Source organism: Enterococcus sp. HMSC061C05 (genome assembly GCF_001814765.1).
GTDB classification, from domain to species: domain Bacteria; phylum Bacillota; class Bacilli; order Lactobacillales; family Enterococcaceae; genus Enterococcus_B; species Enterococcus_B lactis.
Genome location: NZ_KV817744.1, coordinates 126,531 through 184,201, shown reverse-complemented (window position 1 = coordinate 184,201; position 57,671 = coordinate 126,531). Strand labels below are relative to the sequence as shown.

At 37.4% G+C, this 57,671-nt stretch carries 57 protein-coding genes and 1 riboswitch (1 of these 58 only partly in view); of the genes, 49 read left to right on the top strand and 8 right to left on the bottom strand.

Translation table 11 applies throughout. The features are described from left to right. Nucleotides 1–1,237, top strand: the 3' portion of a protein-coding gene (locus HMPREF2988_RS08020) for a phospho-sugar mutase (protein ID WP_070770371.1). The gene continues 491 nt to the left of window position 1, outside the view; only the last 1,237 of its 1,728 coding nucleotides appear in the window; its start codon lies off the left edge, out of view; its stop codon occupies nucleotides 1,235–1,237. 15 nt (nucleotides 1,238–1,252) lie between these two features. After that, nucleotides 1,253–1,603 carry an ArsR/SmtB family transcription factor gene (locus tag HMPREF2988_RS08015; protein ID WP_002316410.1) on the top strand — a complete coding sequence of 117 codons (351 nt, stop codon included), beginning with the start codon at nucleotides 1,253–1,255 and terminating at the stop codon, nucleotides 1,601–1,603. A gap of 83 nt (nucleotides 1,604–1,686) precedes the next feature. Here the strand turns inward: HMPREF2988_RS08015 and HMPREF2988_RS08010 are convergent, their stop codons facing one another. After that, complete coding sequence (locus tag HMPREF2988_RS08010; protein WP_002344424.1) at nucleotides 1,687–2,547, bottom strand: pyruvate, water dikinase regulatory protein; 861 nt, start codon at nucleotides 2,545–2,547, stop codon at nucleotides 1,687–1,689. 91 nt (nucleotides 2,548–2,638) lie between these two features. Here HMPREF2988_RS08010 and HMPREF2988_RS08005 point away from each other — a divergent pair, with 91 nt between their 5' ends. From HMPREF2988_RS08005 to HMPREF2988_RS07995, 3 genes are all read left to right on the top strand, one after another. Next, nucleotides 2,639–3,067, top strand: a complete 429-nt coding sequence (locus tag HMPREF2988_RS08005) for a Fur family transcriptional regulator (RefSeq protein ID WP_002287322.1) — start codon at nucleotides 2,639–2,641, stop codon at nucleotides 3,065–3,067. A 161-nt stretch (nucleotides 3,068–3,228) separates the two neighbouring features. Next, on the top strand, nucleotides 3,229–3,405 hold the full coding sequence (rpsU, locus tag HMPREF2988_RS08000) for a 30S ribosomal protein S21 (RefSeq protein ID WP_002287321.1): 177 nt from the start codon (nucleotides 3,229–3,231) through the stop codon (nucleotides 3,403–3,405). A 26-nt stretch (nucleotides 3,406–3,431) separates the two neighbouring features. Beyond that, nucleotides 3,432–3,878, top strand: a complete 447-nt coding sequence (locus HMPREF2988_RS07995; RefSeq protein WP_002291695.1) for a GatB/YqeY domain-containing protein — start codon at nucleotides 3,432–3,434, stop codon at nucleotides 3,876–3,878. 155 nt (nucleotides 3,879–4,033) lie between these two features. Here HMPREF2988_RS07995 and brnQ read toward each other — a convergent pair whose 3' ends face one another. Next, nucleotides 4,034–5,413: a branched-chain amino acid transport system II carrier protein gene (gene brnQ / locus HMPREF2988_RS07990; protein ID WP_002291696.1), complete on the bottom strand. Its 1,380-nt coding sequence runs from the start codon at nucleotides 5,411–5,413 to the stop codon at nucleotides 4,034–4,036. 706 nt (nucleotides 5,414–6,119) lie between these two features. Between brnQ and HMPREF2988_RS07985 the strand changes: the two genes are divergently transcribed. From HMPREF2988_RS07985 to HMPREF2988_RS07890, 20 genes are all read left to right on the top strand, one after another. Beyond that, nucleotides 6,120–7,091 carry a PhoH family protein gene (locus tag HMPREF2988_RS07985; RefSeq protein WP_002291698.1) on the top strand — a complete coding sequence of 324 codons (972 nt, stop codon included), beginning with the start codon at nucleotides 6,120–6,122 and terminating at the stop codon, nucleotides 7,089–7,091. A gap of 23 nt (nucleotides 7,092–7,114) precedes the next feature. Further along, entirely contained in the window at nucleotides 7,115–9,307 is a 2,193-nt protein-coding gene (locus tag HMPREF2988_RS07980) for an HD family phosphohydrolase (protein ID WP_002291699.1), read from the top strand. 28 nt (nucleotides 9,308–9,335) lie between these two features. Further along, entirely contained in the window at nucleotides 9,336–9,812 is a 477-nt protein-coding gene (gene ybeY / locus HMPREF2988_RS07975) for an rRNA maturation RNase YbeY (RefSeq protein WP_002291700.1), read from the top strand. Further along, nucleotides 9,796–10,191, top strand: coding sequence for a diacylglycerol kinase family protein (locus tag HMPREF2988_RS07970; protein ID WP_002316408.1), 396 nt, complete (start codon nucleotides 9,796–9,798; stop codon nucleotides 10,189–10,191). Before ybeY ends, HMPREF2988_RS07970 begins: the two co-directional genes overlap by 17 nt. A gap of 14 nt (nucleotides 10,192–10,205) precedes the next feature. Beyond that, nucleotides 10,206–11,105 (top strand): GTPase Era, encoded by a 900-nt coding sequence (gene era / locus HMPREF2988_RS07965; protein ID WP_002288753.1) that lies wholly within the window; start codon nucleotides 10,206–10,208, stop codon nucleotides 11,103–11,105. Between the two features lie 142 nt (nucleotides 11,106–11,247). Further along, nucleotides 11,248–12,066 (top strand): DNA repair protein RecO, encoded by an 819-nt coding sequence (gene recO / locus HMPREF2988_RS07960; RefSeq protein WP_024635544.1) that lies wholly within the window; start codon nucleotides 11,248–11,250, stop codon nucleotides 12,064–12,066. Nucleotides 12,067–12,451: 385 nt separating this feature from the next. Beyond that, nucleotides 12,452–13,369: a glycine--tRNA ligase subunit alpha gene (gene glyQ / locus HMPREF2988_RS07955; RefSeq protein ID WP_002305598.1), complete on the top strand. Its 918-nt coding sequence runs from the start codon at nucleotides 12,452–12,454 to the stop codon at nucleotides 13,367–13,369. Nucleotide 13,370: 1 nt separating this feature from the next. Continuing rightward, nucleotides 13,371–15,446 (top strand): glycine--tRNA ligase subunit beta, encoded by a 2,076-nt coding sequence (gene glyS, locus HMPREF2988_RS07950; protein ID WP_060475367.1) that lies wholly within the window; start codon nucleotides 13,371–13,373, stop codon nucleotides 15,444–15,446. 384 nt (nucleotides 15,447–15,830) lie between these two features. Next, complete coding sequence (locus HMPREF2988_RS07945) at nucleotides 15,831–16,610, top strand: hypothetical protein (protein WP_070770370.1); 780 nt, start codon at nucleotides 15,831–15,833, stop codon at nucleotides 16,608–16,610. Nucleotides 16,611–16,655: 45 nt separating this feature from the next. Continuing rightward, complete coding sequence (locus tag HMPREF2988_RS07940) at nucleotides 16,656–17,600, top strand: LCP family glycopolymer transferase (RefSeq protein WP_002308652.1); 945 nt, start codon at nucleotides 16,656–16,658, stop codon at nucleotides 17,598–17,600. A 15-nt stretch (nucleotides 17,601–17,615) separates the two neighbouring features. After that, nucleotides 17,616–18,395 (top strand): YveK family protein, encoded by a 780-nt coding sequence (locus tag HMPREF2988_RS07935; protein ID WP_070770369.1) that lies wholly within the window; start codon nucleotides 17,616–17,618, stop codon nucleotides 18,393–18,395. A 12-nt stretch (nucleotides 18,396–18,407) separates the two neighbouring features. Further along, nucleotides 18,408–19,106 carry a CpsD/CapB family tyrosine-protein kinase gene (locus HMPREF2988_RS07930; protein ID WP_070770368.1) on the top strand — a complete coding sequence of 233 codons (699 nt, stop codon included), beginning with the start codon at nucleotides 18,408–18,410 and terminating at the stop codon, nucleotides 19,104–19,106. Nucleotides 19,107–19,133: 27 nt separating this feature from the next. Continuing rightward, a complete protein-coding gene (locus HMPREF2988_RS07925; RefSeq protein ID WP_002348500.1) occupies nucleotides 19,134–19,898 on the top strand; it encodes a tyrosine-protein phosphatase in 765 nt (254 codons plus the stop codon). A gap of 62 nt (nucleotides 19,899–19,960) precedes the next feature. After that, a complete protein-coding gene (locus tag HMPREF2988_RS07920; protein ID WP_070770382.1) occupies nucleotides 19,961–20,650 on the top strand; it encodes a sugar transferase in 690 nt (229 codons plus the stop codon). A 15-nt stretch (nucleotides 20,651–20,665) separates the two neighbouring features. Continuing rightward, nucleotides 20,666–21,862: a beta 1-4 rhamnosyltransferase Cps2T gene (gene cps2T, locus HMPREF2988_RS07915; protein WP_070770367.1), complete on the top strand. Its 1,197-nt coding sequence runs from the start codon at nucleotides 20,666–20,668 to the stop codon at nucleotides 21,860–21,862. A gap of 2 nt (nucleotides 21,863–21,864) precedes the next feature. Continuing rightward, nucleotides 21,865–23,217: a glycosyltransferase gene (locus tag HMPREF2988_RS07910; protein ID WP_070770366.1), complete on the top strand. Its 1,353-nt coding sequence runs from the start codon at nucleotides 21,865–21,867 to the stop codon at nucleotides 23,215–23,217. After that, complete coding sequence (locus tag HMPREF2988_RS07905) at nucleotides 23,214–24,443, top strand: O-antigen ligase family protein (RefSeq protein ID WP_070770365.1); 1,230 nt, start codon at nucleotides 23,214–23,216, stop codon at nucleotides 24,441–24,443. The genes HMPREF2988_RS07910 and HMPREF2988_RS07905 overlap by 4 nt, the downstream gene beginning before the upstream one ends. Nucleotide 24,444: 1 nt before the next feature. Then, nucleotides 24,445–25,575 (top strand): glycosyltransferase WbsX family protein, encoded by a 1,131-nt coding sequence (locus tag HMPREF2988_RS07900; RefSeq protein ID WP_010732182.1) that lies wholly within the window; start codon nucleotides 24,445–24,447, stop codon nucleotides 25,573–25,575. Nucleotides 25,576–25,579: 4 nt separating this feature from the next. After that, a complete protein-coding gene (locus HMPREF2988_RS07895) occupies nucleotides 25,580–26,983 on the top strand; it encodes an oligosaccharide flippase family protein (RefSeq protein ID WP_070770364.1) in 1,404 nt (467 codons plus the stop codon). A 14-nt stretch (nucleotides 26,984–26,997) separates the two neighbouring features. Next, complete coding sequence (locus tag HMPREF2988_RS07890; RefSeq protein ID WP_070770363.1) at nucleotides 26,998–28,140, top strand: CDP-glycerol glycerophosphotransferase family protein; 1,143 nt, start codon at nucleotides 26,998–27,000, stop codon at nucleotides 28,138–28,140. A gap of 426 nt (nucleotides 28,141–28,566) precedes the next feature. On the opposite strand, the gene HMPREF2988_RS07885 is transcribed toward HMPREF2988_RS07890, so the two are convergent. Continuing rightward, complete coding sequence (locus HMPREF2988_RS07885; RefSeq protein ID WP_070770362.1) at nucleotides 28,567–29,316, bottom strand: MurR/RpiR family transcriptional regulator; 750 nt, start codon at nucleotides 29,314–29,316, stop codon at nucleotides 28,567–28,569. Nucleotides 29,317–29,458: 142 nt separating this feature from the next. Here HMPREF2988_RS07885 and pfkB point away from each other — a divergent pair, with 142 nt between their 5' ends. From pfkB to HMPREF2988_RS07825, 12 genes are all read left to right on the top strand, one after another. Next, on the top strand, nucleotides 29,459–30,409 hold the full coding sequence (pfkB, locus tag HMPREF2988_RS07880) for a 1-phosphofructokinase (RefSeq protein WP_070770361.1): 951 nt from the start codon (nucleotides 29,459–29,461) through the stop codon (nucleotides 30,407–30,409). Beyond that, a complete protein-coding gene (locus HMPREF2988_RS07875) occupies nucleotides 30,391–31,854 on the top strand; it encodes a PTS fructose transporter subunit IIC (protein WP_070770360.1) in 1,464 nt (487 codons plus the stop codon). Before pfkB ends, HMPREF2988_RS07875 begins: the two co-directional genes overlap by 19 nt. Then, the gene (locus tag HMPREF2988_RS07870; RefSeq protein WP_002314721.1) at nucleotides 31,851–32,309 is read left to right on the top strand and encodes a PTS sugar transporter subunit IIA; all 459 of its coding nucleotides are present in this window, start codon (nucleotides 31,851–31,853) and stop codon (nucleotides 32,307–32,309) included. The genes HMPREF2988_RS07875 and HMPREF2988_RS07870 overlap by 4 nt, the downstream gene beginning before the upstream one ends. Next, nucleotides 32,306–33,280, top strand: coding sequence for a tagatose-bisphosphate aldolase (gene lacD, locus HMPREF2988_RS07865; protein WP_070770359.1), 975 nt, complete (start codon nucleotides 32,306–32,308; stop codon nucleotides 33,278–33,280). The genes HMPREF2988_RS07870 and lacD (HMPREF2988_RS07865) overlap by 4 nt, the downstream gene beginning before the upstream one ends. Before the next feature lie 441 nt (nucleotides 33,281–33,721). Continuing rightward, the gene (locus HMPREF2988_RS07860) at nucleotides 33,722–34,450 is read left to right on the top strand and encodes a GntR family transcriptional regulator (RefSeq protein ID WP_002311311.1); all 729 of its coding nucleotides are present in this window, start codon (nucleotides 33,722–33,724) and stop codon (nucleotides 34,448–34,450) included. Nucleotides 34,451–34,467: 17 nt separating this feature from the next. Then, nucleotides 34,468–35,664: an SIS domain-containing protein gene (locus tag HMPREF2988_RS07855; RefSeq protein WP_070770358.1), complete on the top strand. Its 1,197-nt coding sequence runs from the start codon at nucleotides 34,468–34,470 to the stop codon at nucleotides 35,662–35,664. Continuing rightward, nucleotides 35,657–36,652 (top strand): tagatose-bisphosphate aldolase, encoded by a 996-nt coding sequence (gene lacD / locus HMPREF2988_RS07850; RefSeq protein WP_070770357.1) that lies wholly within the window; start codon nucleotides 35,657–35,659, stop codon nucleotides 36,650–36,652. The genes HMPREF2988_RS07855 and lacD (HMPREF2988_RS07850) overlap by 8 nt, the downstream gene beginning before the upstream one ends. Further along, complete coding sequence (locus HMPREF2988_RS07845) at nucleotides 36,649–37,590, top strand: hexose kinase (protein ID WP_070770356.1); 942 nt, start codon at nucleotides 36,649–36,651, stop codon at nucleotides 37,588–37,590. Before lacD (HMPREF2988_RS07850) ends, HMPREF2988_RS07845 begins: the two co-directional genes overlap by 4 nt. A 175-nt stretch (nucleotides 37,591–37,765) precedes the next feature. Beyond that, complete coding sequence (locus tag HMPREF2988_RS07840) at nucleotides 37,766–38,245, top strand: PTS sugar transporter subunit IIB (RefSeq protein ID WP_024635520.1); 480 nt, start codon at nucleotides 37,766–37,768, stop codon at nucleotides 38,243–38,245. A gap of 12 nt (nucleotides 38,246–38,257) precedes the next feature. Beyond that, nucleotides 38,258–39,148, top strand: coding sequence for a PTS mannose/fructose/sorbose/N-acetylgalactosamine transporter subunit IIC (locus HMPREF2988_RS07835; RefSeq protein WP_002311317.1), 891 nt, complete (start codon nucleotides 38,258–38,260; stop codon nucleotides 39,146–39,148). Beyond that, complete coding sequence (locus HMPREF2988_RS07830) at nucleotides 39,135–39,944, top strand: PTS system mannose/fructose/sorbose family transporter subunit IID (protein WP_002311319.1); 810 nt, start codon at nucleotides 39,135–39,137, stop codon at nucleotides 39,942–39,944. Before HMPREF2988_RS07835 ends, HMPREF2988_RS07830 begins: the two co-directional genes overlap by 14 nt. Nucleotides 39,945–39,957: 13 nt before the next feature. Continuing rightward, nucleotides 39,958–40,359 carry a PTS sugar transporter subunit IIA gene (locus HMPREF2988_RS07825; protein ID WP_002311321.1) on the top strand — a complete coding sequence of 134 codons (402 nt, stop codon included), beginning with the start codon at nucleotides 39,958–39,960 and terminating at the stop codon, nucleotides 40,357–40,359. Nucleotides 40,360–40,404: 45 nt separating this feature from the next. Here the strand turns inward: HMPREF2988_RS07825 and yidC are convergent, their stop codons facing one another. Both yidC and HMPREF2988_RS07815 read right to left on the bottom strand, forming a co-directional pair. Beyond that, on the bottom strand, nucleotides 40,405–41,355 hold the full coding sequence (gene yidC / locus HMPREF2988_RS07820) for a membrane protein insertase YidC (protein ID WP_002291748.1): 951 nt from the start codon (nucleotides 41,353–41,355) through the stop codon (nucleotides 40,405–40,407). Nucleotides 41,356–41,794: 439 nt separating this feature from the next. Further along, nucleotides 41,795–42,070, bottom strand: coding sequence for an acylphosphatase (locus HMPREF2988_RS07815; RefSeq protein WP_002289551.1), 276 nt, complete (start codon nucleotides 42,068–42,070; stop codon nucleotides 41,795–41,797). Nucleotides 42,071–42,177: 107 nt separating this feature from the next. On the opposite strand from HMPREF2988_RS07815, the gene HMPREF2988_RS07810 reads away from it, so the two are divergent. The 4 genes from HMPREF2988_RS07810 (at nucleotide 42,178) to HMPREF2988_RS07795 (ending at nucleotide 46,056) form a co-directional block, all read left to right on the top strand. Continuing rightward, nucleotides 42,178–42,942 (top strand): TrmH family RNA methyltransferase, encoded by a 765-nt coding sequence (locus HMPREF2988_RS07810; RefSeq protein WP_002294889.1) that lies wholly within the window; start codon nucleotides 42,178–42,180, stop codon nucleotides 42,940–42,942. Between the two features lie 122 nt (nucleotides 42,943–43,064). Then, complete coding sequence (locus tag HMPREF2988_RS07805) at nucleotides 43,065–43,568, top strand: HD domain-containing protein (protein ID WP_002296302.1); 504 nt, start codon at nucleotides 43,065–43,067, stop codon at nucleotides 43,566–43,568. 408 nt (nucleotides 43,569–43,976) lie between these two features. Then, a complete protein-coding gene (locus HMPREF2988_RS07800; RefSeq protein WP_002336521.1) occupies nucleotides 43,977–44,624 on the top strand; it encodes a FusB/FusC family EF-G-binding protein in 648 nt (215 codons plus the stop codon). A gap of 41 nt (nucleotides 44,625–44,665) precedes the next feature. Beyond that, nucleotides 44,666–44,732: riboswitch (Fluoride riboswitch) on the top strand. A 55-nt stretch (nucleotides 44,733–44,787) separates the two neighbouring features. Beyond that, a complete protein-coding gene (locus HMPREF2988_RS07795) occupies nucleotides 44,788–46,056 on the top strand; it encodes a voltage-gated chloride channel family protein (RefSeq protein ID WP_070770355.1) in 1,269 nt (422 codons plus the stop codon). A 26-nt stretch (nucleotides 46,057–46,082) separates the two neighbouring features. Here HMPREF2988_RS07795 and HMPREF2988_RS07790 read toward each other — a convergent pair whose 3' ends face one another. The 3 genes from HMPREF2988_RS07790 to HMPREF2988_RS13890 all read right to left on the bottom strand — a co-directional run bounded on the left by HMPREF2988_RS07790 (nucleotide 46,083) and on the right by HMPREF2988_RS13890 (nucleotide 48,950). Further along, nucleotides 46,083–47,282 carry a YdcF family protein gene (locus HMPREF2988_RS07790; RefSeq protein ID WP_002336519.1) on the bottom strand — a complete coding sequence of 400 codons (1,200 nt, stop codon included), beginning with the start codon at nucleotides 47,280–47,282 and terminating at the stop codon, nucleotides 46,083–46,085. Between the two features lie 120 nt (nucleotides 47,283–47,402). Next, nucleotides 47,403–48,710 (bottom strand): serine hydrolase, encoded by a 1,308-nt coding sequence (locus HMPREF2988_RS07785; protein WP_002308679.1) that lies wholly within the window; start codon nucleotides 48,708–48,710, stop codon nucleotides 47,403–47,405. 117 nt (nucleotides 48,711–48,827) lie between these two features. Further along, nucleotides 48,828–48,950: a hypothetical protein gene (locus HMPREF2988_RS13890; RefSeq protein ID WP_002294875.1), complete on the bottom strand. Its 123-nt coding sequence runs from the start codon at nucleotides 48,948–48,950 to the stop codon at nucleotides 48,828–48,830. A gap of 232 nt (nucleotides 48,951–49,182) precedes the next feature. Here HMPREF2988_RS13890 and HMPREF2988_RS07775 point away from each other — a divergent pair, with 232 nt between their 5' ends. The 8 genes from HMPREF2988_RS07775 to asnS all read left to right on the top strand — a co-directional run bounded on the left by HMPREF2988_RS07775 (nucleotide 49,183) and on the right by asnS (nucleotide 57,622). After that, the gene (locus tag HMPREF2988_RS07775) at nucleotides 49,183–50,301 is read left to right on the top strand and encodes a baeRF6 domain-containing protein (RefSeq protein WP_002294874.1); all 1,119 of its coding nucleotides are present in this window, start codon (nucleotides 49,183–49,185) and stop codon (nucleotides 50,299–50,301) included. Between the two features lie 289 nt (nucleotides 50,302–50,590). After that, nucleotides 50,591–50,911: a hypothetical protein gene (locus HMPREF2988_RS07770; RefSeq protein ID WP_002291761.1), complete on the top strand. Its 321-nt coding sequence runs from the start codon at nucleotides 50,591–50,593 to the stop codon at nucleotides 50,909–50,911. A gap of 2 nt (nucleotides 50,912–50,913) precedes the next feature. Continuing rightward, nucleotides 50,914–51,078, top strand: coding sequence for a hypothetical protein (locus HMPREF2988_RS13790; RefSeq protein ID WP_002308683.1), 165 nt, complete (start codon nucleotides 50,914–50,916; stop codon nucleotides 51,076–51,078). A gap of 284 nt (nucleotides 51,079–51,362) precedes the next feature. Then, nucleotides 51,363–51,563 (top strand): cold-shock protein, encoded by a 201-nt coding sequence (locus tag HMPREF2988_RS07765; RefSeq protein WP_002294871.1) that lies wholly within the window; start codon nucleotides 51,363–51,365, stop codon nucleotides 51,561–51,563. Between the two features lie 146 nt (nucleotides 51,564–51,709). After that, nucleotides 51,710–54,499 carry a helicase C-terminal domain-containing protein gene (locus HMPREF2988_RS07760; protein ID WP_070770354.1) on the top strand — a complete coding sequence of 930 codons (2,790 nt, stop codon included), beginning with the start codon at nucleotides 51,710–51,712 and terminating at the stop codon, nucleotides 54,497–54,499. A 46-nt stretch (nucleotides 54,500–54,545) separates the two neighbouring features. Beyond that, the gene (locus HMPREF2988_RS07755) at nucleotides 54,546–55,073 is read left to right on the top strand and encodes a cell wall elongation regulator TseB-like domain-containing protein (RefSeq protein WP_002348809.1); all 528 of its coding nucleotides are present in this window, start codon (nucleotides 54,546–54,548) and stop codon (nucleotides 55,071–55,073) included. Between the two features lie 20 nt (nucleotides 55,074–55,093). Then, a complete protein-coding gene (locus tag HMPREF2988_RS07750; protein ID WP_002291769.1) occupies nucleotides 55,094–56,284 on the top strand; it encodes a pyridoxal phosphate-dependent aminotransferase in 1,191 nt (396 codons plus the stop codon). Between the two features lie 39 nt (nucleotides 56,285–56,323). Then, nucleotides 56,324–57,622, top strand: coding sequence for an asparagine--tRNA ligase (gene asnS, locus HMPREF2988_RS07745; protein ID WP_002291771.1), 1,299 nt, complete (start codon nucleotides 56,324–56,326; stop codon nucleotides 57,620–57,622). Nucleotides 57,623–57,671 lie beyond the last annotated feature (49 nt).

Below are 57,671 nucleotides of genomic sequence, written 5' to 3'. Positions count from 1 at the left end.
AATGCCTCCTGCAGACGCAGATGCATTGACGAAATATGTCCGTGAAGTCAGCAATCCGTTAAAAGTTGAAGTATTATCTGACGAAGAAGCTGAACATAGCGGATTGATCACGATCATCGGAGAAGAAGTGGATGCCGCTTATCTAGAAGAAATCAAAGCAGTAACGATTGATCATGAATTGGTGGAAACAATGGGGAAAGATTTGAAACTTGTGTACACACCACTTCACGGAACAGGAAAAATGTTGGGCGAACGTGCGTTGAAACAAGCTGGATTCGAACAATTCGTACTAGTTCCAGAACAAGCTATCGCAGACCCAGATTTCACTACGGTCAAATCACCAAATCCAGAAGAACACTCTGCTTTTGAGTATGCGATGCGACTTGGCGAGAAAGAAGGCGCTGACTTGCTGATTGCAACAGATCCTGATGCAGACCGTTTAGGTGCAGCCGTTCGTTTGCCAAATGGCTCCTATGAAGTATTGACCGGAAACCAAATCGGAGCACTGTTTGCTCAATATATTTTGGAAGCACACCAATCGCGAGGCACTTTACCTGAAAACGCAGCGGTATTGAAATCGATCGTTTCTAGCGAATTGCCTACAGCAATTGCGGAACACTATGGTGCTACCATGTTCAATGTATTGACAGGATTCAAATTCATTGCTGAAAAAATTCAACAATTTGAAGAAGATCATTCCCATACTTTTATGTTCGGATTCGAAGAAAGTTACGGTTATTTAGTTAAACCTTTCGTTCGCGACAAAGACGCGATCCAAGCATTGCTCTTATTAGCAGAAGTAGCAGCTTACTATAAAAAACAAGGCAAAACGTTGTATGATGGCTTGCAAACGATTTTTGAAACCTATGGCTACTACGCAGAAAAAACGATTTCTGTGACAATGAGCGGACAAGAAGGCTCTGCGAAAATCTCTGCTTTGATGGAAAAATTCCGTGAAGAAGCACCAACAGAATTTGCCGGAGCAAAAGTCATCCAAACAGAAGACTTCAAAGAGTTGACGAGAACAGACCGTGAAGGAAACGTAGAAAAACTAACGACACCGCCATCTGATGTATTGAAGTATACGCTGGAAGAAAATGGCTGGATCGCTATCCGTCCTTCAGGAACTGAGCCGAAAATCAAATTTTATATCGGTGTAAAAGGAAACTCTTCAGAAGACGCAGCTGAAAAAGTAGCCGCTTATGAAGCGATTATCCAAAAGATGACAGAAGAATAAAAAAACTTGAGACTGATGGAAAAAGTGGTAAACTTTAGAAGTCAGTCTTTTTTCAAGTTGGAGGTGAATGGATTGCCAGACACGCAAAAAACAAAAGTAGAGAAAGTCAGCCAACTATTCAAAATGTTGAGTGACCCCACTCGTCTCAAAATTCTGCTGTATCTGAAAGACGGGGAACAAAATGTGACAGCAATCACCCAAGCAGTGGAAATGGAACAATCTGCTGTATCGCATCAACTGCGTTTATTAAGAGAAAACCATGTCGTCAAGTCCCATCGTGAGGGAAAAGCGATTTTGTATAGTCTTGATGATTCTCACGTACTGGATATTTTGAACCAGACACTCAAACATGTGGAACATCAATAACGATAGGTGCAAATAGAGACAAACTGGACTGTGTCAACGAATCTTCTTCGCTGACACAGTCCAGTTTTTTTAAAGAAAAATTGTTAGTCTGTTTCTTCGGTGGTTTCAGTTCCATAATAACTATGGTCTTCTAGGTCTAAAGCATTCAAAATAAGCGAAGCTGTTTCTTCAATAGATAAAGAAGCGACATTGATTACTACGCAGCCCAATTTTTCATAAAGATCATTCGCAAAATCGAGTTCAGCTCGTATTTTTTCGATATCGGAATAAGCAGTATCAGGATTTAATCCGTAAGAGCGCATCCGTTCTTTACGGATATTGTTTAAAATATCTGGGTTATTCGTCAGTCCCACGATTTTTTTAGGATCGATCTCCCAAAGCTGTTTGGGAATATGTGCTTGTGGGATCAAAGGAAGATTGGCAACTTTTAAATTTTTGTTAGCTAAAAACAAGCTCAAAGGCGTTTTGGAAGTTCGGGATACGCCTAGCAAAACGACATCTGCTTCTAGAAACCCACGAGGATCTTTCCCGTCATCGTATTTTACAGCAAATTCCATTGCTTTGATCCGTTTGAAATAGTTTTCATTCAATAAATGAAGGGCGCCAGGTTGCCGAATGGGCTTGATACCAGTTAAGCGCTCGATTTCTGATATCGGCGGAGTCATCACATCAAAACTAAATAATTGATGTTCTTCACAAAAAGAACGCGTCATCTCGATCAATTCTTGATTGATCAATGTGTGCAGGACAAGAGCTTTTTCTTCTAGTGCATCTTGCAGTGCCTGCATCAATGTTTTCTCATCTGTCACAAATGTTCTGCGGAATAAATTGAACTCAACGGTAGGATATTGGGCCATAGTGGCTTGCGCTAGTTTTGTCGCAGTTTCTCCAGCAGAGTCGGAGATGACAAAAAAAGTAACGATTTCTGTAGAATCGGAAGACATGGATAAAACCTCACTTGCATTTTTTTTATGTTTATTATACCATACTCTAGAATGTGTACTTCGTAATCATTTTGATTTGGAGGAATAAGTCATGAAAAAACAGACATTGATCGAACAATCACTAGAAACATTGAAAAATAACGGTTTTAAATATACTAAAAAAAGAGAAGCATTGTTAACTTATTTAGTGAAGCGCAATCGCTACGTATCCGCTAAAGAAGTTTTTGACTATATGAATCAGGAATTCAAAGGAGTAAGTTACGATACGATTTATCGAAATCTCCATGATTTTGCAGAAATCGATTTACTGGAAGAAACCGATTTAAATGGAGAGATGAAGTTCCGTTTTCATTGCTGTCAAGGGGAAATCGGCCATCACCATCACTTTATCTGTACGGTGTGCGGAACAACGAAAGAAATCCATATGTGTCCAATGAATTATTTCGAAGAACAGCTCGGTGGATGTACGATCGAAGGGCATAGATTCGAGATTTTCGGAAGATGTGAAAATTGTCAATAAGGATTTAAATAAAATAACATTTGATAATTTTAAAAAAAAGCAAGATTTCCTTGACGGTCAAAACAGCATTAGATATAATATTCACAGGACAGTCTTGTTTTTTGAGATATATTTCAATAACAATTACGGTTACTTTTTAAGCTCGGAGGGAGGGAATTAACATGTCAAAAACAGTCGTTCGCAAAAACGAATCACTTGACGATGCTCTTCGTCGCTTCAAACGTTCCGTGTCAAAAGCGGGTACTTTACAAGAATCTCGTAAACGTGAATTCTACGAAAAACCAAGTGTAAGACGCAAGAAAAAATCTGAAGCAGCTAGAAAACGCAAAAAATTCTAGTTCTGTGATGAATTGGAGTTGGTAGTGTGTCACTACTAAGTAGATTAAACGATGACATGAAAACAGCGATGAAAGCGAAAGATAAGGAATCTTTACAAGTCATCCGAATGATCAAGTCATCTATACAAAACGAGCAGATTAAAGAAGGTCACGACTTGACAGAAGAAGAAGAATTAACGGTGTTGTCTCGCGAAATGAAACAGCGACGTGATTCTTTGCATGAGTTTGAAGAAGCAGGACGTGACGATTTAGCTGAAAAAGTAAAAAGTGAAATTGTGATAGTCGAAAAATACATGCCGGAACAACTTTCCGACGAAGAAATTCGACAACTTGTTCAAGAAGCAATCACACAAACTGGTGCTTCATCAATGAAAGAATTTGGCAAAGTCATGGGTGCGATCATGCCTAAAGTCAAAGGAAAAGCAGATGGAAACCAAGTAAATGCCATTGTGAAAGAACTATTACAATCTTAATTTTATCATTTAAACTGCGGACAATCATTGTCCGCAGTTTTTTTGTGCTCGTAAAAAAGAAATCTAAAAAATAGCTAGACGAAAGAATAGGATTCTTTCATCTAGCTGGTTTTTTCCTGTTTAATATTTCTTATGTTAAATTGTGTTTGATTTGGTTATTCTTCTGGTAGTTCATTCGCTTCTTGTTTGTACCCTGATAGGCGATAGGCGTAATAGAAGAGTAAGCTGCCAGCGTAACCAAGTAACGTTGGGACCATCCAGCCAAGTCCTAATGCAGCAAAAGGAACGTGATGATGATAAAATTCGAGCATGCTTGCTACAACTCTTTGTTGACTCACTAAAGCAGGCGAATTTGCCAGCATATCCAATACGGCGGGAACAGCAGCAAACAACATCGTTACTTGATAGACAAATGGTGTCTTTTGGAAAAATTTTGCTGTTAAGGAAAGCAAGATCAACGCAAGCGACAATGGGTACAAAAGCATCAATACTGGTAAAGACCATTGGATGATATTGTCCAAACCAGCATTTGCAACGACAAAAGAGACGAAAGTCGTTAACCGCAGCCATGTCATATAACTGACTTTAGGGAACAGTTTATGGAAATCTTGTGCAAAAGAAACAACGAGTCCCATAGCGGTAGTGAAGACACCTAATGTGACCATCACTCCTAAGAAGCTAGCGCCGAAGTTACCTAAATAAAAATTAGTAATCTGAGAAAGTGCAGTTCCGCCATTTTCTGATAAAGACATCTTATTCAAACTCATCGCACCGAGAAGAACAAGACCAAAATAGATCATGACTTCTAGCGCAACGCTCAGGCTACCAGCTTTTGCTGTTAATTCTGTGACTTTTTTATCTTTGAAACCAAGGTCACGGACTGCATGGACAAAAGTGACACTTAAGGCAAGCAAGGCTACTGCATCAACCGTGTTATAACCTTCTAGGACACCATTTGTTAAAGCGTTTGTTTGGTAAGTATCTGCAGCAGATTGATTTAGATTTCCCATTGGGTGGAATAAAGAAACGACAAAAATGATTGCTAATAATGCAAGAAACAAGGAGTTTAGATACTTTCCGACGTATTTGACCAACCGTGTGGGATGGACAGTAAGGAAATAAGCAAGTAAAAAGAAAAGAGCAGAGAATAAAAACATACCTAATGAATTATATTTTTCAGGCAAAAATGGTTTAGCAGCCATTTCAAAAGCAGTAGCAGCTGTCCGTGGTGTACCGAAAAATGGTCCGATCGTCAAATGAACAAGGATTAAGAACAAGGCAGCATACCATTTTCCGACAGGTTTAGCTAAGTCATACAGACCATCACTTTTTGTCACTACTACAGCTAAGATAGCTAGTAATGGGAAAAGAGCGCCTGAGATGGCAAATCCTACGCCAGCACTGACCCAGTTTGCGCCAGCCATTTGACCTAAGTGGACAGGAAAGATTAGATTACCTGACCCGAAGAACATCCCGAAGATAAGTGAACTGACCATCAATAGTTGTTTCCATGAATAAGTTTTTGTTTCTTCCATAAATTTTTCCTCCAATAATTATCATTTTGATTGACGATATAAACGTTGCAGCAATTAGTAATGCCACTAATATCAGATTCCATGAAAACCACCACCTTAAAATATAAAAAAAAGCCCTTTTCCACTTGGGAAAAGGGCTCTAGATTCTAGAACGGTACCACCTTTTTTCGCTTAAAAAAGCTTCTTCATTCACGGACGCTTTTTGATAAAGTTATCCGCTAGCCTGATAATGGAGGCAGCCACAATGATCTACGTTTTCGACATTGACTCGGAAATGATGTTCGTCTATTCGATTTATTGTCATTTCTCACTTACATGACTCACTGGGAATAAATCGTTGAATAGCCTACTGTTTTCCTCGACGCTTTGCTGTATGTTTATTTGTTGACGTAATAATACACCTGTTTTTTTTGAAATGCAAGAATATTTTAACTATTTTGTTTTCTTTTTTTGAAACAAGAAAAATACCTAGAGAATACTTGCTGAATGAAACGGAATATTTTGTTCTCCACTTTCATATAACTTACATTCTCAGATTCTTTTTATCAAAACGAGACCTTTAGCGAATGGAAACGGCTATTTTTTAACGTTTCTTGGTACGTATGGTTAAACGACTCTTTTACAACCTTTTCTTATTTGCTATATAGTTTCTTCTGAGTATGGTAAAATAGGAAAGAATGAATCGAAAAAAAGGGGATGTCTATTTTTGACGGAAGAGTCTAGTTCTTTAGAGATTAGATTGACAGCTGCTGATGATGTCAGCATGCTTTTAGGTGCACACGACAAGCATATAAAATTGATCGAGGAAACAACGGAAACAACCATCCATACACGTGGAGAAATCATTCAGATCATTGGTGAACAATCCCAGATTTCCTTGGCTGCCTCAGTCATTCGGACATTACAGGAATTGATCAAACGAGGAATCCACGTAAGTACGCCCGATGTTGTGACGGCATTGAAAATGGGGCAAAAAGGTACATTAGATTATTTTGTTGAGATGTATGAGGAAGAGATCGTCAAAGACCGTAATGGAAAACCTATACGGGTAAAAAACAGCGGTCAAAAGAAATATGTTGAATCGGTAGCCAAACATGACATCGTATTTGGTGTAGGGCCAGCCGGAACAGGGAAAACGTTTCTTGCCGTAGTATTAGCAATTGCTGCCTTAAAAAAAGGCGAAGTGCAAAAAATCATTTTGACACGGCCCGCTGTGGAGGCAGGGGAAAACCTAGGCTTTCTACCAGGGGATCTGAAAGAAAAAGTGGATCCTTATCTGCGGCCTGTTTATGATGCTTTATACCAAATTTTTGGATTGGATCATACGAACCGATTGATGGAACGAGGCGTGATCGAAATCGCACCTTTAGCTTACATGCGGGGGCGGACATTGGATGATGCATTCGTTATCTTGGACGAAGCACAAAACACGACAGTCGCTCAGATGAAAATGTTCTTGACCCGTCTCGGTTATCAATCAAAAATGATTGTCAATGGGGATACAAGTCAGATAGACTTGCCTCGAGGGACGACAAGTGGTCTTGTTCATGCAGAACGAACACTAAAGCAAATCAAAAAAATCGATTTTGTTAATTTTGAAGCAAGTGACGTTGTTCGGCACCCTGTAGTTGCCGAAATCATCAAAGCTTATGAAAAGGCGGATCTTCATCAAGAATAAGCTTTGCTTAGGAGGATAAGCACATGTTGAATAAAACACTGCAGAAACTACAAGAAAAACTCGGAAAGGCAGCATTGCCTTTCCTTCTGTTCTTGTTTTTTATCATTGTCTGCGGCGTTACATTTAGTAGTGTCAAACAAAAGGCCAATGATTTTAGAGAAGGCCAAGTAGCAGAAGAGAGTATCCGTGCGAATAAAACGATCGAGAACACGGAAGAAACCGAACAAAGAAGAAAACTGGCAGCAGAAGCAGTGACTCCAGAATATACTTATCAAAAAGATCTGGCAGATGACCAGAACAATCGGATCAAGCAATTATTCGAATTGATCGATAAGACGAATGATACCATCAACAAATCTTATAATGACAAGGTAGATAAGGCGAAGGAAGATGAAAATATCCCGAAACCTACTACAGAAGAGCGGATTGCTACACTGAAGAAAAATTTTGAAAACGTGAATGCAGAAAACGTTGCGTTTTACCAAAAACTGCCGAACAATTTTTATTCGACGATATTTGAAATGACTGAAACGGAAATTCACACGGTTAGGGATGAAAGTTTGAAGCTCATTGACGAACAGATGAGTAAACAAGTTCGTGAAAGCGAATTGGAAGCTTTTAAACAAGAAGCAGAAGATCAGATTCAGTATTTGAATGTCACAACAGAGCAGCAACAAATGATTCGCTACTTAGTGGATCAAGGCATTGTAGTCAATGATGTATTGAATGAGAAAAAGACAGAAGAATTAAAACAATCTGCACGAGAAGCTGTACAACCAGTGATGATCTTCCAAGGAGAAATCATTGTTCGCGAAGGAAATCAAATTGATGCTTCAGCGATGAAAAAATTGGAATTACTAGGATTGACGAATCAAACGACTTCGATTTTCCCACTCATTGCCATGGTTTTAGCTGTTTTGCTTCAAATCGGTGTACTGATTTATAATTCACTTCAATTCCAAAACGCAGGAGAAAGAACAAAATACGTACTTTTCTACGTGACAGCAATGTCAGTCAGCGTAGTACTAATGAAATTTTTCCAACTCTTCCAAACAGAACAAGCTGCTTATATTCCGCTGTTTTACCCCGCGGCTTTTGCTCCACTTGTTTTAAGCTTTTTCTTGAATCGAAGAGCAGGGATCATGGCTGGTATTTTCCAAGCAGTATCCGCACTTTTCATTTTTTATGATTCGATTGGCACGAACTTTCTGACAGTTATTTTGATGTCCTATGTATTTTCTGGTCTCATGGCAACGATCGTCAGACGCAAACGGATCTCAGAACAAGGGTTATCCGCTGCTATGTGGGTCATTATTTTCCCTGTGATGATGGATGTCATTTTGATTATCTACCAAGGAATGAGCTTTGGGGATGCAACGACTTGGTTAACACTAGTCTGCGGATTCACAGGTGCATTGTTCTCATTCTTGCTGACGATAGGTCTGCACCCCTATATTGAATTGATGGTCAATGATGATAGTGTGATCGTATTAAATGAACTCAGCAATCCTAATCATCCTTTATTGAAACAGTTGCTGGAAGAAGCACCAGGTACGTATCACCATAGCATGATGGTAGCCAATCTAAGTGCTAATGCGGTAGCAGAAATCGGTGGACGTTCTTTACTAACTCGAGTAGCTTGCTATTATCATGATATCGGCAAGATCAAACACGCCAGTTTTTTCGTTGAGAACTTGCCTTCAGGAGCGGAAAATCCGCACAATTTCTTATTGCCAGAAGACAGTAAACATATTATCTTTGGACATGTGACAGATGGTGCCAAAATATTGGAAGATTATAATATGCCGCAAATGGTGATCGATATTTGCAGACAGCATCATGGAACCACGCTGATGCGTTATTTCTACGTTAAGGCAAAGGAACGCAACCCGGAAGTCACGGAAGAGCAATTCCGTTATCCTGGACCAAAACCTCAAAGCCGTGAAGCAGGAATCGTCAATATAGCTGACAGTTGTGAAGCGGCAGTACGGGCAATGGACCATCCAACGAGCGAAAAAATCGAAAGTTTTGTCCATAATCTTATTGAAGAGCGTATTTCCGATGGACAATTGGACGACAGTGGATTGACGTTAAAAGAAATCCGTAAAGTAGAAAAATCATTGATCAGCGGTTTAAGCAGTACCTTCCATTCTCGGATCAAATATCCTAAAATGAAATCGGAAGTTGAGAAGATAAAAGAAGAACAAGAAGAATAGCAAGAAGAATAGAAAGAAGCGATGTATAATGGATATTACCTTCATGGATGAAACAAACCAAGTCTCAGAAGAGAAAATGAAAGAAATCGACGACTTGTTGCAATTTGCAGCATCATATTTAGAGTTGCCAGAAGAAACAGAAATGTCTGTTACTTTCATGGACAATGCAGCGATCCAAGTAATCAATCGTGATTACCGTGGAAAAGATGCACCGACAGACGTCATCAGTTTTGCCTTGGAAGAAGAGGGCGAAGACGAAATCCCAGTGATTTTTGAAGATGGAGAGAATCCATTACCTCGTGTACTGGGAGACATCATGATCTCTACTGAACGTGCTGCAGAGCAAGCAGAAGCTTACGGCCATTCGTATGATCGGGAACTTGGCTTTTTAGCGGTTCATGGATTCTTGCATATCAACGGGTATGACCATATGACACCAGAGGATGAGAAAGAAATGTTTGGTTTACAGAAAGAGATCTTAGATGCCTATGGACTTAAAAGATAAAAACGTAGAGAAAAACAAACATTTCCTGATGTCCGTGGAATTTGCCGTCCAAGGAGTCAAAACTGTTTTTGAGGAAGAACGCAACATGAGGAAACATGTTGCGTTCGGAATCCTCGCTTTGTTTATGGGCGTGATTTTCCAGCTTGATCGGATAGAATGGTTATGGCTGCTTTTAGCTGTTTTTCTCGTATGGATAGTAGAGATCATCAATACTGTTTTTGAAAATGTCGTAGACATGTTTACGGATTTTCATTTTCATCCGATTGGGAAAAAAATCAAAGATATGGCAGCTGGAGCAGTTTTAGTGACCGCTTGTTTTGCCGTCATCGTTGGGTTGATTTTATTTGTCCCTAAAATATATCATTTGTTGTTTAATTAAAAAGGAGAACATATATGCCAGAACATAAATCAGGGTTTGTCGCAATCGTCGGCCGCCCGAATGTAGGAAAATCCACGTTATTGAATCGAATCGTGGGTCAAAAAATTGCCATCATGAGTGATAAGGCACAGACAACTAGAAATAAAATCCAAGGAGTATATACTACACCAGAAGCTCAGTTAATTTTTATTGACACACCAGGAATCCATAAACCAAAGCATCGTTTAGGAGATTTTATGGTAGAAGCAGCTTACAGTGCGTTGAAAGAAGTGGACGCGGTCTTATTTATGATCAGCGCTGATCAAAAACGCGGCCGGGGAGACGATTTTATTATTGAACGTCTAAAAAACGTGCATTCTCCTGTTTATCTGATTATCAATAAAATCGATAAAATCCATCCAGACGAGTTGTTGGGAATCATCGAAGATTATTCAACGCAGATGCCGTTTGCACAAGTGATTCCAATTTCTGCTACAGAAGGAAACAACGTCGAACGTTTGATGGATGTATTAGTCAGTGAAATGCCAGAGGGCCCACAATATTTTCCAGATGATCAAGTGACTGATCATCCTGAATACTTCATCGTTTCTGAATTGATCCGTGAGAAAGTCTTGTTTTTAACACGAGACGAAGTGCCTCATTCTGTCGCAGTCGTTGTTGATTCGATGAAGCGAAACGAGAATGATAAAATCCATATCCAGGCTACGATCATCGTCGAAAGAGATAGCCAAAAAGGGATCATTATCGGTAAAGGCGGAAAAATGCTGAAGCAAGTAGGAACGAAAGCAAGAAAAGATATCGAAAATCTTTTAGGAGACAAAGTCTTTCTAGAACTTTGGGTCAAAGTTCAAAAAGACTGGCGAGACAAAAAAGTCTATCTGCAAGACTTCGGCTACCGAAAAGACGAATACTGATATTCTGAGCTTCTTGTAAATTAGGTATAGAAATAAACTGGATAAAAATCCGCGTGTTGAGAAAAGCTGCGGAAGATCGCAACATAAATAATCTGGATCGGCAGAATCTGCTTTTCCAGATTTATTTTTTAGGAGGGAGAATATGAGCCAGCTTGCAGAATCAAAAGGCTTGATTTTATCTAGCCGTAACTACAAAGAAAAAGATAAATTAGTCAAAATCTTTACGGAATCTTCTGGCAAAATGATGTTTTATATCAAAGGGATCCATCGGCAAAATCAGCCCTTAGCTCCGGCTTTGCTCCCTTTTACTGAAGCAGTTTATATCGGGAATTTTCGAAGTGAAGGTTTGTCATTTTTAAGCAGTGTCAAAGATGTCCATGCGTTTCGACACATCCAAGAAGACATCTTTTTGAGCGGCTATGGCACATATTTATTGAATCTAGTAGATGCGGCAATCGAAGATCATCAGTACGACCCGCATTTGTTCCAGTTTACGCAACAAGCACTGCAACGGATGGACCAAGGAGACGATGCAGAAATCATCACGAATATTTTTGAAGTCCAAATACTGCAACGCTTCGGAATTGCACCAATCTGGACACACTGCGTCGTATGTGGGGAAACAAAAGGAAAATTTGACTATTCTTCCAAATATGGTGGTGTGATATGCGAAAGACATTGGTCGATGGACGATCACCGTTATCATGCAGATCCTCGAGCTGTTTATTTCGTTCGGATGTTTTCAGCTATTTCTTATGATAAAATCAGTGGAATCCATCTGAAAGAAGAAACCAAACAAGCAATCCGTGAACTCATCGACCAGCTGTATGATGAATATGTCGGTATCCATTTGAAAAGCAAAAAGTTCATCGATCAAATGAAGTCTTGGGCACACGTATTAAAGACGCCAGAGAAAGACATGTCTGAAAAAGAAAAAGAGACACCTGAAAAAGAAGAATAGTAAATGAAAGATACAACAAAAAATCAAAACCATTTGACAAACACAGGGAGTTCCGTCTATTATTAACCGTAGATCAAATAGATCGTTCACTTAGAGGATCTATTATAGAAACAAGAAAACTGCAAAATGAATACGTACATTGACCAAGATCAGTAAAAAACACGTGGTTTAGCGAGTTCGGGAGAGTGGGAGCCGGACCCAAACGATTTTTGAAGAGGCACTTGCGAGTACGATAAATGAAGCTGCCGAATCTTTATTCGGAAGTAGGGTGGAACCGCGAATTATTCGTCCCTATGTCTGTAATCAGACATAGGGATTTTTTGTCGTTTTCTTTCCTGTATTCTTATTTGACAGCAACGCTTTAAAATTGAAAGGGGCAAAACAGATGAGTAAAAAATTGACCGTCCAAGATATGATTTTAACATTACAAAAATTTTGGTCATCAAACGGCTGCATGCTGATGCAAGCGTATGACACAGAAAAAGGAGCAGGTACGATGAGCCCATATACCTTTTTACGGGCAATCGGACCAGAACCATGGAATGCTGCTTACGTAGAGCCATCTCGCCGACCAGCTGATGGACGTTATGGCGAAAACCCAAACCGTTTGTATCAGCATCATCAATTCCAAGTCGTGATGAAACCTTCACCTGAGAATATCCAAGAGCTTTATTTAGAAAGCTTGCGCCTTTTAGGAATCGATCCATTAGAACACGACATCCGTTTTGTTGAAGACAACTGGGAGAACCCATCCATGGGCTGTGCCGGTGTGGGTTGGGAAGTATGGCTTGACGGAATGGAAATCACACAGTTCACGTACTTCCAACAAGTTGGTGGACTGCCTTGTAAACCAGTCACTTCTGAGATCACTTATGGATTAGAACGTCTTGCTTCTTATATCCAAGAAGTTGAAAGTGTCTATGATTTAGAATGGGCTGATGGCGTGAAATATGGCGAGATCTTCAAACAACCAGAATATGAACATTCCAAATATTCTTTTGAAGTAAGCGACCAAGACTTGCTACTAAGCAACTTTGATCGTTTTGAAAAAGAAGCTAAACGCTGTATCGATGAAAATCTTGTTCATCCGGCGTATGATTATATCTTGAAATGTAGCCATACATTCAACTTATTAGATGCCCGCGGTGCAGTATCCGTAACAGAGCGTGCCGGTTATCTTTCTCGCATCCGCAACATGGCTCGTGCTGTAGCCAAAATCTTTGTGGCAGAACGCGAAAAATTAGGATTCCCTTTGTTGAATAAAAACACAGCAAATCCAGAAACCGTGAAGGAGGCTGAATAAGATGGCAAAAGACTTATTACTTGAAATCGGGCTGGAAGAAATGCCTGCCCATGTTGTCACACCAAGCATGAAACAATTAGAAGAAAAAACAGCAAAATTTTTAGATGAAAACCAATTGACTTATGATACGATCGAAACATTTTCCACACCGCGCCGTTTAGCAATCAAAGTAACAAATATTCCAGAACGACAAGCGGACAGTGAAGAAGAAGTCAAAGGACCAGCCAAAAAAATTGCTTTGGACGCAGATGGAAACTGGACGAAAGCAGCGGAAGGATTTGTCCGCGGACAAGGTCTGACGACAGACGCTATCACATTTAGAGAATTAAAAGGTGTGGAATATGTCTATGTAACGAAATACACTCATGGTAAGGAATCCAAAGAAGTATTGACAGGTTTAGCAGATGTCATTAAAAGCCTGACTTTCCCTGTAACGATGCATTGGGCAGAATACGATTTTGAATATATCCGCCCTATTCACTGGATCGTGGCATTGTTAGATGACGAAGTAATCCCATTCGAAATCTTGGATGTCAAAACAGGCAGAGCCTCTCGAGGTCATCGTTTCTTAGGCGAAGATGTGACATTTGCGCATGCAAAAGAATATGAAGAAAAATTGAATGAACAATTCGTCATTGCGTCTCCGCAAAAAAGACAAGAAATGATCGTTACACAAGCCAATGAATTAGCCGAAAAAAATCATTGGGTTATTGATCTAGACGAAGATTTATTAGAAGAAGTCAACAATTTAGTCGAATATCCAACTGTCTTTTCTGGCGACTTCGAAGAAAAATATCTTTCTGTTCCTGAAGAAGTACTAGTCACTTCTATGAAAGAACATCAACGTTATTTCGAGGTACGGAATGATCAAGGTATGCTGCTTCCTCATTTTATTTCTGCTCGTAATGGTGATCGGGTAAAATTGGAAAATGTGGTTCGAGGCAATCAAAAAGTATTGACGGCTCGTTTAGAAGATGCGGAATTCTTTTATAATGAAGACAAGAAAGCTTCAATCGACCAATACGTTGAAAAACTAAAAACTGTTACTTTCCATGAAAAAATCGGTAGTATCTATGAGAAAATGCAGCGGGTACAAGTCATTGCCCGTATCATTGGCGAACAAGTAGGACTATCTGAGGAAGAATTGATGGATCTGCAACGAGCTGCTGAAATCTATAAATTTGATCTAGTAACCAACATGGTAGGGGAATTTCCTGAACTACAAGGGATCATGGGCGAAAAATATGCTCTGCTGAAAGGCGAGAAACCTGCTGTAGCGACAGCGATTCGTGAGCATTACATGCCTATATCCAGTGAAGGAGAGCTACCTCAGTCTACAGTAGGTTCTGTTTTAGCGATTGCAGATAAATTAGATAGCATCTTTTCTTTCTTTGCTGTTGGGATGATTCCAAGCGGTTCAAACGATCCGTATGCCTTACGTCGCCAAGCATACGGTGTCGTTCGGATCATCGAGTCGAAAAAATGGGCCTTTCCTTTGTCTGTTCTGCAAGAAACGATTAGTGATGTTATCAGTAAAGATACGGATCGTTTCGGCATTGGTCTATCAGAAGGACAACAACAAGTGATCGACTTTATCAAAGGGCGTCTACGCCAATTATTGACCACGAAGAACATCCGTCATGATGTCATTGATGCTGTTTTGAATGCGGAACAAAAAGATCTGACAAAAGTATTTGCAGCAGCACAATTGTTCAAACAACATCTTGCAGATGAAGACTTCAAACCTTCAATGGAAGCTTTGACACGTGTCGTGAACTTAGCGAAAAAAGCGCAGCTTGAAAAACAATCAGAAGTAGACCCTGAGCTGTTCGAAAACGACGCAGAGAAAGAATTACACAAAGCAGTAGAAGCAATGAAAGCAAGTTTTGCTGACCAAACGATCCACGAAAACTACGACCAGCTTGTCGCTCTTCGTCCACTGATCGAAAATTATTTTGATCAAACGATGGTCATGGCTGATGAACCAGCAGTACGTAAGAACCGACTAACACAACTTAGTCAAATAGCTGCCATGGCTTTGTCATTAGCAAGCTTGGATCAAATCATCACAAAATAGTCTTTTGTTTGAAAAACAGAGAGCATGCACGAAACGTGCTGTGTCTCTGTTTTTTTGTTATAAATATAAATAGCTGTTATTAATTCTATTTTAATAATTTTTGTTATTTTATTATTTGTTCGAATTTTCAAAACGCTCATGAAAAGTGAGGAAATAAAAATGAAAACGATTAACAACAATCTTGTTATTGTTTTATTTACTTTTAAATTAGAAATTTCCCTAGTCAAGAAAACTGTTTGTGGTATGATTATATAGGGAAAACCCGTTTATAAATATTTCTATGAATATATTAGTTTAATTATGCTTTTAAAATAAAAAGCGCTCATTCTGATGTGAATGAATCACATCTTTATTTATCTATCATCAATATTTAGGAGTGAATCTATGGAAAAGCCGTTCGTCAAGTTATTGGCTACTGTGGCGGTAGGCACAGGCGCTACTGTGATTTGCTTGTTTGGATACCATCTCAATAATCAGCGGCAACATCATCAACGGATCAATTACGCAGAATCTGCCATCACCAATCAAAAAGACACCGTGACCTCTTTATCAAAAGAAGTAGATAAGCTGTACAGTACAAAAGAAAAAATTTTCCTAAATCCTGAAATAACAGAAGAAACAGTTTCAAATTTGTCACATAAACTATCTTCTATCAAACTTTCGGCAGATGATTATGACATCAAGGAATCAGAATTACCTAAAGAAGCTGCTGCGATCCAAGAAGAAAAGAAAGCAATCTTAACGCAGTTAGAGGATGCAGAATCAAAACTGAAGATCCAGACGGCTGTCAATAAATTATTTACTAAAAACGTATCAAACTGGCAGCAAGCTGTGGATGATGTCATCATCAAAGAAAAGTTAGCAAGTGCAGATGTCGCCCATATACGTGAAAATATGAGCTTTTTTAAGGATAGTGCTTGGAAAACGGTCGTTATGCAATATCTAGGATTCGCTGATACCCAAATTGCACAAGTCACGCAACTAGATCAGCTATTCGATACGATGCTGAAAGATGGTCAAGTAACAGCTACTGCTACTTACGATCAATATTTGACCGCACTCAGTCTCATCGAACAGATCCGGAATGAAAAAATAAGAGCCGCATACGCGTCAAAAGCAGAAACAGTCGCTCAGCAAATGGGCTATAGCAATACGAGCTATTAATAGTAAAAGCGAGGATTCAAGCAAAGCTAGCAAACGGAGGAAACTATGGCAAAACGAAGAAGAAAATCAAGAGGGAAAAAGATATTTCTAATTATTTTAGCAATTCTTGTCGTATTAGTATTAGCAATCGTAGGAGTAGGAGCAAAATTATATCTAGATCTCTCACATTCTATTGAAAAAACTTACGAATCAGTGGAACGAACCCAAGGAGAACGAACAAAACCAGTTGATCTGGACAAACAAGAATCTTTCTCTGTTCTATTGATGGGGATCGATACGGGAGATTTAGGTCGGGTCGATCAAGGACGATCAGATACGATGATGGTTGCCACAGTCAGTCCAGAAGACAAACAGACAACGATTGTCAGCATTCCTCGGGATACGTATGTCGACATCGTTGGACATGATACAAAAGACAAGATCAACCACGCTTACGCATTCGGTGGAGCTGCTATGGCAATGGATACCGTACAAAAATATGTGGACATCCCAATCGACCACTATGTTTCAATCAATATGAAAGGTCTAAAAGAACTCGTTGATGCAGTTGGTGGTATCGAAGTCAATAATGACCTCACCTTCTCACAAGATGGCTATGATTTTACGATAGGTAAAATCACATTGAACGGGGATCAGGCATTGTCTTATTCTCGTATGCGTTATGAAGATCCAAACGGTGACTACGGCAGACAAGAACGTCAAAGAAAGATCGTAGAAGGTGTAGCGAAAAAAGTATTGAGTCTGAACGGTGTAAGCAACTATCAATCTGTTTTGAATGCTCTAGAGTCGAATATGAAAACAGACATGAGCTTTGATGAAATGAAAAAGATTGCTTTAGATTATCGGGATGCATTTGGTACGATCAAGCAAGATCAGCTGCAAGGAGAGGGCTTCATGCAAGACAATATCTCATACCAAAAAGTCAGCGATCAAGAACTTGACCGTGTGAAAAAAGAATTAAAAGATCAAATGAATCTAGAGAATAAATAGGAAAGTGGAGAAAAAATGGAAGAGACAATCAGCTTGAAAGAAATTTTTGAAACATTACGCAAACACGTGATAACAATCCTCATCTCAATGTTTGCTGGCTTGGCCATCTCAGGCATCGTGACGTTTTTCATCTTGACGCCAAAATACAGCTCACAAGCCCAATTGATCGTGACACTGCCGCAATCAGATACTGCAAATGTCAATGATGTCAATACGAACCTGCAAATGATCAATACGTATAAAGATATGATCGTCAGTGATCTAGTACTAAATGAAGTCAAAGATCGTTTAGAAACAGAAGACAATGTGAAAATGACTGCTGGACAAATCAAAAATGCCATCTCCGTCAATCAGTCACAAAATTCACAAATGTTCTCGATCCAAGCAACAAGCACAAATGCAGTGACGGCTCAACAAATCGCTAATACAACGTCACAAGTATTCCAAGAGAACGCCAAAGATGTGATGAATGTCGATAAAATCTCGATCATCTCAGGTGCAGTTGCCAATACGACACCTGTTTCGCCAAATAATAAATTGAATCTAGTGATTGGCTTAGTGTTAGGAATGATGGTAGGTGTAGGTCTAGCTTTCTTATTTGAATTACTTGACCGGACAGTAAAAGATGAAAAATATGTGACGGATACATTAGGCTTCCCAATCTTAGGGACTGTACCAGAAATGTCAGCGAAAGAATTGAATGCTGGTATCCGTAAAAAAGGACCAGCTCCGACACAACCAAAAGCTACAAACGATAAAACAGCGCCATCACGCAGAAGCCGCTCAAGAGTCTAGGAGGAAAGAAAAATGGCACGAACACAGAAACAAAAAGCAGCCCAAACTCATGCAGTCAGTTTGGTCACACTAACAAACCCCTCTTCACCAATTGCTGAACAATATCGTACGATTCGGACGAATATCCAGTTTGCCTCCGCAGCTGGTCAGCAAATCAAAACGATTGTTGTGACTTCATCAGGACCTGGAGAAGGGAAATCGACCACTGCAGCAAACATTGCCGTTGTTTTTGCCAAATCTGGTCAACGGGTGCTGCTAGTCGATGCAGACTTACGTAAGCCCGTCATCTATGAAACGTTCAAGTTGAACAACGCAAGCGGATTAAGTACTGTTCTTAGTTCATCAGGAAGTGTAGCAGATGAGATCCAACGAACACCAGTCGACAATTTGTCGATTCTGCCAAGTGGACCTAAACCACCAAATCCATCAGAACTACTAAGTTCGCCAAGAATGGATCAGATTTTAGCAGAAGCAAGACAACTATTTGATGTAGTGATTTTCGACATGCCGCCAGTCGTTGCCGTAACAGATGCACAGATCATGTCTTCCAAAACGGATGGCACCTTATTGGTTGTACGGGAAAATACGTCACGTAAAGAATCATTGACTAAAGCAAAAGAATTGCTGGATATGGTACAAGCGCGAGTCCTTGGTGTTGTATACAATGGGGCAGAACACAGCAAAGATGCTGGCTATTACTACGGGAATTAAGAAATAAAAAGAGAGGAGACAAGAGAAATGATCGATCTACATTGCCATATCCTGCCAGGAATCGATGACGGAGCAGAAAACTTAGATGCCAGTATCGCTATGGCTGAAAAAGCGATTCAACAAGGGATCACACATATTTTATGCACACCCCATCACAATAATGGAAAATACAGCAATGAAAAATCACAAGTCATTTCTCTAGTCGCTTCGTTACAAGCAGAATTAGAGAAAAGACAATTGCCTTTGACGTTATTGGAAGGACAAGAAGTACGTATTACCGGAACACTGATTGAAGACATCCACCGAGATGAAATTTTATTTACAGATTTAGATGATACATATCTTCTAATCGAATTTCCGACACTGGAAGTGCCATTATATGCAGAACGGCTCTTTTTTGAGTTGTTACAACTAGGAAAGACACCAGTGATCGTCCATCCAGAACGCAACGCGCATTTTCGTAAAGACCCGAATCATTTGCTCCCATTCCTAGATATGGGATGCTTGGCCCAACTCACCGCACCAAGTTATGTCGGTGTATTTGGTAAAGACATCCAGAAAACAGCCAAAACGATGGTCAAACATAACCTCGTGCAAATGGCTGCTTCCGATGCCCATGGGGTCTCTAAACGTACCTTTTACTTAAAAGAATGTTATGAGCAAATCGCCAAGGACTTTGGTAAGGAAAAAGTAGCACAGATGAAACAAGTCGCAAAGGACCTGATCAACGGGGATGAGATCAGTTATCCAGTCTATGAAGAGGTAAAAAAGAAGAAGTTTGGTTTATTTTAGTTCTTCATTCATAGATAAAATGGAAATGAGGAGAGAGTGAAATAGTGAAAAGGACTGAAAGTATGGAAAGTGAAGATTTATTGTCTCGCATTAGTGAAGTACATCCAAATCAGGTTTGGTTGAATAAAGAAAAAGTAGAAAAACGGTATGTCTACTTGTTTTTTAAAAGAATGATTGATATCGTGGGGAGCATTATTGGTTTGATTCTAGCTTCTCCTTTGATGATTTATGTAGCTTATCGAATAAGAAAAGAAGAACCAAAAAGTCCGATAATTTTTAGTCATACACGGGTTGGTAAAAATGGAAAAACATTCAAAATGTATAAATTCCGTTCGATGTGTTTAGATGCTGAAGAAAAATTGGAAGAGTTACTGGATCAAAATGAAATAGAAGGGGCAATGTTCAAGATGAAAGAAGATCCCCGCGTCACCAAAATAGGTAAAGCTATCCGTGCCAAAAGCATTGATGAATTACCACAGCTATGGAATGTTTTAAAAGGAGATATGAGTTTAATTGGTCCACGCCCACCTTTGGAGAGGGAAGTAGCTGAGTACACGAGATATGATCTTCAACGCTTGTATGTAAAACCTGGATGTTCAGGTTTGTGGCAAGTTAGTGGTAGAAATGATGTTAGTTTTCATGCAATGGTTGATTTAGATTTAGAATATATAACTAATCAAAGTTTATTGAATGATTTTAAACTAATCATCAAGACAATCTGGATCGTTATAAAACCGAATGGGGCATATTAGTAAGGGGAATATAAGTTGGAAAAAACAAAGATTAAACATGTATATATAATAGGATCAAAGGGGATTCCTGCAAAGTATGGTGGATTTGAATCATTTGTAGAAAATCTAACTAAAAGACAGACTGATAAAACGATTCAGTACCATATTGCGTGTATGGCTGAAAATTCTTTGAAATCGGATATTAAAGAAAAAGAGTTTATTTATAATGGAGCTAAATGCTTTAATGTAGATGTGCCAAACATTGGTCCTGCAAGAGCTATTTATTATGATTTAAAAGCTTTAGAAATGTCTATTAAAAAGGCAGAAAAAAATAAAGATATAGATCCTATTTTTTATGTTTTGGCTTGTCGTATCGGTCCCTTTATCAGTCGTTTTAAAAATAGAATAAATAAAATAAACGGAAAACTTTTTGTTAACCCTGATGGACACGAGTGGTTAAGAGCAAAATGGAGTTACCCAGTAAGAAAATATTGGAAACTTTCAGAAAGGCTTATGGTTAAACATGCAGATCTATTGATATGTGATAGCCAAAACATTGAGAAATATATTCATAAACAGTATAGCAAATACAAACCAAAAACAACATATATAGCTTATGGAACTGATTTAGAGCCTTCAAATTTGAAAGAAAACTATAGTGTTGTGAGAAACTGGTATGAAGAAAAGGATATAAAAGAAAAAAATTATTTTTTAATAGTAGGACGATTTGTCCCAGAAAATAATTATGAGGTAATGATACGTGAATTTATGAAATCATCTACTAACAAAGATCTTGTGTTAGTTACTAATGTAGAAAAGAATAAATTTTATGAAAATTTAAAACGTGCAACAGGATTTGAAAAAGATACACGTATAAAATTTGTAGGAACAGTCTATAACCAAGCTTTATTAAAATATATTCGAGAAAATGCTTTTGCCTATATACATGGTCATGAAGTGGGAGGAACGAACCCCTCATTACTCGAAGCGCTATCTAGTACTAAATTAAATTTACTATTAAATGTAGGATTTAATCGAGAAGTAGGGGAAGATAGTACTTTATATTGGGAAAAAGAAGTCGGTAGTTTATCTAAACTGATTAATAAAGTAGATATGAATGATTTTACTAATTATGATATTGTAGGGAATAAAGCTATTCGAATAATAGAAAACAAATTTTCATGGGAATGTATTATTAAAAGTTACGAATTAAGTTTTAGGAGAATTAAATAGAAATGAAAATTATACACTACTCGCTAGGAATACAACCATATCGAACTGGGGGCTTAATCAAATATGTAGAAGATTTAATTTCAAAACAAGTAGATGATAATAGCGTTTTTTTAATTTATCCTGGATCTAGAAATTATTTTTTTCGGGATAGTTATTTAAAAAAAATTTCAGTTAATAAGAAAAATATGCAGGTGTTTGATTTAGTGAATTCATTTCCATTACCTCTTTTTGGAGGTATAAGTGATCCAAATGTTTTTTTTAAAGAAATCTCTTTAAAAAAAATAGATTATTTTTCTAGCTTTTTTAAAAAATATAAACCGGATATAGTTCATATTCACACCTTCATGGGGTTACCAATCGAATTTATTTTAGCTGCTAAGAATAATGCAATACCGTTAGTGTTTACTACACATGATTATTTTGGTTTAGCTCCAGTTCCGAATTTTTATAATGAAATTGATGATTATTCATTTGATAGTAATAATACAGTTGAAGAATGGATAAAAAGTTCCCAAGAAGCATTATCACTAAAAAAAATGTTGCTATTTCAATGTAGGTTTTATCCTCAAATTAGAAAGATAATTAAAAAAAATAATCTTTCTATAATAAGTAAAAGAAAAAAAAAACCAAGAAAATGTTCTTTAAGTAATGAAAAAAAAGAAAAATTTATAGAATTAAGAGAATATTATTACAAAATGTTAAGCATGATAGATATTATTCATGCTAATAGTGAACAGTCTAAAAAAATATATAAACGTTATTTACCTAATAGTAAAATCGTGGTTCATAGTATAACCAGTAGTGATATAAGTTTTTCTAAACAAACGTTGGATACAAATTTTATAAATAACAAACATAGTGTAAGATTGGGATTTATAGGATCTGAAAAAAATTTTAAAGGTTATAAGTTTCTTTTGAATTGGTTTAATACTCAAAAAAACGAGTTTAAATTAAAGATATATGGGAATGAAAAAAAAGTATATAATTCTAATGTGGAAGTCTTAGGCAAGTATTCACCAATCCAAAAAAAAGAAGTTTTTAATAATATTGATATTTTAATTGTTCCTTCTAAATGTAAAGAAACATTTGGTTTAGTAGTTTTAGAAGCTTTATCATTAGGCACTCCAGTTTTAGTAAGTGAAAATGTAGGTGCAAAGGATCTTCTTGAAGAAAATCTAATATTTAGCTTAAATAATGATTCGTTAACGGAAAAAATAAATTTACTTCTTGCTGAACTTAAGAATGGAACTGGTAAAACTATAGATTTAAGTTCATTAAGTTTAAGTAATCATGTAACAAAAATAAATAATTTATATCTCGATGCTATAACCATGCATAGAAAGGTGGAGTCATGAGGCTCAGAAAAAATTTTGCGTTTATGCTTACTACTATCCCTTTAATAGCAGAAGAAATAATTGCTGGTGAATTTATATATATGTTACTAGTTGTTGGTATTATAGTATTGCTCAAATTGAATAATGGGAGAATTCCTAAGGAAATTGTTAGAAAACAAAGCTTTCTTGTGTGGCTTTTGATTCTAGGAATATGTATAGGAATGTTAAATTTAGTTCACTTAAATACATTGTCTTTTGCTAGGGATATATTCTATTTTAGTTTTCCAATCATTATACTTATATATATATCTTTATTAAGTATGATATTTGGAAAAAATAATGAGTTACTAAAGTCGATTATTTTTGCTGCTGCTGTTTTATCTGTTATATACTTAATTAATTTTTTATTGAACAAGAATAGTGTAATGAATCAATCTAATATTTGGGCATATAGAAAGGAAACAGGAACAGGCTACTTTATTGTGCCTGTAGCTTTATCAATACTACTATTTTCTAAACAATTTTCTTTTTTTACTATAAATAAATGGAAAAAAATATGTTTGATATGTTTATTATCAAGTCATGTCATTTTATCTTTTTCTAGGACTGTTATGATTATTTTTATTATATTTTTCTTCATTCTATTTCCTAAAAGAAATTTGAAAAAAACACTTCTATTTTTCTTCACTATATTAATTATTTTACCGTTTTTATATGAAGGTATAAAAATTTTTTCTACAAATGGATTGTTAAATCAGTATATAAATAAAATAGTTACATCGTTTGTTGAAATGAGTAAGGATGAAGATTGGTCTAATAAAATGAATATTGTTGCTAATTGGCGAGGTTATGAAACTTTTAGTGCATTAAATGAATTCCATAGATTAAATAGCTTAACTAAAATAATTGGAAATGGGTTTGGTGCTGAAATAGAAGTTGGATATTTTGCCGAATTAGTAGGAGGAACCGGGACAACAATACCTGTTCTACATAATGGCTATTTATCATTATTGATCAAAGTAGGAATTTCAGGGCTTCTAGCTTACCTATTTTTTTTACTAAGCAATATTTATTATTATGTGAGGTTAGTTGTATATCAAAAAAATGCATATTATAAACTTGTCTTATCATCTTTTTTAGCAATATTAGTCTTTACGTATTTTTCAACTGGAATTTTTCAAGTTCAACCAAGACTAGTGTTTCTATTTCTTATTGGTTATTACTATAAATATAAAGGAGAATATTAAAATGAAAATATTAGCATACTACCTTCCACAGTTTCATGAGGTAAAAGAGAATAACGAATGGTGGGGAAAGGGATTTACAGAATGGACAAATGTGAAGAAGGCAAAGAAACTTTTTGAAGAACATAATCAGCCAAGAATCCCACTTAATAATAATTTTTATGACTTATCAGAAATCCAAAGTTTAAAATGGCAAGTTTCCTTAGCAAAAGAGTATGGTATATATGGTTTTTGTATGTATCATTACTGGTTTAATGGTAAACTTCTTCTAGAAAAACCAGTTGAGATGTTTTTAAATAACAAGGATTTAGATCTTCCATTTTGTTTTAGTTGGGCTAATGAACCTTGGACTAATGGATGGGTATCTGACGATAATAAATTACTAATTTATCATGATAACAGCGATCCTAATGACTGGGTAGAGCATTACCAATATTTTTCTAATTTTTTTAAAGATTCTAGATATATAAAGATTGACAATAAACCTGTTTTAGTCCTATATTTCCCTACTATTCTGAGTCATTTAAAAGAAATGTGTGAATGTTGGAATGAACTAGCAAAAAAAGATGGATTTGATGGTATATATCTTATGTATCAAAAAGCAGCAAGTCATTTTGATCCTAATTTTGACAAAAGTTTATTTGATGCAGGTATAGAGTTTCAACCTGGGTTTACTTTAGAAAGTCAAAAAACTGAAAAACAAAGAAAAAAAGAAAGATTAAAGTTCTCAATTTCAACTTATATTAAAAGAAAATTTAAAATTAGTCCTCTATCTATAAACAAAGAAAGTAAGTTACAACATAATAACTATGATTCTGTTTGGAAAGATATATTAGAACATAAACCAGATAAAAACATGGTACCAGGTGCATTTGTTGATTGGGATAATACACCTAGAAAAGGTCAAAGAGGAAGTGTTTATGACGGAGTGACTGTAGAAAAATTCCAAAGATATTTTTCTGAATTAATTAAAAAGACAAAATATGAATATGAGGAGGATATGATTTTTATATTTGCTTGGAATGAATGGGGAGAAGGAGGTTATTTAGAACCAGATGAAAAGAATGGCTATGGTTATTTATCAGCTATAAAACAAACCTTAGAAGAGAACAAAGAATTTCCTGAAAGTGAGTAGGACCTTGGAAAATTTTAAAAAAAATAGTATATATGCTATAAGCTCCCAACTAAGTGGTCTTTTTTTAAGCTTCTTTATAGCATTGATAATACCAAAGTTTTTAGGCGTTATAGAATTTAGTTATTGGCAACTTTTTCTATTTTATGTTAATTATTTAGGTTTATTACATTTTGGGTTAAATGATGGAATATATTTAAAGTATGGGGGGCAGAGAAGAGAAGAACTTCCTTTGCAACAATTGGCGAAACAATTTACAATACTTACCATTAGTCAATTTTTTATTATGATTATAGTACTGTTGTTATCCTTTTTTATAGAAAATGCGCAGAGAAAAACTATTTGGATAGCTGTGGCATTATACTTACCATTAGTTAATATTAATGGTTTTATTGGCTATTTGTTACAATCAATTAATGAAATATACCTGTATTCCATTTCTGTTATTATAGATAAAATTATAATAATAGTTGGTGTTCTTAGTCTTATATTCTTTAACTATAGAGACTTTGCTATATACATATATGTGTATGTATTTTCTAAATTAATTTCTACATTATATTTATATAACAGAAGCAGAAAAGTCACTAGATTTAATTTTAATATTCATCTTTCAGATTGGAAAGAGACAAAGATACTAATTTCATCTGGTATAAAATTAATGTTTGCAAATATAATGGGAACTCTTATACTTGGATTGAACCGCAAACTTGTCGATATTTTTTGGGGAATCGAAGCTTTTGGTAGATTTTCCTTTGCAATTTCACTTACTAATTTCTTTCTTCTTTTTATTAGTCAAGTTAGTATAGTGATATTTCCTGCATTAAGGAGGATTAATAAGGAGAAATTAAAAAATATTTTTACTTTTGGAAATATTATTTTGAATCGAATTTTGTTAGGAGGGCTTCTTCTTTATTTACCAGTTTCGATTTTTCTTAAACATTGGCTTCCTGCTTATACATTATCAATAGATTATTTATGCTATTTACTACCTATTTTCATTTTTGATGGGAAGATGCAAATTATTAATAACACTTTTTTTAAAGTGCTTAGAAAAGAAAAAGAAATGCTTTTAATTAATATACTAGCTTTGACTATTAGTGGAATATTAGGTATCATTGTAGCTTTTTCTTCCCGAAATATGAATCTGATGATTTTAATATTAGTAATCTCTATTGGATTTAGAAGTTTAATAGCTGAATTATACTTTAAAAATATGTTTGATCAAGGTAGTTTAGACGAAATGATCTGGTTATATGTATTGATACTAACATTTACTTTATCAAACCTATATATTGGAAATGTGTGGGGTTCAGTAATCTATTTATTGTTTTACTTATTGTACCTCTATCTAAGCTTTTCAAAACTAAAAGAAGCTGTTGCTTTTTTTTATAATAAAACTAAAAAATAAAAAAGGTGGATGTAATGAACAAGGGAAAGCTTGTTTTTAATGGTCTAATAGCATTGTTACTATATTTTATTCGTAAACCTTTTATAGTAAAAAAAAATTGGATATTTGGATATAACTTAGGGAAAAGCTACGCTGGAAGCAATAAAGTATTTTTTGAGTATATGCTAAATCAAAAAAAAAATTGTTATTTTGTTATAAGAAAGAATTATAACAACGGTAATGTACCTGACTCTAAATATTTAATTGATTGGGGAAGCATTCGTAATTATCTAATGGTTTTTGAGTCTGAGGTTTCTCTAGTTTCTCATTCTCCAGCTGATGTATTACCTATATATTATAGGCTTGTTGAATTTTTAAGAGTAAAGTTGGTATATAATTCACATGGAATAGATGGGTTAAAAATGTGGTTGCCAACTAAAGAGTTAACTGAATATAAATATTATTTTCTTATTAATGCTATTAGTGAATTTGAAAAAAATACTAGAATCAGATACTTGGGTGTAGATGAAAAAAACGTTAAAATCACTGGTTTTACAACATTTGATACATTGATAAGAAAAGATCAAGAATTAAGAGATAAAAATAAAGATAAAAATAAAATATTAATGATGATGACCTGGAGAGAATACGAATCTAATCTAGATAAAAAAATATTGTCATTTTTAAAAAACGAGGATCTACTAATTTTTTTAGAAAAACAAAATTTAGCTATTGATGTAATAATCCACGATTTCTACGTAGATAAATTTTATGCCAATAATTCATATAAAGACATAGAAAGATATGGTATTAAATTTATAAAAAATACCAATATAGAAGAGATAGTACCTAATTATAACTTGCTTATTACTGATTATTCTAGTATAGCTTGGTTATTTTTATTTTTAAAAAAACCTGTTATTTTTTATCAATTTGATCAAAAAAAATACTTGGAATATCATGGTGGTAGTTTAATTGATTATAATTCAAATAATTTTTTATCAAAAGTTGTTTATACAGAAAAACAACTAATAAATGAATGTGTAAAGTTAGCAAAAGTTAATTTTGTTTTGGATGAGAAATATGAAAAAAATGCCAAAAAATATATAACTTATTTTGATGACAAAAATTGTTATAGATTATATAAAGAAATACTTTCTTTGTTGAATAAAGAATAAAATCTAAGTTTGCAACTAGCAATTTTTAATTTGTTATATAAAAAATTAAAAAAGTACCTTATTTAATATTCATGAATTTCCAAGCTTTTTTATCAAGTAGAATGAAAAGAGTATGCTGATTGTTAAAATAGCTTACTTTGTTTCTCAAAAATATTAAAAATATGTATATAGAAAATTATTTTTTATCTTTCTATCAGAACAACCCAAATCTGGAACAGAATGCGTAAGCTTCTGTTCCAGATTTTTTATTATCCCATTTGTTTATTTATTTTGTAGTATTTTTAGTCATGCTAAAGTATATATAACTTTTATCTAAAATGGAAAATGGGATTAATAAATTATGATATCAAAATTCTTACAAACATTTTTAGATAGTTTTGCTAAGTATACGGTGGGCAACGGTTATCAACTGCAAATCAAATACCCTCAATTCTCCCCCATACGCAATACATAGGCATCGAGCAGAATTCTCGCGATAATCTGGAGAGGCAAGCGTGAACGTACTTCATAATCAGGGAAATACGAACCTTCTGATTTGAAACCTATGAGATTTATCTCGCAATAATCTTTGAGTGTAGAGGAATGATTGGCTGTAACTAGAATCGAACCAATCTCTGCATCATAGCAATTCTTTGCGGCGGTGACGAGTTCTTTTGTCTCGCCGTTCAAAGAAACAAAAATAACGCTGTCTTTCTTAGTTAGTTTCCGACTGATGCTTTTGATGATTTCTGGATCAGTATGCATTTGACAATTTTTCCCTGTTAATTGAAGTTTTACGAGCATCTCTTGACCAATCATTTCTGAAAATCCTCGGGCAAAGACAAAAACTCGGTCAGCAAATTTGATTCTTTGTATTGCATCTTCAATGTTCCCGATTTCCAACATATTGATCGTACGTACCACTTCTTGTTCATTTTTTAGAATGGCTCTACGGATACCTTTGTCTACTTTATCTAAGAAAGAAAAATTGATGTTCTTGTTTTCTCCTTCTTTTAGATGGTGCTTAAACGAAGTAAATCCTTCATAGCCTTTCTTCTTCATTGTTCGCACAATGGTGGCTGTTGAGACATTTGCTTGTTCACTTAGTTTCACGATGGAGTAGTTAGGGATCTCTAGGATGTGGTGTTCGATAAAGTTCCAGAGGTACTGTTCTGTTTCACTTAATTTGTGATCCATATTCTTTCCTTCTTTCACCAAAAGTTAGTTAAAAAATAGCACGAGGTGTTTATAAATGTAAAGGTTTTCTTTGTGTTGGAACGATTAAGAAAACATTTTCTCTTTCGCGTATTTCATAATAGAGTCAAGGAGGTCATTGGTTATGTCTATCTACACATGCACGATGAATTTGGCAATTGATCTATTTATTGAAACAGAGGAGATGCGTCCTTTTATGGTAAACCGCACAAAAGAGGATGACATTCAGGCAAACGGAAAAGGGGTGAATGTGTCACTAGTATTAAAGATGCTAGATTTCCCAAGTACGGCATTAGGTTTTTCTGCTGGCTTCACAGGAAAGTATATAGAAGACTATTTACAGCAGAAACAAATCCAAACAGAGTTTATTGAAGTGCCTGGTATGACGCGTATCAATGTATTTACACAAGTCAATCAAACGAGAGAAGAATACAAATTAGTGAATCAAGGACCTGAAATACCGCAGGCAGCTGTCCATAATTTTTTAAATCAAATAAGAGCATTACAAGCAGAGGATTATCTTTGTGTTTCTGGGAGTTTACCAAGAGGGCTGTCTCCAAAGGTTTTAGTAGAAATCAGTCGGATTTGTCAGGAAAAGGGGATTCATTTGATTATTGATAGTAGTGATCAAGAAGTCATGGATTGTTTGCCCTATCGACCATTTTTGCTGAAACCGAATGAGGAAGAACTTTCTTCTTGGTTCGGACGAAAAATGGTTATAGATGAAGATTACTTTGTTTATGGACAACGACTAGTAGAGTCAGGTGCAGAAAATGTTTTGTTATCCCTCGGTGAGGAAGGAGCGATTCTTTTTACGAAAGACAGGGTGATTCGGGGAAACTCGCCAAAAGGAAAAGTCGTCAATACAGCATGTGCAGGTGATGCCATGTTAGGCACTTTTTTAGCAGGATACATGAATCGACGACCGCTTGATGAAACGTTACGTAAAAGCATAGCAGCAGGCAGCTCTACTGCTTTTCGTAAAGGACTGACTGATTTTTTGGATGTGGAGGAATTAAGTAAACAAATCAAAATCAAGGAAGAGAGGTTCGAAAGATGGGAAAATATCAACTAATTGCAGCAACCGGTTGTCCGACAGGAATTGCGCACACCTACATGGCGCAAGAGGCATTAGAGCAAGCAGCTAGGAAAAAAGGCATCACGATCAAAGTGGAGACCCATGGACAAATTGGGATCGAGAATGAATTAACGGCTGAAGAAATCAAACAGGCAGATGCTGTCATTATTGCCGCAGACAAAGATGTCCATTCAGAAAGATTTGCGGGAAAACGAGTCATTGATGTTTCTGTCAGTACAGGAATCAAAGATGCACAACGGCTGATTGACGAGGCATTGGCAGGAAAAGGGACCATCTTAGCAGATAATGAAGCTGTTGATACTTTAGAATCAGAAACGATAAGTGGTGCTAATTTGGGTCGCAGCATCTATAAAAATTTAATGAATGGCGTCTCTCATATGTTGCCTTTCGTGGTAGCTGGCGGAGTATTGATTGCTATTTCATTTGCCGTTTGGGGAATCTATTCTTTTGATCCAGACCATGCACAATACAATGCTACAGCGGCGATGTTAAAAACGGTTGGGGATGCAGCAATGGGGATGATGGTTCCAGTTTTAGCAGCTTATATTGCAGAAGGGATCGCGAAACGTCCAGGGTTAGTCGTTGGATTTGTTGGTGGAATCGTGGCCATGAGTGGCGGTACTGGATTTTTAGGAGGTATTTTAGCTGGTTTCTTAGCAGGTTATTTTATCTTATTTTTGCAAAAGCTACTGACAATTTTACCTAAACAACTAGATGGCTTGAAGGCAATCTTCTTATATCCAGTTATTGGTGTAGCGTTTATTGGCATCGTAATGTCTTTGTTGGCGGGTCCAATGAAGGCTATAAATGAAGGGATGATGAGCTTTTTAGCTGGATTTGAACATTCGAATCCACTTGTTCTTGGCGTGATTGTTGGTTGCATGTGTGCGTTTGATATGGGAGGACCGATTAATAAGGCGGCATATGTAACAGGTACAGCTCTTTTGGCACAAGGAAACACGACTTTTATGGCTGGCGTGTCAGCAGCTTGCATTGCACCACCGTTGATTACTGGTTTTGCAACTTTATTGTTTGGTAAATATTTTGATACCAATGATCGTAATGCAGGTTTGGTTAATTTTATTTTAGGATCAACTCATATTACGGAGGGAGCCATTCCGTTTGCTGCGAAAGACCCGATCCGAGTATTACCAACGATGATGTTAGGCTCATCAATTGCTGCTGTCTTGACCTATCTGTTTGGTGTCCAAGTACCGGCCCCACATGGCGGTTTTTTAGTGTTACCTGTAGTGACGGGAAAAATCCAATGGGTTACAGCGATTCTTATTGGTTCGATCGTTGGTGGAGTGATACTAGGTTTGATCCAAAAGAAAAGAGTAACTGAAAAAGACAAGAAGATGGATAATAAAGCAGCAAATCGTACAGTTATCGAAGAAGGAAGAGCAGGAGGCTTATCATGACAATCATTCATGAAGAGAACATTTTTTTACAACAGCCATTAGATAGTCAAGAAGAAGCATTTAAGTTTTTAGCAAAGCAAACATTCTGTTTAGGAATCGCTCATGACGAAAAAGAAGTATATCAAAAACTTCTAGAAAGAGAAAAAGAAGGTACTACAGGAATAATGTCAGGTTTTGCTATCCCTCATGCGAAGTCTCAAACAATCAACGAACCCAGTTTGATTATCGTCACACTGAACAAAGGAATTGAATGGAACAGTTTAGATAGACAGTCAGTTGATTTTATTTTTGCGTTATTTATCCCAGATTCAGAAGCAGGAACGACTCATTTGAAATTATTGTCTCTCGTTGCACGATCATTGATGCGAAAAGAGGTTACAGAACAGTTGAGAGCAGCAAAATCAAAAACAGAAATAGCCACAATATTAACTAAAGAAATAGGTGAAGATATATGAAGAAAATGAGTATAGAAAAACAGGAATGTTTGAAGCGATTGACGGATGAAGCTGGAATTATTAGCGCGTTAGCAATCGACCAGCGTGGTGCTTTGAAGAAAATGATCAACCAATATAAAGAAGCTACATCAGAAGATATCATCCAATTTAAACAGATGGTTTCTCAGTACCTGACTCCGTATGCTTCTGCTATTTTACTCGATCCAGAATATGGTCTGCCTGCAGCAGCGCTTCGAGAGAAAGAATGTGGCTTGTTGCTAGCTTATGAAAAAACCGGCTATGATGCGAAAATGCCGGGCCGACTACCAGATTTACTGAATAGTTGGTCAGCGAAAAGGTTAAAAGAAGTGGGTGCAGATGCTTGTAAATTTTTATTGTACTATGACGTTGATGAACCAGTAGAGATTAATGTGCAAAAACAAATAGTTATAGAACGGATTGGTTCAGAATGTGAAGCAGAAGGCATGCCTTTCTTTTTAGAGATCCTTTCTTATGATGCAACTATTAGCGATCCGTCTTCTCTTGACTATGCAAAAGTAAAACCGCATAAAGTGATTGAAGCCATGCGAGAATTTTCAAAAGAACGTTATCAAGTGGATGTATTGAAAGTAGAAGTACCAGTGAATATGAGATTTGTGGAAGGATATGGGCAAGAGACTTGTTATAGTCAAGCAGAGGCATCCGCGTATTTCTATGAACAATCGAAAGTGACTGAACAACCGTTTATTTTTTTAAGTGCGGGAGTCAGCGCTGCACTATTTCAAGATACATTGCGTTTTGCAAAACAATCAGGTTCGACATTCAATGGTGTCTTATGTGGACGAGCAACATGGGCGAAGGGAGTAGCACCTTTTGTTACCGAAGGCGAAGAAAAAGCGAGTAGTTGGATGTTAGAAGAAGGAAAACAAAATATTAAAGAATTAAGTACACTATTAGAAGAAACAGCAACTTCTATTTATGTTAAGAAGTAAGAAAAAGGATTGTCTGAGTGATAGATTCGAAAAAATAATTAGTTATTTAAAAAAATGTTTGTCAAATTTTATAGAAAAAAAGTATAAAACTGCAAAAGTTATCTAAAACTATTGATAACATTCGTCATTAATAAGCTATTTTAGGTTGTTGTAAATGATATTAGAAGTAATAAAACGATAGTGGTAGGAATATCATAGAGATTAATGTGGATTACGCTGCTCGATAAGTTAGTCCATTTTGACGGATCGCTTATGTGGTTCGTCTTTTTTTCTGTTCTTTTATTGGTAACTGGTATTTTCAAGGTATCTTTGCCTATTCAAACTATAAAACTTTAGAGTGCTGTTATAATAGCATTTTTGGTCTAAAAAACCTTTGACAAATGATTAATAATTCACTATTCTTGTGTTGTGGTTATAACCAGTAAAGAAGAGGTAATTTTTATGGAGAGCTCAAATAAAGGAAAATCATTGTATTATCAACTAGTTGATTTATTGAAGGATCGTATCGAAACACAGATGACTCCGCATGATAAGCTGTTATCTGAAAGAGAACTTTGTCAACACTATGGGGTGAGTCGTACCACCGTACGTCTGGCTTTACAGGAATTGGAAAATCAAGGTTATATTTACCGAAGACATGGAAAAGGTACCTATGTCTCTGATTTGTCTGATAAGTCATCGAACTTAGCTGGAGCATATAGCTTTACAGAAGAAATGCGCGAAATAGGGCGCGTCCCTAAGACGGTCATTTTAGAATTTAGACAAATGGAAGCTAATAAGAGAATTGCTAAGAATTTGAACATCCATTTAGGTGAAACTGTATTTAAACTTAAAAGATTGCGTTTGGCAGATGAAGAGCCATTGATGGTTGAGCGTTCTTATCTACCGGCGAAACTATTTATGGGACTTGATTTGCCGTTACTTGAAAGTAAACCATTGTATGATGTGTTTTCACAGGATTATGAACAACAAGTTCAATTAGCTGATGAAGAGTTTTATGCAAGTATCGTGCAAAAAAAAGATGCTGTTGTGCTACGAATCGCTGATGGCGCTCCCGTCTTACATCTGACGAGGATAACCTATAACGTGAAAAATGAGATTATCGAATATACAGATAGTGTAGCAAGAGCGGACCAGTTTCATTATAAAATTCGGCATATCCGAAAATGATTGAGAGGGAGAACAACATGTTTGAGCTATCGAAGAACAAATTAAAACAAATAGGTGCAGCAATCACGACACAAGAAATACAACAACAACCAGATCTCTGGAAAGAAACAATCGATAGATTGATGCAAAGCCAAGAAAATTTAGCTCTATTTTTTGATCAAATAAAAAAAGAAGCAAACGGAAGAAGAATACGCGTTATTTTTACGGGTGCAGGAACGTCTCAATATATTGGGGATACGCTCTTACCTTATCTAAATGAACATGGAGACAATCAATTTTTTATCTTCCACAGTTTTGGCACGACAGATATCGTAGCTTCACCAAAAGAATTTTTGTTTCCGAATGAACCGACTTTATTAGTTTCATTTGCTCGCAGCGGCAACAGTCCAGAAAGTGTAGCGGCTGTGCAAATTGCAAATGAACAAGTTGAAACATTGTTTCATTTGACGATTACTTGTGCTGAAGAGGGGATGTTGGCAAAAAACGCACAGGATGATAAACAGAATTATCTGTTATTGATGCCAGAGAGAGCAAACGATGCAGGTTTTGCTATGACAGGAAGTTTTACGTGTATGTTATTGAGTGCTTTATGGATCTTTGATCAAACAGCAATGGAGAAAAAAGAAAGATATCTTGAACAATTAGTTAAAATCGGTCAAGATCTTCTTTCAAGAGATCAAGAAATTCAAAAGTTATTACCTGATTTTTTTGAACGGATCGCTTATCTGGGTTCAGGAAGTTTGGCAGGTGCGACAAGAGAAGCACAATTAAAAATTTTAGAATTAACAGCAGGTAAAGTTGCTACAATTTTTGATTCTTCGATGGGGTTCCGTCATGGACCAAAGTCTTTTTTAAATAGCGAGACACTCGTTGTAGGTTTTGTGAGCAATCAACCATATACGCGAAATTATGACTTAGATATTTTAGAGGAAATAAAAGAAGATCGGGTCACTGCTAATGTCATTGCGATTGCGCAACCAAGTACTATTGATTTCTCAGGTATGACTGTGCTATTGGAAGACTCGGTGAGTAAATTGCCCGATGCCTATCTTGCATTAGCGATGATTATGACTGCACAAATCATTGCACTCTATACTTCAATCAAAGTAGCTAATAAACCAGATACACCATCTCCAACAGGCACGGTCAATCGAGTAGTCAAGGGCGTCATCATTCATAAATATGAAAACGAAGGGGAAATGACAGATGAATGAAGAAAAAAATAGGGCAATGGAGAGACTATCAACAAAAGATGGGATTATTAGTGCATTAGCGATCGATCAGCGTGGTGCTCTAAAAAAAATGATCAAATCGTTGGGAAAAGAGCCAAGTGAAGACCAAATCAGTGAATTCAAAGAACTAGTATCAGCTGAGCTGACACCCTATGCTTCTGCTATTTTATTGGATCCGGAATATGGATTGCCAGCAGCAAAAGTCAGAGCAAAAGAGACGGGGTTATTGTTAGCTTATGAGAAAACCGGCTATGACGCAACTACGCCTGGTCGTCTACCTGATTTATTAGCGGACTGGTCTTCTCTCAGATTGAAAGAACAGCAAGCGGATGCAGTAAAATTCTTACTTTACTACGATGTTGATGAAGCACCCGAAATCAATCATTTGAAGCATGTGTTCATCGAACGTTTAGGTAGTGAGTGTGAAGGAGAAAATCGTCCCTTCTATTTGGAATTAGTTTCTTATGACGCACAAATAAGCGATAGTTCTTCTCCAGAGTATGCGAAAGTCAAGCCCCACAAAGTTATTGAGATGATGAAAGAATTTTCTGATCCAAAATATAAAGTTGATGTATTGAAAGTAGAAGTACCTGTCAATATGAATTATGTGAAGGGCTATTCCACAGGTGAATTTATTCACAGCAAAGAAGAGGCTGCCGCCTTCTTTAAGGAGCAAAGTGAAGCGACTCCATTACCATTCATTTTTTTGAGCGGGGGTGTTTCAACAGAATTATTTCAACAAACACTGATTTTTGCTCATGAATCGGGTTCCACCTTCAATGGTGTATTGTGTGGACGTGCGACATGGAAAGATGGGGTCAAAGCATACGTCGAAAATGGAAAAGACGGAGCTATTCATTGGTTAAGAACAAATGGGAGAGAAAACATCGAGACTTTAAATAAAGTAATAAATGAAACCGCTACTCCTTGGTTCAATAAAACAAAAAGCAAAAAGGTGAAGATGAAATGATTACGACAGTTACCTTGAATCCTTCCATCGATATCGCTTATACAGTTGAAGAATTAAACCTCGACAAAGTCAATCGAGTTGAAACAGTCAATAAAACAGCGGGAGGAAAAGGAGTGAATGTGGCGAGAGTTCTAAATTTATTAGGAGAAGAGGTGATAGCTACTGGTTTAATAGGTGGCCAGCACGGTGAATATCTAAAGAACCAGCTAGATCAGTTAGGGATCATGCATCAGTTTGTTCCAATTAAAGGAGAGACAAGAGATTCTATTGCTATCCTGCATGGTTCGAGACAAACAGAGCTTTTGGAACGAGGTCCCTTCATAACAAAGAAAGAACAACAGACATTTACCGATCATTTTGAGCAGCTCCTCGAAATATCAGATATTATGACGATCTCAGGTAGTTTACCCCAAGGATGCCCTCTTGATTACTATAAGCAATTGGTTGCTTTAGCTGATAAAAAAGGGAAAGACATATTACTAGATACTTCTGGTAAATTTTTGCTTGAAGTACTGAAAGGTAAGGAGAAGCCACTACTTATCAAGCCAAATCTGGAAGAATTAGGAGAACTGATTGGCCAACGTATCTGTTCTTCGATTCAGTTAGACAAAATTCAGTCCTTATTAGCTCATCCAATATTTGAAGGAGTGCCATGGGTTGTTGTTTCTTTAGGAGAGAGAGGTGCTGTGGCAAAAGTTGCTCAGTGTTTTTACGAAGTCATTATTCCTAAAATATCAGTTGTTAATCCTGTTGGTTCAGGTGATGCGACCCTTGCAGGATTGGCCAATGCGTTATCAAAAAGGCAATCAATCGAAGAGATTCTCGCATTTTCTATGGCTTGCGGCATGGCAAACGCGCAACAAGAGAAAACTGGCTGGATCGACCCTATGAAAGTTACGATGTTGATGAAACACATTCAAGTTAAGAAAATCAAATGAACTTAAATATAAAAGAAAGCGTTTTCTTCGACTGAGAGAGAATTTGTTCTTGGCTTAAAAATGAAATATAAGAAAGAAAAAATGAAAACGTTATCTTTGAAACAGAAGAGATATTTGATGATGTCACAGATTTAATTGAACAACCAATAGAAAAAATAGATGAGGAGAATGCATGATGGCAATTATTGGTGTAAGAATTGATGGACGTTTGATACATGGACAAGTAGCAAATCTTTGGACAACGAAGCTGAATATTAGTCGAATCATGGTCGTGGATGATGAGGTAGCCACAAACACAATTGAAAAAAGTGGATTGAAGTTAGCGACTCCAGCAGGGGTAAAATTAAGCATTTTGCCAATCGAAAAAGCAGCAACAAATATTTTAGCTGGCAAATATGACTCTCAACGAGTATTGATCGTAGCAAAAAAGCCAGATCGAATCTTATCTTTAGTAGAAAAAGGAGTTCCTATCAAAGAAGTAAATGTGGGGAATATGTCACAAACGAATGAAACACGGTCCATTACAAAATCAATCAATGTGGTAGATGCAGATATCGAAGTATTTAAAAAATTAGATCAGCTTGGTATACATTTAATTGCTCAAATGGTACCAAACGATAAAGCAGAAGACTTTATGAATCTTTTAATCAAATAGGAGGAATGATCCATGGATATTCAATGGTGGCAGATCTTATTATTAACATTATATGCAGGTTATCAAATTTTAGATGAATTACAGATCTATTCTTCAATGAGTGCGCCAGTGTTTGCAGGGTTATATGCAGGTTTAGTAATGGGTGATTTAAACGCAGGTTTGATTATTGGTGGCAGCATGCAGTTGACAGTTTTAGGAGTGGGGACGTTTGGAGGCGCATCAAAAATAGATGCCAACTCTGGGACTATTTTAGCAACTGCCTTCTCGATTTCTCTTGGAATGAATCCAGAACAAGCGATTGCTGCTATTGCAGTGCCTGTAGCAAGCTTAATGATCCAATTGGATATTTTAGCTAGATTCGCTAACACATACTTTGCCCATCGTATTGACCGTCACGTAGAAGACATGAATTATCAAGCAATCGAACGCAATTTCTTAATGGGAGCTTTACCTTGGTCGCTCTCTCGTATGATTCCTGTATTTTTAGCTTTAGCATTTGGTGGTGGATTAGTTGAAAATGTTGTTTCTGTTTTAAACGGGAATCTAAAATGGCTAGGCGATGGGCTCTCAGTAGCAGGAGCTGTTTTACCAGCTGTTGGGTTTGCCATTCTTCTGCGCTATTTACCAGTAAAAAAACATCTTTCTTATCTTATTTTAGGATTTACGATCACGGCATTATTAGCAACGTTATTCTCTAATGTTCAATTATTAGGAACAAGTGTGGCAAGCGTTGTTAAAGATCTTCCGGCAACTTTCAATTCGCTGCCGATGCTTGCTGTAGCATTGATTGGTCTAGCACTAGCAATGATCAGTTATAAGAATGATCAAAACAAAGACCATCAACCATTAGCTAGTGAGCCATCACATTCTGTTGAGGGGGAAATCGAAGATGACGAAATCTAATTACAAATTAACAAAAGAAGATTTTAAGCAAATCAATCGAAGAAGTTTGTTCACTTTTCAATTAGGTTGGAACTATGAGAGAATGCAGGGTTCTGGCTATTTATATACTATCTTGCCACAACTAAGAAAAATATATGGAGACAATACACCAGAATTAAAAGAGATGATGAAAACACATACGCAATTTTTTAATACTTCTAATTTTTTTAATACAATCATTACTGGGATTGATCTTGCAATGGAAGAAAAAGAGGGAATTGCTTCAAAGGAAACCGTATCGGGGCTGAAAGCTGGATTGATGGGTTCCTTTGCAGCGATTGGAGATTCCGTATTTGCTGCTTTGATTCCAACGATTTTTGGGGCTTTGGCGGCGAATATGGCAACTGATGGAAATCCGATAGGTGTGTTTATATGGATTTTTGCTCAGATCGTTGTCATGGTTTTTCGTTGGAAGCAACTTGAATTTGCATACAAAGAAGGAATTTCCTTAGTTACTACTATGCAATCTCGCTTAACTGCATTAACGGACGCAGCCACTTTATTAGGGGTATTCATGGTAGGGGCATTAGTTGCGACAATGATCAATGTTAAATTTTCATGGGCACCAACGATTGGCGATGTGACATTGAATATGCAAAACTATATCGATATGATCTTACCTAAAATTTTACCTGCTGGGATCGTCGGTGGTGTTTATTGGTTATTAGGAAAGAAAAACATGACTCCTACTCGAGCGATTTTTATCGTATTAATTGTGTGTGTTGCTTTATCTGCATTGGGTGTGATTTCGAAATAAGGGAGAGCGAAAAATGAGTAGACAATTGGTATTGATTAGTCACGGAAAATTTTGTGAGGAATTGAAAAAAAGTACAGAAATGATCATGGGGCCTCAAGAGGATATCTACACGTTACCTTTATTACCAGAAGATGGCACTGAAACATACAAACAAAAGTTTCTCACTGTCACAGATTCGTTAAATGATTTTGTGGTACTATGCGATCTTTTAGGTGGTACACCTGCAAATATCATTTCTAAACTAATAATGGAAGGACAACAGATTACTCTTTATGCTGGGATGAATCTTCCGATGGTCATTGAATTTATCAACTCACAGATGATTGGTTCAGAGCCCGAGTTTGTTCGTGCAGGATGTGAAAGCATTGTCTCTGTCAACGAATTAATTAATGGAATAGCAGAAGAGGAAGAGTAACAAAAAAGATGAGGGCTTAGCTCTCATCTTTTTTGTCCTATGTTTTTATTTCCGCTTCTGCTGCTTTCCTGCGTTGCGGCCTTTGTTGTTTGTACTGTTTTTGGGTTGCTTGATTTGTTTGGTTGCTTGTTTGCTGTCAGCTGGTTTAGCTGATTCTGTCACATCTTTTCTTGGAGTGACGACTTGTTTTGGTGGGTTTTGTTTCAACTCTTCTGCCACTTGTGCTTTCAAACGTGGTTTCATCATAACGTTTGTGATGAATGTTTGCAGACAGCTGAACACACCACCGACTACCCAGTAAAGTGTAACACCGGCTGGCGCACTGATCGACATGAAGACGATCATAGCAGGAGAAACGATCAGCATCGTACGCATCGTCTTTTTCTGTTCTTCAGGAATACCGATCGTTGAGATATATCCTTGAAGCAGATAAGCGACCCCTGCAATGGCAACAAGCACCATACTTGGTGAGCCTAGATCGATGCCGTAGAAAGATGATTCCCGAATACCTTCTGTATAACGTGCCGTAAAGTACAAGGCAGAGAAAATCGGCATTTGGATCAATAGAGGCAGACAGCCGATTCCGCCGGTCATACTCAATCCGTTTTCGCGGTATACTTGCTGCATTTCTGCTTGTGCCGCCATTTGTTCTTCACGTGTTGTTGCAGCTTTCAATTTTTGTTGGGCTGCTTCAACTTGTGGTTTTAACGCTTGCATTTTTTCAGATTGGATCATTGTTTTTTTCGATTGACTAATACCTAGTGGCAAGATGATGATACGGACGATCACAGTCATTGCAATAACTGCCCAGCCATAAGACCAATTGAAATTCTCAACTAGATATGTAATCGCTTGGCCCATAGGATGGACGAGTACTCGATAAACGATTCCCGAAGTGTCAGGGTTTCCGTTTGAATCCATCCGCACACAGCCAGATAAAAAGAGCAGGATACTGACAAGTCCGGATCCCAATAACCAGTTTTTCCATTTATTCATAGAATACTTCCTCTTCTATAATTTTTACACAAACTTAACTATACTAAAAAAGCGCATGGAATTCAATCAACTTCATAGAAATTTCATATAAATATTCGTTCTTTTACGTAGCGAAAAATTTTGAAAAAAAGACAAAAAATCAAGAAAGAAATACTAGGAAAAAGTAGAATGATTCCAAGTGTTTCTTTCTTATTATAATAAACTAAAAACTTTTTTTATTCTGCCCGAAAAGCGGAGACAAATGAACTCACTGCAAGTGATAGATCAGCTTTTTCACTGCTGTCCTTAATGCTTGAGGCAAAGCGCCTCAAGAATAACCTTATCGACGGTGTTCAAAAGCTTGCATCTACGGCATTAAGTCCAGCCTGTTGAAAAATATGGAGAGCTATTTTTCACAACCTGTCCTTAATGCTTGATGCAGACCAGCTTTTTCACAACCTTATCCCACCACATCAAATTTCTTTCGTTCCTCAATCATCGGGTCTTCTTGGACATCCACATACTGCACTCGTCCACTTGGGCTCGGAGATTTCTTGACTTCTTCAATAAATTTCTGGATGATGTCGTCATTGCCGATTGCTTCGATCGTGACTGAGCCGTCATCTTCGTTTTTTACCGTTCCAGTCACGCCTAGTTGATCAGCGACCATCTTGGTCATGTAGCGAAATCCTACGCCTTGGACGCGTCCTTGGACGTTCATTTTAACTTTGCGCATGTTCGTCACCTTTCTTTCCTATTTTATAAATTAATGATACCGATTTTTTTAGGATGAAACAAGCTCAAGCACCTATTCCATGATATAATCATGGGGAGGTGAGGAATGTGAAAGAGATCCAATCAGCAAAAAATCCAAGAATCAAAGAATTAAAAAAACTACATAAAAAGAAATATCGGGAAGAAAAGGAAGAATATCTTTTGGAAGGGTTCCATCTGATTGAAGAAGCTGCGTCGTCTGATGCAGAAATAAAAGAACTTTTTGTGACACAGCGAGGCATGAAAGAATGGGGAGACTGGCTGGCCGCAAACAAAGAGATTTCTACTTTTCTAGTTTCGGATGAGGTCATGGATGCTGTATCGGATCTACCTACACCACAAGGAATCTTAGCAGTGATGGCGTTAACGGCTGAAGGCACGCCAGATTTTTCAGGAGGTTGGCTGTTATTAGATAATGTACAAGATCCTGGAAATGTAGGGACGATGATCCGTACGGCAGATGCATTTGATATGGCTGGTGTTTTATTAGGCAAAGGAACGGCAGATATTTATAGTACAAAGGTGCTGCGCAGCATGCAGGGAAGCAATTATCATTTGCCTGTGTTGCAAAAAGATTTGACAGAAGTGATTCCTTTAATGAAAGACAAAGGGTTTACAGTGTATGGCACAGAATTAAATGAAGAAGCACACGCATTAGACAAAGTAGAAAAATCAGATAACTTCGCAATAATCATGGGGAACGAAGGTCAAGGGGTAAGTCAGGAAATCTTGTCTTTGACTGATCAGAACGTATATATCCCGATGAAAGGAAATGCGGAATCGTTGAATGTTGGGGTTGCGGCAGGGATTGTTCTTTATCATTTTTCTTTATGATTAAGGAACTATTAAGCTTTGGCTATTTTATCCAAGGCGACTAGAATAATCCGAACACTGGTGGTATACTTAGATCAATTTTAGAAGAAAATGAAATTCAAAAAGGTGGCAGATCGATAATTATGACAGAAAAATGGCGTGAAGACGAAGAATATATGTCTTATGTAGAAGATCTTTTAGAAACAGAAGCAGTGAAAAAATTAGCGAATTACACACAGCATGTTCATTCCACTCGTTTGGAGCATTCCATCAGTGTTTCTTACTATAGTTATCTGCTCGCAAAAAAATGGGGTGGCAATGCTAAAGCAACAGCGCGTGCTGGACTTTTGCATGATCTGTTCTACTATGATTGGCGTACGACGAAATTTGATGAAGGCACACATGCGTATATCCATCCAAGAATCGCTGTAAAGAATGCAGAAAAAATCACCGATTTGTCGGATCTTGAGCGAGATATCATTTTGAAGCACATGTGGGGCGCAACGATTGCACCGCCTAAGTACAAAGAAGGATATATCGTAACATTCGTAGACAAATACTGCGCAGTCAAAGAAGCCGCTCAGCCTATGTCAGCAAGTATGCGTAAGAGATGGCAACGTTACTTCGGAAAAGAATCCTCGATTTAACAGGTAAAACCAATAATAGACCATATTGAGGTTGTGACAGAAGTGGGTCAGCTTCAAGAAATAAGAAGGAATTTACGAAAATTGCTTCTCAAATTTTTGTGAAATTTCGGCTTATTTTTCGAAGAAGCTACTTCTGGAACACCGTTTGTTTGTAGAAAGGGACTTTGACACGACTTTTGTCACAGTCCTTTTTCTGTTTGCAGTTGACTATCTGCTCAAGATACGGTTTACTTTTATTTATCGAATGAATCATGTACATAGAAGAATGAACATTAAAGGGGGTGATGATAAGATGCAAAACGTATCTTATTTAAAAGAGTCCGGGATCTTCAGGTAACACATACTTTGCAGAAGATCACTTTTTTCTACAAAGTATGCACTTTGGTTAGAAGAAAGGACTTTAAAATCATGGAACAAACAATGAAACCATATCAATATTTTTTTATAAAAAGAGAAGTAGAGCAGTTATTAAATGCGTACTCATCTGTCAATGACTCAAAAACGGTACAAACGGTTCAGGCTCTAGCAGCTGAAAAGATTCGCGATGTATTAGGTTACGAACCACCAGAAATCGATACGTTTTTAACGACAGTTTTAGATGTAAAACTGACAAAAACGCAAGCAGAACGAGCATTGGAGGAGCTGAAGCAAATCGTCCAGCCGTTTATGCAGCCGAGCAAACCACAAATCGAGAAATTATTCCGAAAAGTGAAAAAACTCAAACAACCCGCTTGGAATGAAATCGACTTGCAAGCACATACGTACATCGGTTGGAATGATCCAGGGACGCAAAAAAAATTCATGGTTTATTACGAAGATGGAAAATTAAAAGGGATCAGCGGTACTTTATCACCAACGATTAATAAGGGAATCTGTGCGATCTGTCAGAAAACATCGAATGTCTCGCTCTTTCTTTCTACAACGAAAGCCGGTTCTGATGGCACGTATACGAAAAAGGGGAATTATATTTGTCATGATAGTGATCAATGTAATCAACAGTTAACGAAATTGGCTCCTTTCTATGAATTTGCTGAACGTGTAAAGAAAGAACGATAATTTTATTGTTTTTTACAGAAAAATATGCTATCTTTTAATGGAAGTGAATAGGTGATGGTGTTCGCCTTTAAATGCTAACGTAAGATAGCTAATGACGCCTACTAAAGTCTGGGGCCAGCCCCTTTCTTTAGTAGGCGTTTTTTTATTTGAGGAGGAAGTTTTTATGGAAAAACAATTACCGAGTCCAGTGCGTATTTTGATGTACATGTTGAAGTGGCTGGTGGTCACAGCGATTCTCGGAGTATTCATGGGGAGCTTGTCTGCTTTTTTCTTAAATAGCCTGACGTTCGTGACAGATATCCGACTAGCACATCCTTGGCTACTTTATCTATTGCCAGTCAGCGGCGCGCTTTTTGCTTATCTTTATGCGTATCATGGCGGTCTTTCTAGTCGTGGGAATAACTTAGTGATCGATCAAGGGAATGGAGGAGAAGAGAAGATCCCTTTGCGGCTCATTCCATTGACCTTGTTTGGGACCATCACTACCCATTTATTTGGGGGATCTGTTGGTCGTGAAGGAACAGCAGTTCAAATGGGGGGAGCATTAGCTGATAATATAGCGCATTTATTCCGATTGGATAAAGCAGAACGGGAGATTTTGGTTATCAGTGGAATCAGTGCGGGTTTTAGTTCTGTATTTGGCACACCTTTAGCTGGAACATTATTTGGATTAGAAGTGTTGGCAATCGGTAAAGTCCGAACAGAAGCAATATTTCCTAGCTTCTTTGCTGCGCTTTTTGCAAATTTCATGACAGAAAGCTATGGTGTTTCTCATCTACATTACAAAATGGGTGTGATTCCTGAATGGAGTATGTTGCTGTTCTTCAAAGTTTTTGTTGCTGGGATTGCTTTTGGTTTGATTGGTTGGGTATTCAGCCGTTCGATCGTCTTTTTAAAAGCGCGGTATGCGCAATGGATTCCTCATCCTGTTTGGCGAAATACGATAGGTGGAGCAGTAGTTGTAGCCGCAGCGTTGATTTTGCAAACACAACGTTACCTTGGGTTGAGTCTTCCGTTACTGCAGGAATCATTTAATGGACAGGCACATGCTTATGATTTTATTGGGAAATTATTCTTCACGGTCTTGTCTTTAGGTGCGGGGTACCAAGGGGGAGAAGTGACACCACTATTTGAGATTGGTGCAACGCTTGGCGCAGTACTAGCGCCTTTGCTCCATGTTTCTGTTCCTTTTCTTGCTGGATTAGGTTTTATCGGGGTATTTTCTGGTGCGACAAATACACCGATTGCCTGTTTTGTGATGGGAATCGAATTATTTGGTTCACAAGCTGCTGTTTACTTCTTTATGATCTGCTTGATCAGCTTTATGTGTTCAGGAAACAGCGGTATTTATTCTGCACAGCAAGTAGCCGTCAAAAAAGGAATACTATTCTTGCCAATCGTCAAGAGAATAAAAGAAAAAACCAAGGTGTGACATATGTTTTGTCACACCTTGGTTTTTTAGAAAAGTAAAGTGATCAGTGATAAGAATGCGGAACCTGCGAAAAGCAATCCGCAAATGATCATATGTCTTTTTTTGTTCATCATCAAGATGGCGATGTATTCTCTTAAAAACGCGTTAGGCAAGTAATAGAAAGCTGTTTTTGCCCCAATGCCATTTGCCTTCAGTTTCGCTTGTCGTGCATAGAGACCAGCTCTGAAAATGTGGTAATTGTTGGAACTGAAGATCGCGCGATAGGGACCTTTCATTTGCTGATCCATGATTTCCTTTGAATAGCGCATATTCTCCAAAGTGGTTGTCGAATTGGTTTCGACAAGAATATCTCTTTCAGGAATTCCTTGTTCCATAGCATATTGTTTCATCGCAATTGCTTCTGGTACTTTTTCGTCTGCTCCCTGTCCACCCGACATTAATAGGATAGGCGGATTTAATGTCGCACGGCTTTGTGCCCCATAAAAAGCAATCGCCTTATTGATTCGCTTGGCAAGAAGAGGAGAAACTGTTTCTCCATTGATCAACCCGGCGCCTAACACAACGATGAAGTCTTGGTTGTATCGAGGGCGGTTGAACTGATACAAGAATGAGACAGTCAAAAAGTTGTAGAATACGATAAATAGATAGATCAAGATTAATGGGATGCAGAAAAACAAAGCATTTATCCATTGTGGTAAATATTTTAACAAGAAAAAGTCAAAAACAAGAAACAATGTAAGAAAAATGGCTAGTATCAAGGTTAAAAGATTAGCTAATGAATGCGATTCTCTACGTAAAACTGTGACACCGTTCCAAAAAAGAAAAACGATCAATCCATAAATGCCGAATAGAAAGACAAGCAGTAACGGGATCGTGATCAAGGCAATCAGTCCGCCAAGAAAAATATTTTGTGTTTCGTATAGCAAGACAAACAAGTAGATACCAAAACTAATGAGGAAAACATTGAATAAAAGACCATTCAACAGCCTTCGCTTTTCTGAAAAATAGGAAAAGGCAAAGATACTGAAAAACACTAAGGGAATCAAAAAATAAAAGGTCGAATAAAAAATTTCCAACACGACAAAATAAGTCAAGATTACCGCAAACGTCCATGTACTGCTGTAAAAGAACAAGGAAGGATCCTTTTTCTGTTTTCGCCAATAAACGATGGAGAATACCCCAATAAGATAGAGAACCAAAAAAATCAGATCTCTAGTTAGATTCATAAATTCAACTCCTTTTTCTTATACAGTATAACGAAAATAGATGAAAAAAGCTGTTATTTAAACTAGAAAAAGCAAAAAAACATCTTCCACATGGAAAGATGCTTTTTTCTTTTTGTTCAATTAAAACAAGTTACCGAAAAATTCTGCGACGCGTCGCCAGCCAATAACGAAAATATTTGCTTTTTCTACGGTTTTATCCGTGATGATTTCTGTGGATGGCGCGTTGTTGTCTTCTAGATAACCTAATTTATCTTCTGCCAAGGTGATCGTTGCGGTACCGATTTTTGTTCCTTTATCCATAGGTGCTTGGATCTCATTGTCAGTGACTTGTTTTTTGTCAAGAGTTGGTGTGATTGTTAATTTTCCAGTATCCATATCGTTCCGTACCCATACTTTTACAGGACTTTTAAGCACAACGGGCACTGTTGATTCTTTCCCGTCTTTTACATCAATGGTTTTTAGACTAGGGATACTTGCATTGGCTTTTCCAAGCTCTTTTTCTGACCAATTGTCGTAGCAATAATCCATTAAGCGAGCTGTTTCATTGAAACGGGCACTTGGGTTTTCCGCATGGCCGTCTGCATTCAATACGACAGTGATGATTCGTTGATCGTTTTTAGTGATCGTACCGACGAAACAGGCTCCTGCAAGTTCAGTCGTACCAGTTTTTAATCCGTCCACGCCTTCTTTATAATTCACGAATCCTGGGAGCATCCAGTTCCAGTTGACCATTTCTACTGGTGATTGCGTGTTTTCGCCAAACATTTGTGTCGTAGTGCTAGATACATCCAGTATTTCTGGAAAATCCAAGATCAAATGACGGGCAACGATAGCCACATCTTGAGCAGACATTTGATTTTCGTCGTTTTCTCCAGTACCTTCTGGTCGGTTTTCGCCAAGATAAGAGTTATTCAGTCCTGATGCATTAACGATCGTTGCATCTTTGATACCCCAATCTTTCAATTGTTCTTTCATTCGTTCAGTAAATTTTGCTTCGCTGCCAGAGATTTTTTCTGCCAAGGCAACCATTGAAGCGTTGGCTGACTGGATGATTGCAGAGTCGAATAATTCTTTAACGGTGTAGGTGTTTTCTTTATGCAAAGGAACATTTGATAAATCTGGGGTGACACTCAAATTTTCTGCATAATCTGAAATTGAAACTTTATCATCCCATGATAGTTTCCCTTCTTTTACTTGATCAAGGACGATGTAAAGACCGATGATTTTTGTGATTGAAGCGATCCCCATGGTTTTTTCTCCATCTTGATCATAAAGAATCTTACCGCTTTGCGCATCTACAGCAAAGGCTGCTTTTGCATTTACTTTGAAAGTATCTTCAGCTTGCACAGCAACAGATGGTAGAAAAGAAGCAAGGCAAAGAATGAGACTAGCCAATAATAGGACTAGACGTGTTTTTTTTATGGACATATCCGATCTCCTTGTATTTAATTTGTTTCGCTACAAATTAAAATTTTATCAGAGAGGGAAGAGAGTTTCAATGTTTCTGAAAAAAACTTTAGGATAAGAACGCGCGTTATGAAAAGGTTAGCGGTCATTTTTTCGTACTTTTATAGGAACAGGCTGTGTTTCCGCCTCTAATAAGCGGGAAGCGCTGAAAGCAAACAAGCTGATGATACTTAATAAACTAAAAATCATAATCAAATGCATAAGGTCCACCTCTTTTATTCTTTTTCTTAGTCTAACAGCCTTTCATGAAGAATAGTTGAAGACTATACCCAAATAATTGAGGAAATTATGAAGATAACTTAAAAAAATTGCAAAATACCCAAATAAAGAAACCGTTTTATTTTTTTAGATACGTTTTATTGTATGGAAAAATAGTGTTGTGGTAGACTTTAGATAGACACAAAGGAATGATTTTTTTAGGAGGGGTACGTTTATGGCAAAAAAGGATAAAGAACTACTGTCACAATTGACTTCAGAAGGCGCTAAAGGACCGTTCGTCACGATCATGCTGAATACGCATGTCGCACATCAAGATGTGGAAAAAGATCAAATCAAATTCAAAAATTTTGCAAAAGAAGCAAAGAAACGTTTTGAAAAAAAATATTCCGAGCATGACTGGTCCCCGTTCCAAGAAAAAATTGAAAATTTGTTAGGAGATCCTTCGTTTTGGCGTAGTGCAACTACGAGTGTAGCGGTCATTATAACTGCTGATCAAACCTATATCCATCGTTTGAGTATCCCGGTAGACGATCAATATTATGTAAGTGATCTTCCTTATTTACTGGCCATTATCAAAAATGGACAGTTCAACTATTCCTATTATCTGTTGGGATTGAACCGCGACTCCATGAAATTGTATGAAGTCAGCAACAAACAAGTAAAAGAAGTGTCTCTACCAGAAGGGGCACCGGTCGATGTTGTTACTGCATTGGGATCTGAACTGACAGGTGGCGGTTTGAACTTCTCTTCTAATGGAGGGGGCGGTGCCCGAGATGGCGTTACTTTCCATGGCGTGAATCCAAAAGATGAAGAAGTAGAGATCGATTGGGTCAACTATTACCAAGCAGTTGATACGTACTTGAAGGATTCTTTCGAAAATCCTGAACAATGGCCGATTTATTTATTCGCTCTACCAGAAAATCAGACGATGTTCAAAAAAATCGCCAAAAATCCTTACTATTGTGCAGACGTTGCGATTTCTGCTTCTCCAGCACAACTATCCTTTAGAGATATCGAAGAAGGAGCGAAGAAGCTGTCAAGTGAACTAGCAGCCCAAGAATCAAAAGAGTACAATAAACTTTTAGATAAGAAATTCATCGATCAGTTAGTTGATATCGTTCCAGCTGCGAAAGAAGGAAAAGTATCCCATTTGTTTATCGCTACGTCAAACTTAGCTGATGGTTTCGGAGAAGATCCTGAAACAGAATATGATCGGCGTCAAGTGCTGAATGCTTTGGCAGACGATGTGATTATTAATGGTGGGAAAGTGTTTATTTTGGATCAAAAAGATGCACCAGATGAAAAGAGTCTGACAGCGATTCTTCGTTATTAAAGAGGTTGTGAAATCAGTGTTTTGACCTGAGTATTAGAGAGAAAAAGCTGTTCTGCATCAAGAATAAGAAGAGATTTACGAAAATTACTTCTCAAATTTTTGTGAAATTTCGGCTTATTTCCGAAGAAGTTACTTCTGGAACATCGTTTATCAAGAGGTCGTGACATCGTCACGACCTCTTTTTTGACGATTATGATACAAAAAACACCATTTATGAATGAAATGCAAATAACGGTCGTTCTTGAGATATGATTTTAATTGGGAAAAACTTATCGATAAGGAGGTCTTTATGAAAAAAAGACTGTTATGGTGTTTGCTGTCTCTATCCCTAAGTTTAACAAGTCAACCAGTTTTTGCAGAAGAAACACAGCGTTCTCTAAGCACAGGCGCACGTATGTACAAAAATATTTATGCGCAGACATCAGCGTTTGATTCTGCGTTCCCTGAAACAGAAGAACGGGCTTTGCAGCCAAGGTTTGGTTATTTTTGGTATTGTCCGTCATGTGATTACGAAAGTTGCTGGCATTTCTTCCATTCAACAGCTGCAGCTTTTGCTGTTACCCATGCTCAGAAATATGATGGGCATCATCCTGTCATTTATGAGGTATAGGTATGAACAAAAAAGAAAAATTAATCTCGTTGATCGTATTGGTTTGTCTTGTTCTTCTGATCACTGTCATAGGCTATCAGAAATACCATGAGAACATCAGACCTACTAAAGAGTCTTCCCCATCCTCAACCGTTGAAACAGAAACAATAAATAGTCAGATAGAATAATTTTTTAGTTTAAAGGGGTGCAATGGATCGAAAGAGGGGTATCTGAACAATAGAACGTTTGTCATTAAGAAAGTTCGGTTTTTCACTTGATGTAATCGCTGAGAAAACATTTTTTTATAAAAAAATATCGAAAAACTCTAGCGTTTTTGTAAACGGTATGATATACTGTAGAAGTAGTTTTTGTTCGGTAATCTGTGGTAGCTTGTTTCAAATAAACATCTTCCAGATATACACCATTCAAGTAATTGCAAAATATGTGTTGAAACACAAGGAGGATTTTTATTATGGAAACAGGTACAGTAAAATGGTTTAACTCAGAAAAAGGATTTGGATTCATCACTGCAGAAAACGGAAACGATGTATTCGTTCATTTCTCAGCTATCCAAGGCGACGGATTCAAAACTTTAGAAGAAGGCCAAACAGTAACTTTCGACGTTGAAGAAGGTCAACGCGGACCTCAAGCAACAAACGTTACTAAAGCTTAATTTACCTATACTAAAAATAAAAGTCCAGACATTTACGTGTCTGGGCTTTTTTGTCTTTTTTTCCTTAAAAAGCGATGAGAGTATTTTTCTGCACTTTGTAGTATAATTTCAAAAGAACATTAGAGGCAGGAGAAGAGGAAGATATTTTGAAACCAAGAACTTATGCAGTCGTTGATATCGAGACGACTGGGACGAATCCAAAAGAAGATCGGATCATCCAATTTGGCTGCGTCATGATTGAAGCTGGTCGGATCACTTCACGTTTTTCGATCGATATTCATCCAGGGCGGAAGATTTCAAAACAAATCCAGCATTTAACAGGGATCACGAATCAACGCGTCCAAAAAGCGCCTTATTTTGAAGATGTCGCCCAAACGATTTACAATCTTTTGGCAGACACCATATTTGTCGCGCATAATATTTATTTTGATTATAATTTTTTGAACCATGAACTCATGCGATGCGGACTTCCTAGTTTGAAGATACCGGGCATCGATACCGTAGAACTTGCACAAATTTTCTTGCCGACGGAACCAAGTTTTCGCTTAGCTGATTTGTCAGAAAGCCTTGGCTTTATTCATGAGAATCCTCATCAGGCGGATAGTGATGCCGAAGTGACAGGCCAGCTTCTTTTACTGATCGAAGAACGAATGAGGAAATTGCCGATCATCACATTAGAGCAGATTGCACGATTAAGTAGCCATACAGGAATGGATACGAGTCGTTTCATTTACCACGTGCTTGAAGAAATGAAAGAAAACCCGGAGCCCCTTGATCTCTCATTAGAAATCATCGATGGGCTAGCTTTGCAGAAAAAAGAAGTGGAACTATTCACATCCGTCCATTATGGCGAGCGGACATATCCAAGAAAAAAACAAGCAAAAGAAAAAATGTTTGGTAAAACACTGATGTATCGAAAAGAACAGAACAGGCTGATGAATGCTGTCTACGACCATTTCACAAAAGATGAATCAAAAGATTTGATGATCGAAGCAGCTACAGGAATGGGCAAAACGATTGGTTATCTGTTGCCTTTGAGTTATTTGGCTACACCTGAAAAACCAGCTGTCATCAGCACCGTTTCGCTTGTTTTGCAGCAGCAGATCATGGAAAAAGACATTCCATTACTGAATCAATTGCTAGATCAGCCGATACAACCTGTGATTATCAAAAGCTATCGCCACTATATTGATTTACAGCGTTTTAAAGGTACACTTGTGGAACCGCCGGGACAAAAACAATATGCTTTGTACCAAATGGCTGTCTTAGTTTGGCTAACACAAACGAAGACCGGTGATTTGGATGAATTACATTTAACCAATCTGAACCATGCATTCTTTGCAGATGTCGCGCACAGAGGCACTGGGTTTTTAGCAAGGAATCAGTCGTTTTACAAACAAGACTTTGTGCGTTTCTTGCAAAAGAAAATCAAACAAAGCAATTTTTTGATTGTCAACCATGCATTTTTAGTACAAGAAACACAGCGAAAAGAACCATTGCTTCCAGCTAGTCCTTATTTGTTGATTGATGAAGTTCATCATTTGCCGGAAATTGCTGAAAAAGTAAATGACAAACGACTAAGTATTAACTACTTCCATAAACAAATCCAGCAACTGGAAGAGCCGAATCAGTTATTTGACCGCATACAAAGTTATTTGCCGAAGGAACATGAAGCCTTGCGCTGGTTGTCGATTTATCGAGAAGAACTCTCTGCACTATGCGAAGCGCAGATTTGCGTGGCAGAGGGATTAATGAACTTAGTAAGCAGCAAGCAGCCTAACGGACAATATCCAGAAGAAGTCATGATGACAAAAGAAATGTTGGATCAGCTGCCACTGGAATCTGGGACAGCAATGGATCATCTGCAACTTTTTTATCAAGAGATCCAACAACTACAATCACAGATGCGCTTGACTTTTGAGATTATCCAAGAAAGTTGGACCAACCAGATGCGGATCGATTTAGCAAGTTTATATAGCTTATTTGATCAATTAGACAAGCAATACTTGCTGATGGACCAATGGCTAGAAGACTGGCGAGATCATTTGATCCATTGGTTCGTTCCCGGGAATACAGCACAGCAGATGATTTTTCATCTCCATGATTTTCAAGCAGCTATGTTGCCGTCCACTGTGTGGTATCCACGATATGACCATATTCTTTATATTGGAGGAACGCTGAAGATCGGACCTAATCGACAGTATCTCTCTAAACGACTTGGCATTGAAGCAGCACCTCTTAAAGTGATTGCTTCTCCTTATGATTACGAGAAACAGGCAAGAATCTATGTGCCGAAAGAAGCACCTGCAGTCCATCAAGTCAGCAATCAAGCATATATTGATTATTTAGAAGCAGCACTCACAGGATTGATTGAACAAGAAGATCGGCCGATCCTTGTTTTATTCACTTCTCATGATGTTTTGCAAAAGGTATATCAGAAAATGCATTTGTCTATGCTAGAAAAAGGACGTGAAATTCTTGCTCAAGGATTTGGCGGGAGTCGGGAAAAACTTTTGAAACGCTTCATTTTGTCAGAAAAAAGCGTATTATTTGGTGCTGACAGCTTTTGGGAAGGTGTAGATTTACCTGGAGATGCTTTACAGATTGTTGTGGTCACACGTTTACCCTTCGACAACCCGTTACGTCCGATGGTCAAAGCTAGGAATGCTTATCTGGAATCAGAGGGGATCAATCCTTTTTATCAGGAATCCGTGCCTAAAGCAGCTTTGAAGTTACGTCAAGCATTAGGTCGTTTGATAAGGACGGAGAAAGATCGTGGCGTATTACTTATTTTGGATCGGAGATTAGTCACTGCAAAATATGGTGCACGAATCATCCATGCATTACCGAAAAAAGTACCGATAAAAGAGCTAGCTATGGATGAAATCTATCAGGATATCCATGAATTCTTAAAGAAAAATGAAGAAGGAAGTTAAAGGTGCCGTCTTTTTTCATCATTAAAATCTGCTATAATGAAAAGGAATGAAGATAAAGGAGCGACGACCCTTGAAGAAAAAACAGACAAAGGAAAAAACGATTAATCGCGTATTGCTTGGCTTGATCGTATTTTTATTAGCGGTCATCGTGATCAGCTCGATTTTTTACTTGCGTTCCAGTCGTCCGGCGGTCCAGGCGAAAAAAGAAGCAGTAGAAATCGCAAAGAAATATGCAAATCTCGAGGAAGCCGATCATTTTTACTGGTTTACTCGAAAGAAAACGTACTTTTCATTGACGGGTACGAATGATAAAGGAAAAGAAATCGCCGTTATCATTCCTAAATCTGGTGAAAAAGTAAAAGTATTGGATCAAACGAAGGGATTGACTGAAAACGAAGCGAAACAAACAATTGCTGCAGCTCATCCTGAAATCCAAATCGAAAAAGCAGCTTTAGGAATGTACGATGATCAGCCTGTATGGGAAGTAGTAGGAAAAGAAACAAATGGAAAATTGAATTATTACCTGATTGGTTTTGAATCAGGAGATGAAGTCAAGACAATCAAGGGAATTTAATAGATAAAGGAATGAATGGGATGGAGTTATCAAAAAGAACGAAACGATTAGAACCATCTGTTACTTTGGCAGCTGCGGCAAAAGCCAAGGCGTTAAAAGCAAAAGGAAGAGATGTGCTGAGTTTGACTGTGGGAGAACCGGATTTTGCGACACCAGAAAACATCCAAGAAGCAGCAATCGAAGCAATCCGCAACGGAAAAGCTAGCTATTATACACCAACAGCAGGAATCCCAGAACTTCGGCAGGCGATCGTTGATTATCTGAAGAAAAATGATGGACTTGTCTATGAATCTTCACAAACGGTCGTAACAGATGGCGCGAAATTTGCTTTGTATACACTTTTTCAAACAATCTTGGACCCGCAAGATGAAGTCATCATTCCTGTGCCTTATTGGGTCAGTTACGGCGAGCAAGTGAAACTGGCAGAAGGTCTTCCTGTCTTTGTGAAAGGGAAAGAATCTAATAACTGGAAAGTTACTGTTGAACAGTTAGAACAAGCACGTTCAGGAAAAACAAAAGCCGTGATCATCAATTCGCCATCGAATCCGACTGGAATGATTTATAGCAAGAATGAACTGCAGGCAATTGGTGAATGGGCAGTAAAAAATGATATTTTGATAGTTGCTGATGATATTTATGGTCGTTTAGTTTATAATGGCAATGAGTTTACTCCAATTGCAACGATTTCAGAAGCAATCAAAAATCAGACCATCATCATCAATGGCGTGTCTAAGACCTATGCGATGACAGGCTGGCGCATCGGTTATGCGGTTGGGAATCCTGAAATTATCAATGGAATGATCGCTGTTGCTTCCCAATCAACTAGCAATCCGACAGCAGTCAGTCAATATGCAGCTGTTGAAGCATTGAAAGGCGAGCAAGATACAGTGGAAGAAATGCGGAACGCCTTTGAAGAACGCCTGAATACGTTATATCCGCTTGTGGCAGAACTGCCAGGTGTTTCTCTTGAAAAGCCGCAAGGAGCTTTTTATCTTTTTCCTAATGTAAAAGAAACGCTACGCATGTGTAAGTATGAGAATGTCACACAATGGGTAGAAGATCTTTTAGAAGAAACAGGGGTAGCACTTGTGACTGGCGAAGGCTTTGGGGCACCAGAAAATGTCCGCATGAGTTATGCGACTGATCGTGCTACGTTAGAAGAAGCGGTACGCAGAATCAAGCAATTTATTGAGAGTAAAAGTCAAAATTAATCCTGAAGAAATTCAAGGAATATAAAAGGAGAGTCATACGTGGAACAAATTCAAATCATCGATTCGAAAAACCATGTGGGAGAAACAGTAACAATCGGCGCTTGGGTCGCAAATAAACGATCAAGCGGAAAAATTGCCTTTTTACAATTAAGGGACGGAACAGCCTTCTTCCAAGGGGTAGTGGTAAAAAGCGAAGTGCCAGAAGAAGTTTTCCAAACAGCTAAAAATCTGCACCAAGAAACATCTGTGCTAGTAACTGGAGAAATCCGTGAAGACAGCCGTTCAAAATTCGGTTATGAAATCGGGATTACAAATGTGGAAGTAGTAAGCGAGAGCCACGATTATCCGATCACACCAAAAGAACACGGAACAGATTTCTTGATGGATCATCGTCATTTATGGCTACGTTCTTCAAGACAACATGCGATCATGCAAATCAGAAATGAAATCATTCGTGCAACGTATGAATTCTTTAATCAACATCATTTTGTCAAAATCGATCCGCCAATCTTGACTGGTTCAGCACCAGAAGGCACAACGGATCTATTCGAAACAAACTACTTTGATCAAAAAGCCTATTTATCTCAAAGTGGCCAATTATATATGGAAGCTGCTGCTATGGCTTTCGGAAAAGTCTTTTCATTCGGTCCGACTTTCCGTGCTGAAAAATCAAAGACACGCCGTCACTTGATTGAATTCTGGATGATCGAACCAGAAATGGCCTTCACTCACCAAGAAGAAAGTTTAGAAGTACAGGAGCAATATGTAGCCTTCTTAGTACAAAATGTTTTAGATCATTGCGAATACGCATTGGATGTACTAGGACGAGACAAAGAAGTCTTAAAAACTTATACAAAATTGCCATTCCCTCGTATTACTTACGATGATGCAATCGAATTACTGAAGAAAAATGGATTTGATGACATCGAATGGGGCGAAGATTTTGGTTCACCTCATGAAACGTTCATTGCAAATTCATTCGAACAACCTGTCTTTATTCTAAACTATCCAAAAGCCATCAAGCCATTCTACATGAAACCACATCCAACAAGAGAAGACGTGGTGATCTGTGCAGATATGATCGCACCAGAAGGCTACGGTGAAATCATTGGCGGAAGCGAACGGGCAACGGACTATGATTTCTTGTTAGAACAAATCCGTAATCACGGTTTGGATGAAAAAGAATATTCATGGTACCTTGATTTACGTAAATACGGTTCTGTTCCGCACTCTGGCTTTGGTCTAGGTCTTGAACGAACAGTCACTTGGATTGCTGGTATTGACCATGTGCGTGAAGCTATTCCATTCCCACGTTTGTTGAACCGAATTTATCCATAAGAAGTGATGAAAAAGCTGTTTAGTTTCGAGTAGTAAGAAAAATTTTGTG

Bases quoted from the DNA above. Each gene is read 5' to 3' on its own strand.
- HMPREF2988_RS08015 (WP_002316410.1), top strand. From the start codon at position 1,253: ATGGAAAAAGTGGTAAACTTTAGAAGTCAGTCTTTTTTCAAGTTGGAG.
- HMPREF2988_RS08010 (WP_002344424.1), bottom strand. From the start codon at position 2,547: ATGTCTTCCGATTCTACAGAAATCGTTACTTTTTTTGTCATCTCCGAC.
- HMPREF2988_RS08005 (WP_002287322.1), top strand. From the start codon at position 2,639: ATGAAAAAACAGACATTGATCGAACAATCACTAGAAACATTGAAAAAT.
- rpsU (WP_002287321.1), top strand. From the start codon at position 3,229: ATGTCAAAAACAGTCGTTCGCAAAAACGAATCACTTGACGATGCTCTT.
- brnQ (WP_002291696.1), bottom strand. From the start codon at position 5,413: ATGGAAGAAACAAAAACTTATTCATGGAAACAACTATTGATGGTCAGT.
- HMPREF2988_RS07980 (WP_002291699.1), top strand. From the start codon at position 7,115: ATGTTGAATAAAACACTGCAGAAACTACAAGAAAAACTCGGAAAGGCA.
- ybeY (WP_002291700.1), top strand. From the start codon at position 9,336: ATGGATATTACCTTCATGGATGAAACAAACCAAGTCTCAGAAGAGAAA.
- HMPREF2988_RS07970 (WP_002316408.1), top strand. From the start codon at position 9,796: ATGGACTTAAAAGATAAAAACGTAGAGAAAAACAAACATTTCCTGATG.
- era (WP_002288753.1), top strand. From the start codon at position 10,206: ATGCCAGAACATAAATCAGGGTTTGTCGCAATCGTCGGCCGCCCGAAT.
- recO (WP_024635544.1), top strand. From the start codon at position 11,248: ATGAGCCAGCTTGCAGAATCAAAAGGCTTGATTTTATCTAGCCGTAAC.
- glyQ (WP_002305598.1), top strand. From the start codon at position 12,452: ATGAGTAAAAAATTGACCGTCCAAGATATGATTTTAACATTACAAAAA.
- glyS (WP_060475367.1), top strand. From the start codon at position 13,371: ATGGCAAAAGACTTATTACTTGAAATCGGGCTGGAAGAAATGCCTGCC.
- HMPREF2988_RS07945 (WP_070770370.1), top strand. From the start codon at position 15,831: ATGGAAAAGCCGTTCGTCAAGTTATTGGCTACTGTGGCGGTAGGCACA.
- HMPREF2988_RS07940 (WP_002308652.1), top strand. From the start codon at position 16,656: ATGGCAAAACGAAGAAGAAAATCAAGAGGGAAAAAGATATTTCTAATT.
- HMPREF2988_RS07935 (WP_070770369.1), top strand. From the start codon at position 17,616: ATGGAAGAGACAATCAGCTTGAAAGAAATTTTTGAAACATTACGCAAA.
- HMPREF2988_RS07930 (WP_070770368.1), top strand. From the start codon at position 18,408: ATGGCACGAACACAGAAACAAAAAGCAGCCCAAACTCATGCAGTCAGT.
- HMPREF2988_RS07925 (WP_002348500.1), top strand. From the start codon at position 19,134: ATGATCGATCTACATTGCCATATCCTGCCAGGAATCGATGACGGAGCA.
- HMPREF2988_RS07920 (WP_070770382.1), top strand. From the start codon at position 19,961: ATGGAAAGTGAAGATTTATTGTCTCGCATTAGTGAAGTACATCCAAAT.
- HMPREF2988_RS07910 (WP_070770366.1), top strand. From the start codon at position 21,865: ATGAAAATTATACACTACTCGCTAGGAATACAACCATATCGAACTGGG.
- HMPREF2988_RS07905 (WP_070770365.1), top strand. From the start codon at position 23,214: ATGAGGCTCAGAAAAAATTTTGCGTTTATGCTTACTACTATCCCTTTA.
- HMPREF2988_RS07900 (WP_010732182.1), top strand. From the start codon at position 24,445: ATGAAAATATTAGCATACTACCTTCCACAGTTTCATGAGGTAAAAGAG.
- HMPREF2988_RS07890 (WP_070770363.1), top strand. From the start codon at position 26,998: ATGAACAAGGGAAAGCTTGTTTTTAATGGTCTAATAGCATTGTTACTA.
- HMPREF2988_RS07885 (WP_070770362.1), bottom strand. From the start codon at position 29,316: ATGGATCACAAATTAAGTGAAACAGAACAGTACCTCTGGAACTTTATC.
- pfkB (WP_070770361.1), top strand. From the start codon at position 29,459: ATGTCTATCTACACATGCACGATGAATTTGGCAATTGATCTATTTATT.
- HMPREF2988_RS07875 (WP_070770360.1), top strand. From the start codon at position 30,391: ATGGGAAAATATCAACTAATTGCAGCAACCGGTTGTCCGACAGGAATT.
- HMPREF2988_RS07870 (WP_002314721.1), top strand. From the start codon at position 31,851: ATGACAATCATTCATGAAGAGAACATTTTTTTACAACAGCCATTAGAT.
- lacD (WP_070770359.1), top strand. From the start codon at position 32,306: ATGAAGAAAATGAGTATAGAAAAACAGGAATGTTTGAAGCGATTGACG.
- HMPREF2988_RS07860 (WP_002311311.1), top strand. From the start codon at position 33,722: ATGGAGAGCTCAAATAAAGGAAAATCATTGTATTATCAACTAGTTGAT.
- HMPREF2988_RS07855 (WP_070770358.1), top strand. From the start codon at position 34,468: ATGTTTGAGCTATCGAAGAACAAATTAAAACAAATAGGTGCAGCAATC.
- lacD (WP_070770357.1), top strand. From the start codon at position 35,657: ATGAATGAAGAAAAAAATAGGGCAATGGAGAGACTATCAACAAAAGAT.
- HMPREF2988_RS07845 (WP_070770356.1), top strand. From the start codon at position 36,649: ATGATTACGACAGTTACCTTGAATCCTTCCATCGATATCGCTTATACA.
- HMPREF2988_RS07840 (WP_024635520.1), top strand. From the start codon at position 37,766: ATGGCAATTATTGGTGTAAGAATTGATGGACGTTTGATACATGGACAA.
- HMPREF2988_RS07835 (WP_002311317.1), top strand. From the start codon at position 38,258: ATGGATATTCAATGGTGGCAGATCTTATTATTAACATTATATGCAGGT.
- HMPREF2988_RS07830 (WP_002311319.1), top strand. From the start codon at position 39,135: ATGACGAAATCTAATTACAAATTAACAAAAGAAGATTTTAAGCAAATC.
- HMPREF2988_RS07825 (WP_002311321.1), top strand. From the start codon at position 39,958: ATGAGTAGACAATTGGTATTGATTAGTCACGGAAAATTTTGTGAGGAA.
- yidC (WP_002291748.1), bottom strand. From the start codon at position 41,355: ATGAATAAATGGAAAAACTGGTTATTGGGATCCGGACTTGTCAGTATC.
- HMPREF2988_RS07815 (WP_002289551.1), bottom strand. From the start codon at position 42,070: ATGCGCAAAGTTAAAATGAACGTCCAAGGACGCGTCCAAGGCGTAGGA.
- HMPREF2988_RS07805 (WP_002296302.1), top strand. From the start codon at position 43,065: ATGACAGAAAAATGGCGTGAAGACGAAGAATATATGTCTTATGTAGAA.
- HMPREF2988_RS07800 (WP_002336521.1), top strand. From the start codon at position 43,977: ATGGAACAAACAATGAAACCATATCAATATTTTTTTATAAAAAGAGAA.
- HMPREF2988_RS07795 (WP_070770355.1), top strand. From the start codon at position 44,788: ATGGAAAAACAATTACCGAGTCCAGTGCGTATTTTGATGTACATGTTG.
- HMPREF2988_RS07790 (WP_002336519.1), bottom strand. From the start codon at position 47,282: ATGAATCTAACTAGAGATCTGATTTTTTTGGTTCTCTATCTTATTGGG.
- HMPREF2988_RS07785 (WP_002308679.1), bottom strand. From the start codon at position 48,710: ATGTCCATAAAAAAAACACGTCTAGTCCTATTATTGGCTAGTCTCATT.
- HMPREF2988_RS13890 (WP_002294875.1), bottom strand. From the start codon at position 48,950: ATGCATTTGATTATGATTTTTAGTTTATTAAGTATCATCAGCTTGTTT.
- HMPREF2988_RS07775 (WP_002294874.1), top strand. From the start codon at position 49,183: ATGGCAAAAAAGGATAAAGAACTACTGTCACAATTGACTTCAGAAGGC.
- HMPREF2988_RS07770 (WP_002291761.1), top strand. From the start codon at position 50,591: ATGAAAAAAAGACTGTTATGGTGTTTGCTGTCTCTATCCCTAAGTTTA.
- HMPREF2988_RS13790 (WP_002308683.1), top strand. From the start codon at position 50,914: ATGAACAAAAAAGAAAAATTAATCTCGTTGATCGTATTGGTTTGTCTT.
- HMPREF2988_RS07765 (WP_002294871.1), top strand. From the start codon at position 51,363: ATGGAAACAGGTACAGTAAAATGGTTTAACTCAGAAAAAGGATTTGGA.
- HMPREF2988_RS07755 (WP_002348809.1), top strand. From the start codon at position 54,546: ATGAAGATAAAGGAGCGACGACCCTTGAAGAAAAAACAGACAAAGGAA.
- HMPREF2988_RS07750 (WP_002291769.1), top strand. From the start codon at position 55,094: ATGGAGTTATCAAAAAGAACGAAACGATTAGAACCATCTGTTACTTTG.